General features: G+C 35.4%; 61 protein-coding genes, 2 tRNA genes and 5 pseudogenes (2 of these 68 only partly in view). 35 read left to right on the top strand and 33 right to left on the bottom strand.

Annotation, left to right across the window (positions count from 1 at the left end; translation table 11 throughout):
• The 3 genes from OPR57_RS01690 to rsmD all read left to right on the top strand — a co-directional run.
• Window positions 1–28, top strand: the final stretch of a protein-coding gene (locus OPR57_RS01690) for a type IV secretion system protein (RefSeq protein WP_265036961.1). Its footprint begins 3,656 nt before the window's first position; 28 of the gene's 3,684 nt are visible here — the last part of the coding sequence; its start codon lies off the left edge, out of view; it ends in the stop codon at window positions 26–28.
• Entirely contained in the window at window positions 18–650 is a 633-nt protein-coding gene (locus OPR57_RS01695) for a WD_0853 family protein (RefSeq protein ID WP_265036964.1), read from the top strand. Before OPR57_RS01690 ends, OPR57_RS01695 begins: the two co-directional genes overlap by 11 nt.
• 119 nt (window positions 651–769) lie before the next feature.
• Complete coding sequence (gene rsmD, locus OPR57_RS01700; protein WP_265036966.1) at window positions 770–1,318, top strand: 16S rRNA (guanine(966)-N(2))-methyltransferase RsmD; 549 nt, start codon at window positions 770–772, stop codon at window positions 1,316–1,318.
• Here rsmD and OPR57_RS01705 read toward each other — a convergent pair.
• The 6 genes from OPR57_RS01705 to alaS all read right to left on the bottom strand — a co-directional run bounded on the left by OPR57_RS01705 (window position 1,315) and on the right by alaS (window position 8,307).
• Complete coding sequence (locus OPR57_RS01705; RefSeq protein WP_265036968.1) at window positions 1,315–2,658, bottom strand: fungal specific transcription factor domain-containing protein; 1,344 nt, start codon at window positions 2,656–2,658, stop codon at window positions 1,315–1,317. The two genes, rsmD and OPR57_RS01705, sit on opposite strands and share 4 nt — an antisense overlap.
• Window positions 2,659–2,747: 89 nt before the next feature.
• Window positions 2,748–3,338: a COQ9 family protein gene (locus tag OPR57_RS01710; RefSeq protein ID WP_265036970.1), complete on the bottom strand. Its 591-nt coding sequence runs from the start codon at window positions 3,336–3,338 to the stop codon at window positions 2,748–2,750.
• A gap of 6 nt (window positions 3,339–3,344) precedes the next feature.
• Window positions 3,345–4,727 carry a UDP-N-acetylmuramoyl-L-alanine--D-glutamate ligase gene (gene murD, locus OPR57_RS01715; RefSeq protein ID WP_265036972.1) on the bottom strand — a complete coding sequence of 461 codons (1,383 nt, stop codon included), beginning with the start codon at window positions 4,725–4,727 and terminating at the stop codon, window positions 3,345–3,347.
• Between the two features lie 554 nt (window positions 4,728–5,281).
• Window positions 5,282–5,467, bottom strand: a complete 186-nt coding sequence (locus OPR57_RS01720) for a hypothetical protein (RefSeq protein WP_265036974.1) — start codon at window positions 5,465–5,467, stop codon at window positions 5,282–5,284.
• Window positions 5,433–5,612, bottom strand: a complete 180-nt coding sequence (locus OPR57_RS01725) for a hypothetical protein (protein ID WP_265036976.1) — start codon at window positions 5,610–5,612, stop codon at window positions 5,433–5,435. The genes OPR57_RS01720 and OPR57_RS01725 overlap by 35 nt, the downstream gene beginning before the upstream one ends.
• Before the next feature lie 94 nt (window positions 5,613–5,706).
• Window positions 5,707–8,307 (bottom strand): alanine--tRNA ligase, encoded by a 2,601-nt coding sequence (alaS, locus tag OPR57_RS01730; RefSeq protein WP_265036979.1) that lies wholly within the window; start codon window positions 8,305–8,307, stop codon window positions 5,707–5,709.
• Window positions 8,308–8,481: 174 nt separating this feature from the next.
• Here alaS and OPR57_RS01735 point away from each other — a divergent pair, with 174 nt between their 5' ends.
• The 7 genes from OPR57_RS01735 (at window position 8,482) to gpmI (ending at window position 14,112) form a co-directional block, all read left to right on the top strand.
• Window positions 8,482–8,925, top strand: coding sequence for a PAS domain-containing protein (locus OPR57_RS01735; protein WP_265036981.1), 444 nt, complete (start codon window positions 8,482–8,484; stop codon window positions 8,923–8,925).
• Between the two features lie 98 nt (window positions 8,926–9,023).
• The gene (gene rpmI, locus OPR57_RS01740) at window positions 9,024–9,230 is read left to right on the top strand and encodes a 50S ribosomal protein L35 (RefSeq protein ID WP_015589253.1); all 207 of its coding nucleotides are present in this window, start codon (window positions 9,024–9,026) and stop codon (window positions 9,228–9,230) included.
• A gap of 20 nt (window positions 9,231–9,250) precedes the next feature.
• The gene (rplT, locus tag OPR57_RS01745) at window positions 9,251–9,616 is read left to right on the top strand and encodes a 50S ribosomal protein L20 (protein WP_064125369.1); all 366 of its coding nucleotides are present in this window, start codon (window positions 9,251–9,253) and stop codon (window positions 9,614–9,616) included.
• 12 nt (window positions 9,617–9,628) lie between these two features.
• Complete coding sequence (fmt, locus tag OPR57_RS01750; protein WP_265036983.1) at window positions 9,629–10,528, top strand: methionyl-tRNA formyltransferase; 900 nt, start codon at window positions 9,629–9,631, stop codon at window positions 10,526–10,528.
• 87 nt (window positions 10,529–10,615) lie between these two features.
• Window positions 10,616–12,127, top strand: coding sequence for a bifunctional phosphoribosylaminoimidazolecarboxamide formyltransferase/IMP cyclohydrolase (gene purH, locus OPR57_RS01755; protein WP_265036986.1), 1,512 nt, complete (start codon window positions 10,616–10,618; stop codon window positions 12,125–12,127).
• Between the two features lie 383 nt (window positions 12,128–12,510).
• A tRNA-Asn gene (locus OPR57_RS01760) sits at window positions 12,511–12,582 on the top strand.
• A gap of 33 nt (window positions 12,583–12,615) precedes the next feature.
• Window positions 12,616–14,112, top strand: a complete 1,497-nt coding sequence (gene gpmI, locus OPR57_RS01765) for a 2,3-bisphosphoglycerate-independent phosphoglycerate mutase (RefSeq protein WP_265036988.1) — start codon at window positions 12,616–12,618, stop codon at window positions 14,110–14,112.
• 147 nt (window positions 14,113–14,259) lie between these two features.
• Here the strand turns inward: gpmI and OPR57_RS01770 are convergent, their stop codons facing one another.
• Both OPR57_RS01770 and fabD read right to left on the bottom strand, forming a co-directional pair.
• On the bottom strand, window positions 14,260–14,385 hold the full coding sequence (locus OPR57_RS01770) for a hypothetical protein (protein ID WP_265026956.1): 126 nt from the start codon (window positions 14,383–14,385) through the stop codon (window positions 14,260–14,262).
• Window positions 14,386–14,446: 61 nt separating this feature from the next.
• Window positions 14,447–15,427, bottom strand: a complete 981-nt coding sequence (gene fabD, locus OPR57_RS01775; protein WP_265036989.1) for an ACP S-malonyltransferase — start codon at window positions 15,425–15,427, stop codon at window positions 14,447–14,449.
• Window positions 15,428–15,555: 128 nt separating this feature from the next.
• Here fabD and rpmE point away from each other — a divergent pair, with 128 nt between their 5' ends.
• Window positions 15,556–15,759 (top strand): 50S ribosomal protein L31, encoded by a 204-nt coding sequence (gene rpmE / locus OPR57_RS01780; protein WP_250294634.1) that lies wholly within the window; start codon window positions 15,556–15,558, stop codon window positions 15,757–15,759.
• A 38-nt stretch (window positions 15,760–15,797) separates the two neighbouring features.
• Window positions 15,798–16,592, top strand: a complete 795-nt coding sequence (locus tag OPR57_RS01785) for an NAD kinase (protein WP_265036990.1) — start codon at window positions 15,798–15,800, stop codon at window positions 16,590–16,592.
• Between the two features lie 450 nt (window positions 16,593–17,042).
• Here the strand turns inward: OPR57_RS01785 and OPR57_RS01795 are convergent, their stop codons facing one another.
• Window positions 17,043–17,990, bottom strand: coding sequence for an IS110 family transposase (locus tag OPR57_RS01795; RefSeq protein ID WP_265035888.1), 948 nt, complete (start codon window positions 17,988–17,990; stop codon window positions 17,043–17,045).
• A gap of 285 nt (window positions 17,991–18,275) precedes the next feature.
• On the opposite strand from OPR57_RS01795, the gene OPR57_RS01800 reads away from it, so the two are divergent.
• Window positions 18,276–19,613 carry a hypothetical protein gene (locus OPR57_RS01800; protein WP_265036992.1) on the top strand — a complete coding sequence of 446 codons (1,338 nt, stop codon included), beginning with the start codon at window positions 18,276–18,278 and terminating at the stop codon, window positions 19,611–19,613.
• Between the two features lie 64 nt (window positions 19,614–19,677).
• Here the strand turns inward: OPR57_RS01800 and OPR57_RS01805 are convergent, their stop codons facing one another.
• Together OPR57_RS01805 and OPR57_RS01810 are read right to left on the bottom strand one after the other, a co-directional pair.
• Complete coding sequence (locus OPR57_RS01805) at window positions 19,678–19,809, bottom strand: hypothetical protein (protein WP_265036994.1); 132 nt, start codon at window positions 19,807–19,809, stop codon at window positions 19,678–19,680.
• The gene (locus OPR57_RS01810) at window positions 19,790–19,972 is read right to left on the bottom strand and encodes a hypothetical protein (RefSeq protein ID WP_265036996.1); all 183 of its coding nucleotides are present in this window, start codon (window positions 19,970–19,972) and stop codon (window positions 19,790–19,792) included. Before OPR57_RS01810 ends, OPR57_RS01805 begins: the two co-directional genes overlap by 20 nt.
• A 544-nt stretch (window positions 19,973–20,516) precedes the next feature.
• On the opposite strand from OPR57_RS01810, the gene OPR57_RS01815 reads away from it, so the two are divergent.
• Window positions 20,517–21,542: an extracellular solute-binding protein gene (locus tag OPR57_RS01815; RefSeq protein WP_265036998.1), complete on the top strand. Its 1,026-nt coding sequence runs from the start codon at window positions 20,517–20,519 to the stop codon at window positions 21,540–21,542.
• A gap of 203 nt (window positions 21,543–21,745) precedes the next feature.
• Window positions 21,746–22,633: an aspartate carbamoyltransferase catalytic subunit gene (locus OPR57_RS01820; RefSeq protein ID WP_265037492.1), complete on the top strand. Its 888-nt coding sequence runs from the start codon at window positions 21,746–21,748 to the stop codon at window positions 22,631–22,633.
• A gap of 180 nt (window positions 22,634–22,813) precedes the next feature.
• Here OPR57_RS01820 and OPR57_RS01825 read toward each other — a convergent pair.
• The 3 genes and pseudogenes from OPR57_RS01825 to OPR57_RS01835 all read right to left on the bottom strand — a co-directional run bounded on the left by OPR57_RS01825 (window position 22,814) and on the right by OPR57_RS01835 (window position 24,794).
• Window positions 22,814–23,625 (bottom strand): annotated as a pseudogene (locus tag OPR57_RS01825) (IS5 family transposase).
• Window positions 23,626–23,869: 244 nt separating this feature from the next.
• Window positions 23,870–23,956: transfer RNA gene (locus OPR57_RS01830), tRNA-Ser, on the bottom strand.
• A gap of 31 nt (window positions 23,957–23,987) precedes the next feature.
• Window positions 23,988–24,794 carry a DUF2163 domain-containing protein gene (locus OPR57_RS01835; RefSeq protein ID WP_265036999.1) on the bottom strand — a complete coding sequence of 269 codons (807 nt, stop codon included), beginning with the start codon at window positions 24,792–24,794 and terminating at the stop codon, window positions 23,988–23,990.
• Between the two features lie 196 nt (window positions 24,795–24,990).
• Here OPR57_RS01835 and OPR57_RS01840 point away from each other — a divergent pair, with 196 nt between their 5' ends.
• The gene (locus tag OPR57_RS01840; RefSeq protein ID WP_265037001.1) at window positions 24,991–25,263 is read left to right on the top strand and encodes a hypothetical protein; all 273 of its coding nucleotides are present in this window, start codon (window positions 24,991–24,993) and stop codon (window positions 25,261–25,263) included.
• Here OPR57_RS01840 and OPR57_RS07750 read toward each other — a convergent pair.
• From OPR57_RS07750 to recG, 8 genes are all read right to left on the bottom strand, one after another.
• Window positions 25,196–25,414 (bottom strand): TA system antitoxin ParD family protein, encoded by a 219-nt coding sequence (locus tag OPR57_RS07750; RefSeq protein ID WP_406831532.1) that lies wholly within the window; start codon window positions 25,412–25,414, stop codon window positions 25,196–25,198. The genes OPR57_RS01840 and OPR57_RS07750 overlap by 68 nt on opposite strands.
• Before the next feature lie 111 nt (window positions 25,415–25,525).
• The gene (locus OPR57_RS01845; protein ID WP_265037003.1) at window positions 25,526–27,505 is read right to left on the bottom strand and encodes a WD0745 family porin; all 1,980 of its coding nucleotides are present in this window, start codon (window positions 27,503–27,505) and stop codon (window positions 25,526–25,528) included.
• A gap of 207 nt (window positions 27,506–27,712) precedes the next feature.
• A complete protein-coding gene (locus OPR57_RS01850; protein ID WP_265037005.1) occupies window positions 27,713–28,534 on the bottom strand; it encodes a 3'-5' exonuclease in 822 nt (273 codons plus the stop codon).
• On the bottom strand, window positions 28,527–29,411 hold the full coding sequence (gene era / locus OPR57_RS01855) for a GTPase Era (protein ID WP_265037007.1): 885 nt from the start codon (window positions 29,409–29,411) through the stop codon (window positions 28,527–28,529). Before era ends, OPR57_RS01850 begins: the two co-directional genes overlap by 8 nt.
• 166 nt (window positions 29,412–29,577) lie before the next feature.
• Entirely contained in the window at window positions 29,578–30,600 is a 1,023-nt protein-coding gene (gene cydB / locus OPR57_RS01860) for a cytochrome d ubiquinol oxidase subunit II (RefSeq protein WP_265037009.1), read from the bottom strand.
• Window positions 30,593–31,999, bottom strand: a complete 1,407-nt coding sequence (locus OPR57_RS01865) for a cytochrome ubiquinol oxidase subunit I (RefSeq protein ID WP_265037494.1) — start codon at window positions 31,997–31,999, stop codon at window positions 30,593–30,595. The genes cydB and OPR57_RS01865 overlap by 8 nt, the downstream gene beginning before the upstream one ends.
• Before the next feature lie 42 nt (window positions 32,000–32,041).
• Complete coding sequence (locus tag OPR57_RS07995) at window positions 32,042–32,233, bottom strand: hypothetical protein (protein ID WP_410541093.1); 192 nt, start codon at window positions 32,231–32,233, stop codon at window positions 32,042–32,044.
• Window positions 32,234–32,899: 666 nt separating this feature from the next.
• Window positions 32,900–34,921: an ATP-dependent DNA helicase RecG gene (gene recG, locus OPR57_RS01875; protein WP_265037012.1), complete on the bottom strand. Its 2,022-nt coding sequence runs from the start codon at window positions 34,919–34,921 to the stop codon at window positions 32,900–32,902.
• A gap of 171 nt (window positions 34,922–35,092) precedes the next feature.
• Here recG and OPR57_RS01880 point away from each other — a divergent pair, with 171 nt between their 5' ends.
• Window positions 35,093–35,944: a hypothetical protein gene (locus tag OPR57_RS01880; protein ID WP_265037014.1), complete on the top strand. Its 852-nt coding sequence runs from the start codon at window positions 35,093–35,095 to the stop codon at window positions 35,942–35,944.
• A gap of 3 nt (window positions 35,945–35,947) precedes the next feature.
• On the opposite strand, the gene miaA is transcribed toward OPR57_RS01880, so the two are convergent.
• The gene (gene miaA, locus OPR57_RS01885) at window positions 35,948–36,841 is read right to left on the bottom strand and encodes a tRNA (adenosine(37)-N6)-dimethylallyltransferase MiaA (RefSeq protein ID WP_265037016.1); all 894 of its coding nucleotides are present in this window, start codon (window positions 36,839–36,841) and stop codon (window positions 35,948–35,950) included.
• 75 nt (window positions 36,842–36,916) lie between these two features.
• Here miaA and OPR57_RS01890 point away from each other — a divergent pair, with 75 nt between their 5' ends.
• The 5 genes from OPR57_RS01890 (at window position 36,917) to OPR57_RS01910 (ending at window position 40,821) form a co-directional block, all read left to right on the top strand.
• Window positions 36,917–37,387: a hypothetical protein gene (locus OPR57_RS01890; RefSeq protein ID WP_265037018.1), complete on the top strand. Its 471-nt coding sequence runs from the start codon at window positions 36,917–36,919 to the stop codon at window positions 37,385–37,387.
• A 421-nt stretch (window positions 37,388–37,808) separates the two neighbouring features.
• On the top strand, window positions 37,809–38,396 hold the full coding sequence (locus tag OPR57_RS01895; RefSeq protein WP_265037020.1) for an L-threonylcarbamoyladenylate synthase: 588 nt from the start codon (window positions 37,809–37,811) through the stop codon (window positions 38,394–38,396).
• Window positions 38,397–38,413: 17 nt separating this feature from the next.
• Window positions 38,414–39,235 carry a DNA polymerase III subunit delta' gene (locus tag OPR57_RS01900; protein ID WP_265037022.1) on the top strand — a complete coding sequence of 274 codons (822 nt, stop codon included), beginning with the start codon at window positions 38,414–38,416 and terminating at the stop codon, window positions 39,233–39,235.
• A 73-nt stretch (window positions 39,236–39,308) separates the two neighbouring features.
• Entirely contained in the window at window positions 39,309–40,103 is a 795-nt protein-coding gene (locus OPR57_RS01905) for a hypothetical protein (RefSeq protein ID WP_265037024.1), read from the top strand.
• A 58-nt stretch (window positions 40,104–40,161) separates the two neighbouring features.
• Complete coding sequence (locus tag OPR57_RS01910; RefSeq protein WP_265037026.1) at window positions 40,162–40,821, top strand: conjugal transfer protein TraJ; 660 nt, start codon at window positions 40,162–40,164, stop codon at window positions 40,819–40,821.
• 6 nt (window positions 40,822–40,827) lie between these two features.
• Here the strand turns inward: OPR57_RS01910 and OPR57_RS01915 are convergent, their stop codons facing one another.
• The 4 genes from OPR57_RS01915 to OPR57_RS01930 form a co-directional block, all read right to left on the bottom strand.
• The gene (locus OPR57_RS01915) at window positions 40,828–42,324 is read right to left on the bottom strand and encodes a proton-conducting transporter transmembrane domain-containing protein (protein ID WP_265037028.1); all 1,497 of its coding nucleotides are present in this window, start codon (window positions 42,322–42,324) and stop codon (window positions 40,828–40,830) included.
• A 497-nt stretch (window positions 42,325–42,821) separates the two neighbouring features.
• On the bottom strand, window positions 42,822–42,992 hold the full coding sequence (locus tag OPR57_RS01920; RefSeq protein ID WP_265037029.1) for a hypothetical protein: 171 nt from the start codon (window positions 42,990–42,992) through the stop codon (window positions 42,822–42,824).
• Window positions 42,993–43,482: 490 nt separating this feature from the next.
• On the bottom strand, window positions 43,483–45,057 hold the full coding sequence (locus OPR57_RS01925; protein WP_265037030.1) for a penicillin-binding transpeptidase domain-containing protein: 1,575 nt from the start codon (window positions 45,055–45,057) through the stop codon (window positions 43,483–43,485).
• Entirely contained in the window at window positions 45,012–45,851 is an 840-nt protein-coding gene (locus tag OPR57_RS01930) for a polysaccharide deacetylase family protein (protein ID WP_265037031.1), read from the bottom strand. Before OPR57_RS01930 ends, OPR57_RS01925 begins: the two co-directional genes overlap by 46 nt.
• A gap of 329 nt (window positions 45,852–46,180) precedes the next feature.
• Here OPR57_RS01930 and OPR57_RS01935 point away from each other — a divergent pair, with 329 nt between their 5' ends.
• The 3 genes from OPR57_RS01935 (at window position 46,181) to OPR57_RS01945 (ending at window position 47,643) form a co-directional block, all read left to right on the top strand.
• Window positions 46,181–46,840 (top strand): JAB domain-containing protein, encoded by a 660-nt coding sequence (locus OPR57_RS01935; protein WP_236514289.1) that lies wholly within the window; start codon window positions 46,181–46,183, stop codon window positions 46,838–46,840.
• A gap of 103 nt (window positions 46,841–46,943) precedes the next feature.
• The gene (locus OPR57_RS01940; protein WP_264375456.1) at window positions 46,944–47,279 is read left to right on the top strand and encodes a helix-turn-helix domain-containing protein; all 336 of its coding nucleotides are present in this window, start codon (window positions 46,944–46,946) and stop codon (window positions 47,277–47,279) included.
• A gap of 1 nt (window position 47,280) precedes the next feature.
• Entirely contained in the window at window positions 47,281–47,643 is a 363-nt protein-coding gene (locus tag OPR57_RS01945) for a helix-turn-helix domain-containing protein (RefSeq protein ID WP_265037035.1), read from the top strand.
• Between the two features lie 180 nt (window positions 47,644–47,823).
• Here OPR57_RS01945 and OPR57_RS01950 read toward each other — a convergent pair whose 3' ends face one another.
• Complete coding sequence (locus OPR57_RS01950) at window positions 47,824–48,906, bottom strand: hypothetical protein (RefSeq protein WP_265037037.1); 1,083 nt, start codon at window positions 48,904–48,906, stop codon at window positions 47,824–47,826.
• Window positions 48,907–49,083: 177 nt separating this feature from the next.
• On the opposite strand from OPR57_RS01950, the gene OPR57_RS01955 reads away from it, so the two are divergent.
• The 9 genes and pseudogenes from OPR57_RS01955 (at window position 49,084) to OPR57_RS01985 (ending at window position 53,515) form a co-directional block, all read left to right on the top strand.
• The gene (locus OPR57_RS01955) at window positions 49,084–50,028 is read left to right on the top strand and encodes a hypothetical protein (RefSeq protein ID WP_265037039.1); all 945 of its coding nucleotides are present in this window, start codon (window positions 49,084–49,086) and stop codon (window positions 50,026–50,028) included.
• 43 nt (window positions 50,029–50,071) lie between these two features.
• Window positions 50,072–50,401, top strand: a complete 330-nt coding sequence (locus OPR57_RS01960) for a helix-turn-helix domain-containing protein (RefSeq protein ID WP_265037041.1) — start codon at window positions 50,072–50,074, stop codon at window positions 50,399–50,401.
• A 22-nt stretch (window positions 50,402–50,423) separates the two neighbouring features.
• Window positions 50,424–50,798 carry a helix-turn-helix domain-containing protein gene (locus OPR57_RS01965; RefSeq protein ID WP_007549999.1) on the top strand — a complete coding sequence of 125 codons (375 nt, stop codon included), beginning with the start codon at window positions 50,424–50,426 and terminating at the stop codon, window positions 50,796–50,798.
• Between the two features lie 270 nt (window positions 50,799–51,068).
• Window positions 51,069–51,915, top strand: a pseudogene (locus OPR57_RS01970) (IS982 family transposase).
• A 144-nt stretch (window positions 51,916–52,059) separates the two neighbouring features.
• Entirely contained in the window at window positions 52,060–52,215 is a 156-nt protein-coding gene (locus OPR57_RS01975) for a hypothetical protein (protein ID WP_265037638.1), read from the top strand.
• The gene (locus OPR57_RS07755) at window positions 52,209–52,415 is read left to right on the top strand and encodes an ankyrin repeat domain-containing protein (protein ID WP_353276300.1); all 207 of its coding nucleotides are present in this window, start codon (window positions 52,209–52,211) and stop codon (window positions 52,413–52,415) included. Before OPR57_RS01975 ends, OPR57_RS07755 begins: the two co-directional genes overlap by 7 nt.
• A gap of 59 nt (window positions 52,416–52,474) precedes the next feature.
• Complete coding sequence (locus OPR57_RS01980) at window positions 52,475–52,651, top strand: hypothetical protein (protein ID WP_214241706.1); 177 nt, start codon at window positions 52,475–52,477, stop codon at window positions 52,649–52,651.
• A 50-nt stretch (window positions 52,652–52,701) separates the two neighbouring features.
• Window positions 52,702–52,894: pseudogene (locus OPR57_RS07760) on the top strand (hypothetical protein); the annotation flags it as partial.
• Between the two features lie 396 nt (window positions 52,895–53,290).
• The gene (locus OPR57_RS01985; protein ID WP_265037043.1) at window positions 53,291–53,515 is read left to right on the top strand and encodes a DMT family transporter; all 225 of its coding nucleotides are present in this window, start codon (window positions 53,291–53,293) and stop codon (window positions 53,513–53,515) included.
• Between the two features lie 45 nt (window positions 53,516–53,560).
• Here OPR57_RS01985 and ltrA read toward each other — a convergent pair whose 3' ends face one another.
• From ltrA to OPR57_RS02005, 4 genes are all read right to left on the bottom strand, one after another.
• Complete coding sequence (gene ltrA, locus OPR57_RS01990; RefSeq protein WP_265037045.1) at window positions 53,561–55,174, bottom strand: group II intron reverse transcriptase/maturase; 1,614 nt, start codon at window positions 55,172–55,174, stop codon at window positions 53,561–53,563.
• 576 nt (window positions 55,175–55,750) lie between these two features.
• Complete coding sequence (locus tag OPR57_RS01995) at window positions 55,751–56,170, bottom strand: IS66 family transposase (RefSeq protein ID WP_265037047.1); 420 nt, start codon at window positions 56,168–56,170, stop codon at window positions 55,751–55,753.
• A gap of 106 nt (window positions 56,171–56,276) precedes the next feature.
• Window positions 56,277–56,402, bottom strand: coding sequence for a hypothetical protein (locus OPR57_RS02000; RefSeq protein WP_265037049.1), 126 nt, complete (start codon window positions 56,400–56,402; stop codon window positions 56,277–56,279).
• A gap of 74 nt (window positions 56,403–56,476) precedes the next feature.
• On the bottom strand, window positions 56,477–56,779 hold the full coding sequence (locus OPR57_RS02005; protein ID WP_265037051.1) for an IS66 family transposase zinc-finger binding domain-containing protein: 303 nt from the start codon (window positions 56,777–56,779) through the stop codon (window positions 56,477–56,479).
• Between the two features lie 280 nt (window positions 56,780–57,059).
• Here OPR57_RS02005 and OPR57_RS02015 point away from each other — a divergent pair.
• Window positions 57,060–57,391, top strand: a pseudogene (locus OPR57_RS02015) (IS982 family transposase); the annotation flags it as partial.
• 16 nt (window positions 57,392–57,407) lie between these two features.
• Here OPR57_RS02015 and OPR57_RS02020 read toward each other — a convergent pair.
• Window positions 57,408–57,547, bottom strand: a pseudogene (locus OPR57_RS02020) (IS5 family transposase) (it continues 672 nt past the right edge of the window).

The following is a 57,547-nucleotide window of genomic DNA, read 5'->3' on the forward strand; positions in this document are numbered from 1 at the left end:
TGAGAAGAGGATTGAAGATGAAGACTAATAAAAATTTCAAAGGCCTTGATTATTATAAATTGCAGCAAGATGATGATGGCAATATAAAATTAAATAATTATGATGACGTTTTAAATGTGCGTAGGGCGAGAGTAGATCTACTATTAGACAACACACCAGACAACAATATCGACCTCACTAAATTAAATAAAGCTTTGAGTGAGAAATTTGTAGATAATCATAGTTTATTGTCTGAATTTGATAAGGAAGACAAAGAGATTGTACAAGAAAGGCTTAAGGTGTTTAGTATTTTAGAAAGTCTTGAAGACCTTAAAAGCGTGAAAAGTGAAGATCTGTTAGAGGTTAGCTTACTGCTGTCGGATCTTAGCTTCATAGAGAGAAATGTTGTACTAAATACCGATCAGAATTCTGATCTAGCAGGATTTAAAAACCTATTTATTGAAAAAAAAGCATCTGGTGAAGAGTATAGTGAAGAAGAATGTAGAGGCTTTCTTGATAATATAGATAAAATCAATACTATAATTAAGTTAGAGTTAGAAAGCAGAATTGAAGGGCTAAATCATGATGAAGAAAATGATCATAATGATTTACAAGATGAGATTGGTCAAGCAATTAATGCAGCAGGCAAATCAGAAAAAGATAACGGATGAGTTTTGTGTTTGTGTTTTTCTTACAAGCGACTCGATAGCTTCTCTCTATTAAACTGCTAAAGCCATATTGACATTAATCATATAGTATAAATAATTAATTATTTTGGAGTTTATTTAATATGCTACGCATCATTGCAGGCAAATATCGCGGAAGAAAAATAACTACAGGTAAGCATTTAGCTGCACAGCCAACTATGAGTATTATCCGAGAAGCAATATTTAACATGCTTTCCTCAAGGAAACCTATTTATAACTTGAATGTACTTGATTTATTTTGCGGAAGTGGCTCTTTTTCATTTGAAGCGCTTTCTCGCGGCGCTAAACATGCATTCATGGTGGATTCAGATTATTACAATTTGCAACTGCCTAAAAAAACAGCAGAAGATTTTGGAATTACGAACAATGTCACGCTAATTTGTTGTAGTGCTAACAAATTGCCACAACCTATTTCAAAGTGCGATGTAGTTTTTATAGACCCACCTTACAATAGCAATCTAGTTGAATCAACGTTGAATGGACTAGCTCACTCAGGCTGGTTAAGTGATGATGCATTGATAATTCTAGAGATTAGGAAAAACGAAGGTTTTGAGTGCAATAAAAACTTCAGTATAATCTTGGAACGCACCTACGGTATAGCAAGAATAATTTTTCTTTCTCTATCAACTTAAACTTGTCTATGCTTTTCATTGATGGGTTTCAGTTCTATTTTTGTCAATTTTCTAGAGAAACCACTTTCTCTGTACTTCTCTAGATCAAAATCTTTATTAAATTTAGAGTCTATTAAATATTCATGTGCTTCTTTAATAAAGTCATTTTCTTTTTCTTCGTAACTGGTGTATTTTGTTGTACCATCATTATCCTCACGATAAACTAAATGTTCTTTATGATCAGCATGAATATTTTTGCTCTTACACTCCGTGTTTTGAGGATCGTGTTCAAGTACTATATTCAATCTAAACCGTTCAGATGTGGATGAATCTGGAAGTTTACCAACGAGTTGTGCTTCCTGTGGAATTACAGTATCGCCTTTCCTGCCAGCAATTAATACAGGGCATTTTGTATTCTCTATAATCTCTCGTGAATTAAATTCCAATTCACAACGCCTAAACCAAAAATTCAAGAATTTTGCAGGAAGCCGTCTCATGAAAAAATCCCCTATCCCATGAGGAAAGTTATTAGTTGCATCTTTAAGTGAGCTATAAGAATTACTATGAATTAGCGTTAAATAAATCCCTTGCTTTTCAAACCTTTTTAAAACTTCTGCTGCAATTCCTCCTCCAAGAGAATTAGTATCCAAAATTATATCGTTCGGATGCACACCTTTTACAAGTAACATGTTTACCATTGCCATTCCAGCTTGAACTAACTTTTCACCGTTTGTTAGAAATTCATATAGCGCTACAATTTTCTTTCTTTCCAAGAGGAACTCCACAATATCTTCTATATCTTTATTTTCTCCTAACTCTTGATCGTGAGCTTCTGCATCCACTTCCTTATCGTCACCTACAAGTTCTTTTTTGTAACGCTTTATCCACTCAGAGCTGAATTCATTTTCCAAAAAGTTTTTAATTCTATATACAACAAACTTTTCTTTAATAAAGTGAAAAGATACCCATAAGAAAGCTACAACAAAAAGTATGGTAGCCAAAGTCGATAGTACTGAAGACGTAAAAACTAGTCCTGTAAGTACCTTTTTTGATTTTTGATTCTGGTATGCCAAGTATAACGACACAATAGAAGCAGTGGACAATATAGCAGAACATAACCATAGTGATACTATCTTTCTAACGAACTTTTTTTCTTCATCATCCAATTCTTTTTGAAAGGATTCTGGATTAACAATTCTAGAGAAATAGGGATAGTCAAAGTAATGCTTAACTAACTTACTTTCTTGCTCCTTAGGTGGATTTTTACTACGAGCATTAACCTTAATACACCCAAGTACTCCAAAAAAGTTTATCACGTGTTTTGTACTTTCTTCTGGCTTGGTATAATAAATAACTTTCATTTTATTGTTAATAAATACTAAGCTATTTTAACATAAAGATCAAAAAAAACAAGAGAATATAAATATGAATAACCAGTATGATGAAAAGCTTATAAGAAATTTCCTATGATTCCTTTTAAGCGAGTTTTGAATTTTTGAAATGTCATGACATTGTTGATACGGTTATCAAGAAACGATAAAGTATCCACAAAATCTTCTGAATAATCATTGATAAAAAAAAGTATCGTACTTAAGTACACTCCAGCTAATATTGCTCTTTTTGTATAGTAGTTAAAATCTGTTGATTGGTCATAAATGCCATACCAAATCGCGCTAACAGTTCTGTATAAAAGTTTACTAGAAAAATATGTATTTTTTGGTGATACAGAGAATGATAAAACATTTTTTAAAAGTTCTCTATAATTTGGTAGCTTAGCGTAGTTTGAAAGGCGTATTTGAATAGCTAACTTTACTCGCTCTCGCACTTTCATATCTTCTAAATTAGAATTTCTTAGTTCAGCTTCCATTGAGCTATTTAAGTCCTCTGCTATGTACTCCAAAGCGCTATATATTCCATTCTGAAATTTGCAAAAGCTATTAGATAGGTTAAGGTCATTGCACACCTTTAATAGGGTTTCATCGCTTATCCCTTCAAATGGAATAACCCTAATTAGCTTATCTATTATTAACTTTTGTTCCACGCAACATTATACTAAACAGCATGTGTGATTGTACCTGAGATTTTCAAACATTCTACAAAATGCTTCACCACGTTCCTCGAAATTTTTCCATTGATCAAAAGAAGCACACGCGGGAGAAAGTAATATTGTTACTTCTTCTGCGCTATTTAAGGCCTCTTCAAAAGCCAATCTGAATGCATTTTCTAGATTGCAACATCTAACATAATCTACTTTATTCTCCATAGTGTTTGCAAAGGCTTCGGTTGATTCCCCAATAAGAAAAGCTTTTCTAACCCTCGTGAAATGCTTGCTTAATGATTCTATTCCACCTTTTTTGCTTCTTCCACCAACGATCCAATTTATGTTTTCATAAGATAAGATCGCCTTTTCGCTCGACTTTGCATTAGTTGCTTTGCTATCGTTCACGAAAAACACATTTCTTATTTTGCCAAGCAGTTCATTCCTATGCCTCAGTCCTGAAAAGGATTTGATTCCATTGATAATAGTGTTGCTATCTACTCCAAGTACCTTACATACGGCATATGCGGCTGCTATGTTTTCTGCGTTGGATATTAGGTTTATTTTCACGTCGCTTACTGATAAGCTATGATTCTCTAGTTTTAACAAGATCTTCTGGATCCCAATGCCCAGGCACTGGAATGACATCGGGGAATATGTTACTGAAATTGGAATTTTGTTTCCAGTGAATTTGTTGAATATGTCAGCAGTAATCTCATTGTCACATCCTATTACGGCAACCTCACTACCGTTTATCAGTTTTAATTTAGTTGCTATGTAGTTCTCCATACTTCCATGCCTATCTATGTGATCTGGTGTAATATTGAGCAGTGCTGAAATGTCCACGTTAATTTCATTCATCAACTCCAATTGAAAAGAGGAAAATTCAATTACATAAATTTCTGCATCTCTTTCTAGATCCAAAACAGGAACGCCTAAATTTCCACCAATAGCTACTTTTTTCCCTGCAGATTTTAATATGTGCCCTATTAGTGATGTAGTGGTTGATTTACCATTTGTTCCTGTGACGCCTATTACCTTCTGGTTCGTAGTTTTAGCTTCAAGAAATAGCTCAATGTCTGATTTTATTTTGCAATCAAATCTCCTTGCAAGTTTTACTATCCAATGTGGCTCTATTGGCACTCCAGGGCTTAAAACCAATGCACTGATCTCATGCCAATTGTATTCCTTGGGATGAATAAAATTACATTTTTTATACATCATTTTTGCATTTGCTATTTGCTCTTCATGATCATCCCATGCATATATTCTTGCACCACTCTTTGTTAGAGCGTTAATGGCGGATAAACCAGTTTTACCAAGACCAAAAACCGCGACGTTTTGATTTTTGTATTTGTTTAGTTGCACTGCTAGATAACTTATGCAAACCATTTTATAAAGATATCGTACAAATTACAACAGACTTCTTGCATAGGTCACAACTGTCATTCAATAGAAAAAAAACTTCCTTGACACCCTTTGCCAGTCCCCTTATCATGAAACTGAAGCTATTTATTTATCTTCGCAATCTGCAGATTAAAACGACAAAGGGAACTTTGTATTTGGCGTAAATCATGCTTAATTTTTTGCACTATGTGCACCTCATGTCTTTATAAAACTTTTAGGTTTCTACCTATACAAGCAGAAACGCGCTTATAAAGCGTTCAAGACATCAAAAGACGTCAAATAGAACAAGGGAGAATTTGAATACTGGCTACCCTAGGGTTTCTTTGCCTTTTTTTCCGCTCAGTAAATTTCTTAACGTTTATAATTTAGGTTAGTTGCATTTAAAAGCAGCTAAATTGCAGCGTTTAGAATAAAAAACGCCAATATTTTGAAGTACATATAAATAACTAGTTAACCACGGGGCTTCTTTTGCCTTTTTTTTCATTTGGTAAATTTCTTAATGTTTATGGCTAAAGCAATTTAAGAGACCGAAAATGGTGTCATTCCAGTGCTTGGCACTGGAATCCAGTTTTCCATATAATCTCATCGAAAATGTTGTAACCACTTTCTATGCTAGTTTGCTTGCTTACAAGCAAACTTTCCTGGATCCCAGTGTCAAGCACTGGGATGACGAGAAAGGAGCACTGGGATCTATTTTGCATGTAACTCCAATTGTGTTTTGGCATAAAACGCGACGCGTATTAGACTTATTTGCAAGCAAAGCTTGCTAGATCCCAGTGTCACGCACTGGGATGACATCATAGGGGCACTGGGATGACACCTTTTTGGATAGAAACCAGTGTCAGCTACTTGGATGACAGGAGAAGGCACTGGGGTGACACCATTCTTTTTCCTGGATCCAAGTAGTCAAGCTACTCGGATGACAGGCTAGCCTGACAACCGTCATCCCGCTACGTGTTAGCGGCTAAGAGATACCGCGGCGGTATGACGTAGAGTGCTTAGAAGCTGTTATTTTGCTATAAATGGCTGTAATGACATCATCTATTTTATTGCTATCACAGCCTGTTTGTGCAAGTTCAGCATTCCCACCACAGTTCTTTTTAACTGCTATGGATATTAGTTCTTTTGCGCTAATCTTATTGATTAAGTCTTTACTTACTTTAATAATCAAGACTGTTTTATCTTTTTCTGTTGCCGTAAAAGCTATTACCGTTTTTGGTTTTTGTTGCTGCAAAACAAACTCTCTTATTACATTTGCTGGAATATCAGTGAAAGTGTGGCTTATAAAATTTATTCCATTTATTTCGGTGCTTTTTATATTCTCTGCACTCACAAGCTTTTTATATAGGTTTTTTATTTTGGTTTCGGATTTTTTGTGTTCTTGACTTAAAATACTTAATCTGCTTGTTATTTCACTCACTGGCGCTTTTACGAATTCTGCAACTTTTTTTAAGTTAATTTCATTATCACGTACATAATTGATTGCTTCCTGACCAGTTAAAGCTTCAATTCTCCTTACTCCAAAAGCAACAGAACTCTCTGTTACTATCTTAAACAAACCAATTTCTCCAGTATGTTCAACGTGTGTGCCACCACACAGTTCCCTTGAATCTCCAATCTTCACTACTCTTACTTGGTTGCCATATTTTTCACCGAATAACGCCATAGCTCCTTCGTCTATTGCCTGATTCATGCTCTGAATTTTTGTAGACGTAGAAAGGTTTTCTCTGATTAGAGAGTTTACCATATCTTCTACTAAGAATAGCTGATCCTGAGTAACTTGAGTGTTATGACTAAAGTCAAATCGTAACTTATCCGGTGCAACTAGGGAACCTTTTTGAGTGACATGATCACCCAAGATTTTTCTCAATACAAAGTGCAAAAGGTGTGTAGCTGAATGATTTCTTCTTAAGGCTTGCCTTCTTTCCTTATCTATGCTTGCTGTAACTGTGTCACCTTTACAAATTGAACCGAATTTAACTATGCATCTGTGCAAACATAGGTCATTAACCTTATTGGTATTCTCGACTATAATAATACTTCTACCAGGTTTGATCAGACTGCCAGTATCTCCCACTTGTCCACCTGACTCGCCATAAAAAGGTGTTTTATCAAGTATAATGGTTATCTTTTCTCCCTCCTTTGCAGAATCAATTACTTCATTTTTAGAGGAAACTATAGCTAGTATTTTCGCATCACTTACTTCATTGAACTCATAACCAACAAATTTTGTTTTGCCAAATTTATTGATTAAATCAAACCATACTTGCTCAACAGATTTTTCACCAGATCCAGCCCATTTAGCACGTGCTCTCTCTTTTTGTTCTCCCATTGCATCATCAAAACCCTTCTGGTCAAAATTTATTTTTTTCTCTTTTAAAATATCAAGTGTAATATCCAAAGGAAATCCGTAGGTGTCATATAACTTAAACGCTGATTCTCCAGGCAAAGTATCGCCCGATTTTAAATCTGTAGTGAATTTCTCCAGGAGATTGATACCTTTCATCAAAGTGTCTTTAAAGTTTTCTTCCTCTGATTTTAACGTCGTTTCTATTAAGCTTTTAGCTCTGACTAATTCAGCTCCCATATAAGCCGAACTCGTGCTATCTATCAACACTGGAAAAATACGATGGAGTAGGGAATCATTATATCCAAGCAGGTGAATATAACGTGTGGCTCTCCTAATTAATCTGCGTAATACGTAATTCCTGCCCTCATTTCCAGGAAGCACTCCTTCTGCGATGAGAAATGCAGCCGCGCGAAGATGATCTGCAATGATCTTATGGGCTACTTTATTTTCCGTATTTCCACAGTACTCCTGTGATTTACTTATCAAAGCAGAAAATAGATCAATATCATAGTTATCATGGACGTTTTGCATAACAGCCGCTATTCTTTCAAGGCCCATTCCAGTATCGATGCATTTTTTTGGCAATTTGTGTAAATTACCTTCTTCATCTTTGTTAAACTCCATGAATACCAGATTCCAGATTTCAACAATTCTATCGCCCTCTTGTAAATTAGGACTCCCATGGTCATAAAAAATTTCAGAACATGGACCGCATGGACCAGTGCTTCCCATACTCCAAAAGTTATCATCCGTTGTAATTCTTATGATTTTATCACTTGAAAAGCCACTTATCTTACGCCAAATCTCGTACGCCTCATCATCAGTATGATAGACGGTTATGGATAGTCTGTTTTTATCAAGAGATAACTCCTTAGTGATAAATTCCCACGCAAATTCTATCGCAGTTTCCTTAAAGTAATCACCGAAGCTAAAATTTCCGAGCATTTCAAAAAATGTGTGATGCCGAGTTGTATAGCCAACATTTTCAAGATCGTTGTGTTTACCACCTGCTCTTAGGCACTTTTGACTTGAGACAGCACGTTTCATTTCAGTTTTTTGAGCACCAGTAAAAATATTTTTAAACTGCACCATACCAGCATTTGTGAACATGAGCGTTGGGTCATGTTCTGGAATCAAAGGAGAAGAAGAAACCTGCTCGTGGTCATTACTTACAAAAAATTTTATAAATCTTTCTCTGATTTCGTTTAGTTTCATCGTTTTTATTGAGATTATTCATGAATAATAAGCTGCAATGGAAATAAAATCAATTACAATACCACCACTCTCTAGATCTCAGAACTTCTAGTGACATGCACCTTGTGGTAAGAAAAAATCAATATATTCACGATAAATTTACCTCATATCTGTGTTTTATATGTGGAAATTGGAATGGAAATTTATGTAGGCAAAGAAAAAAGAATAGCAAATGTGGTGACTCAACACTGGAATGACATAAAAGGATCAGACAGAGATTGGCCAGAAAGGCATGAAATAGACACTGCAGAAATAATGGAGTCATGGCAGCATTGTTTTGTCATTGAAGTCAAGGATCAAGGTTATATTTGTGAAAATGCAGGAGAAAAGGCTGTTGAATTCTATGGTTTTGAGAAAAAGATGCGCATTGATAATAAGTATGCAATTGATGCACCATTTCTGCGACTATATAAAATAGATGCAGTTATTGATAAACTTGATACTGTAATCGAGAGTAAATGCCCGATCAATGAAGAGGAAGAAAGTGAAAGTGTTAAAATGAGGCAAGTATTGTTGCCACTTGGGAATAAAGAAGGTATAACACATATATTAGGCGTAATTACTTTTAAACTCCTTTAATATACAATTTTAATTTGATTCTTTAATAAAATTATTTATACTAATGCTTAATTACTATTAAAGAACTCAATAGTAGTGCTTGTAAATTTATTTGGGATATGAAGAAAATAAAATTAAAAACCAAATCTTCTGTTAAAAAGCGCTTTCACCTTACAGCTAAGGGTAAAGTCATTTCTACTCAGTCAGGCAAAAGGCATGGCATGGTAAAGAGAAGTAAATCTAATATTCGTAATCAGCGCGGTACAACGATTCTTGGTAAATCTGACTCGCGTATAGTTAAGCTTTATATGCCTTATGGTATTTAACAAAATGGAGGTAAAATAAAATGGCTCGGGTAAAACGTGGAGTCACTACTCACGCTCGTCATAAAAAAATATTGAAATTGGCAAAGGGTTATAGAGGACGCGCAAAAAGCTGTTATAGAATTGCATTACAAAGAGTTGAAAAAGCACTGCAATATGCTTACAGAGACAGAAGAACCCGTAAACGTGATTTCCGTAGCTTATGGATAATACGTATTAATGCAGCAGCAAGAGAGCATGGGCTTACTTATGGTAGGTTTATGCATGGTCTTACACTTGCCGGCATTGATTTAAATAGAAAAATTCTTGCTGAGATGGCAGTTAATTATAAGGATGATTTTGCCAAATTAGTGGAAGCTGTAAGTGGTAAATTAGCGGAGAATTCTTAAAGCAAAAACACCATGAGAATTATTTTCATGGGGTCACCAGGATTTGCTGTTAATTCTCTGAGCTTGTTACTGAAATCAAAGAGCGAAGTGGTAGCAGTATACACCAAGGCTCCAAAACCTTCGGGGCGTGGACAAAAGCCAACGAAATCTCCAGTACATGTTATCGCTGAAGAAAGTAACATAGAGGTATGTACTCCTATCTCTCTAAAGTTTTCAGCAGAGCAAGAAAAATTTAGAAATTTCAAACCAGACGTTGCAGTTGTTGCCGCGTATGGATTGATACTTCCAAGAGAAATTTTGAATATTCCAAAATATGGTTGTATTAATATTCATCCTTCATTACTACCAAGGTGGCGTGGTGCAGCCCCGATACAGCACACAATTTTAGCAGGAGATCAAGAAACCGGGGTTAGCATTATGCAATTGGATGAAGGATTAGATTCCGGCCCTATTTTAAAACAGGAAAAATTTCTTATCGAAAAGAACGATAATTACAAGACATTGCATGATAAATTATCTAAGCTAGGCAGTGATTTACTGCTTGAGGTGTTAAATGAAATTGAAAAACAGCTTCTCTTAAAACAGAACGATAACGATGCATGTTACGCTGACAAAGTGGAAGACTATAAAATTTATGCAAGTGATGCCTGTGAAGTTGCTTATAGAAAGGTTAAAGCGTTTTACCCAAAAGCGTTTATCAAGATAGAGAATAAACGTATCAGGATACTTGATGCTGACTTTGAAGCTTTCGCTTCAGAACAAGGTGAGATTATTAACGATAATATGCACATAAGTTTAAAAGGTGGCACTTTAATTCCTAAAGTTGTACAAATGGAAGGGAGAAATCCTTGTAGTATTGAAGATTTTATTCGTGGCTTGAAATCAAGCATGGTAAAAAAATTTATAGAATAGACTGCTTTAAAAAAGAGCTTAGTGTAGAAATGTAATAGCTAAATTTCTTTTTCTTAGATATAATCTTAAAAAACTTTCCATATAAAAATGAAAATAAAAAGAGCTTTAATATCAGTATACGATAAAACGAATATAATTGATCTTGCATCGTTTTTAATGCAGCAACAAATAGAAATTCTTTCAACGGGAAATACTTATAAAGCACTATCTGATGCCGGAATAAAAACACAAGAGGTCTCAGATTACACACAATTTCCAGAGATACTGGGTGGTAGAGTAAAAACTTTACACCCTAAAATTCATGGAGGAATACTTTGCAATAGAGAAAAACACAAAACGGAAATACAAAATCTAGGTATTGAGCCAATAGACCTGCTTATAACTAACCTATACCCATTTTGGGAAACAGTAAGTAGCGGCTCAAATGAAGAGCAAATTATAGAACAAATTGATATCGGCGGAGTGGCGTTAATTAGAGCTGCAGCAAAAAACTTTCGTTTTACTTCAGTTATTTCTAGCATTCAAGACTACGAAGCACTAAAAGCTGAGATGATAAAAAATAACAATGAAACAACATTGGAATATAGAAAATATTTAGCAACCAAAACATTTGCTCTTACTGCACGCTACGATTCTAATATTCACAGTTGTTTTTTATCCCAGAGTAAAAATAATGAGTTGCCAGAGTTTTTTGCACTGTATGGACATAAAGTACAAGAACTCAGGTATGGTGAAAATTCTCATCAAAAAGCTGCATTTTATAGCAATCAATTTACCAAATATCCGCTGGAAAAAATACATGGAAAAGAGTTGAGTTATAATAATATAGTAGATATAGAGTCCGCACTTAACATAATTTCTGAGTTTAAAGAGCCTGCAGCAGTGATAATAAAGCACAATAACCCATGTGGCGCTGCTGTTAGTAATAATGCTTTGGAGGCATATAAAAAAGCTCTATCGTGTGATGAAGTAAGCAGTTTTGGTGGCATAGTTGCCTTAAATCGGGAGATAGATTTAAAGCTAGCAGAAAAATTAAACGAGATATTTTTGGAAGTAGTGATAGCACCATCGGTAAACAATGAGGCACTAAAAATTTTACAAAGAAAGAAAAATTTAAGAGTGATTATTCATAAATCTTTCCAACAAAATGTGAAATACCAAATTAAAAATGTTGTTGGTGGGTTTTTGGTGCAAGAAAATAATAACCACACAATAAAAGCAGAACAAGTAACAAAATGCACTACAACAGAAAAAGAAAAGGAAGATCTTATTTTTGCCTGGAAAATATGTAAACATGTGAAATCCAATGCAATAGTTATAGCAAAAGATGGTTGTGCTATTGGCATCGGCGCAGGGCAAACAAGCAGAATAGATAGTGTGAACATTGCAGTGAAAAAAGCAGGTGAAAAATGTAAAGGTGCAGTGCTTGCTTCAGATGCATTTTTTCCATTCCCAGATAGCATAGTAGAAAGTGCAAAACATGGGATTACAGCTATAATTCAGCCCGGCGGCTCGCTGAAAGATCAAGATGTGATAAAAGCTGCAAATGAAAATAAAATTGCTATGTTTTTCACTGGCGTCCGCAGTTTTTTCCATTAGGCTTTGTGTCTTATGTAAATGTTTGTATCCGTTCAGGATAGCGGCAAGACCATAGAGTAAAAGTGAGTTTACAACAAATGGTGTCATCCCAGTGCTTGACACTGGGATCCAGGAATTTTATTAAGTTGGTAAGCATAAAAGTAGCCGTTTTATGTTAAAATACAACGTTTTGATGATTATGAAAAAGCTGGATCCCAGTGTCAAGCACTGGGATGACAAGAAAGGAAGCACTGGAATTTTTGTTTCAATATTTGTACATTAGCCATGCGTCTGAACAGATACAAATGTTTGATTTTCTATGCATTTAACATCGCGTTTTGTAGAATATCAAATAAAAACCGTTTACAATCAACGCTCTACATGATAAATTAAAGACGGTTTATTCCTCGGTAGCTCAGTGGTAGAGCAGTTGGCTGTTAACCAATTGGTCGCTGGTTCGAATCCGGCCCGGGGAGCTCTTCTCTGTTGAATTTTAGTGTTGATTTTATATGGGCATTAAATCAGTCGTTTTATGTATACTAGATGGCTGGGGAAATGGAGTAGAAAGCAGTAAATACAATGCTATCAGCAACGCAAATCCACCCTGTTGGCAATATATTAGCTCTAATTATCCAAAATGCAGTTTATCCGCCTGTGGAACTGATGTGGGGTTACCTAGTGGTCAAATAGGTAATTCAGAAGTTGGCCACATGAATATTGGCAGTGGTAGAGTGGTAATGCAAAGCCTTCAGCGCATTAATCAAGAGATTGGAACAATAGAAAACAATGTAAATCTACAAAGTTTTATTAATGATCTAAAAAGTAAGAACGGAGTATGCCATATGATGGGATTGGTGTCTGATGGTGGTGTTCATTCGCATCAAAAGCATATTTCAACTTTAGCAAATAAAATATCACAGCATGGAATAAAAGTGGTGATACATGCATTTTTAGATGGCAGAGACACATTGCCGAATTCAGGAAAAAAATGCATTCAAGAATTTGAAGAGAATATAAAGAATAATGACATAAGAATTGCTACTGTTTCTGGGCGTTACTATGCTATGGACCGTGATAACAGGTGGGAGAGAACAATCGAAGCTTATGAGGCTATCGCATTTGCAAAGGCACCTCGTCATGATAATGCAGTATCGTTGATTGATGAAAATTATCAAAACAACATAACTGATGAGTTTATTAGGCCTGCAGTAATAGGTGACTATCAAGGTATAAAACCAGAAGATGGAGTGCTGTTGGCTAACTTTCGTGCTGATCGAATGATACAATTAGCAAGTATTTTGCTTGGCAAAACAGATTACGCTAAGGTAGCAAAATTCTCTTCAATTCTAAGCATGATGAAATATAAAAAAGATCTTCAGATCCCTTATATTTTTCCTCCTACATCTTTTGCTAACACTTTAGGGCAGGTAATAGCAGACAATAAATTGCAACAATTACGCATCGCCGAAACCGAGAAATACGCTCATGTGACTTTCTTTTTCAATTGTGGAAAAGAAGAACCTTTCTCTGGTGAAGAAAGAACACTCATTCCCTCACCAAAAGTTCAAACTTACGATTTGCAGCCCGAAATGTCAGCCTTCGAGCTCACAGAAAAGCTTGTAGAAAAAATTCACTCCCAAGAATTTGCACTGATAGTTGTAAATTACGCTAATCCTGACATGGCAGGACATACAGGTAATATAAAAGCAGCCGAGAAAGCTGTGCTAGCTGTAGATGATTGTCTTGCAAAAGTGCTGAGTGCTGTTAAAAAGTCAAGTAACACCGCATTAATTGTTACTGCAGACCATGGTAATGTGGAATGTATGTTCGATGAAGAAAATAATACACCTCATACAGCACACACTCTAAATAAAGTGCCATTTATTGTGTCTTGCGATAATCTAAAACTAAGAGACGGAAGGTTATCTGATATTGCTCCTACTATTTTACAGCTACTTGGAATTAAGAAACCGGATGAAATGACAGGTAGTTCGTTGATTGTATAATTTTTCGCATTACTCTCTAACTGGATATGCACAGCTGTTGTAGTTTGAGACACCGGAAAGGTGTCATTCCAGTGCTTGACACTGGAATCCAGATTAAAGATTAAGTTGTAATCTTATATTAAAAATAATATCTTTGATAGTGAAAGATTAGATTCCAGTGTCAAGCACTGGAATGACATCATAGGAGTTATCTGATATTGCCCCTACTATTTTACAGCTACTTGGAATTAAGAAACCGGATGAAATGACAGGTAGTTCGTTGATTTCTTGCATTACCCTCTGTCATTCCAGCTAGGCAGCGTTATGCACCGGAATGACATCAAATAGATGTGTTTTAACTTAATCCAACTTTTAAATTTTTCGCTGTTAGTACTAATGATTCATTAAAGAAGCTGTCAATATCACCAATACTATCTATATTTTTTGTACTGATAGATTGGTCAATTCTTTTGACCAAATTAGATAAAACTTTATTAGGGCCAATTTCAACAAATTTGTTAATGCCACGGCTTGACATATACAAAACCATTTCTCTCCATTTCACTCTGCTTACAACTTGCTTGGCGAGTAAAGTTTTTATAACTTTGGGATCACTCTCCTCTTTAGCTGTAACATTTGATATCAAAGGAACTATAGGACGGGTTATTTTAATACCCTTCAAAAACTCCAAAACTTTTTCATCAGCAGGTTTCATAAGAGATGAATGAAAAGGCCCACTAACTTGTAATTTAATCAGTTTCTTCACACTCGAGTTTTTGAATAAATCAGGTAACATTTCAAGAGCTTCTCTAGTGCCACTTATAACCACTTGTCCGCCACCGTTATCGTTTGCAATTTCACAAATTCCGTCAATTTGAACTGATTTCAATATATCTTCCACTTCATTTATCTCTGCTCCAAGCAACGCAACCATTCCGCCTTTACATTTCAGTGAAGCTTCATGCATTGCTTCGCTGCGAACTTTCAGCAGCTTGATTGCAGACTCAAGCGTTAACGCTCCTGCAGCACACAGCGCCGTATACTCTCCAACTGAATGCCCACAAACATACTTAACATTGTGATCAGTGAAAAGAGATTTGCCAAACACATGCTCGATAACGCGTAGCATTGCAATTGACACTGCCATTATAGCTGGCTGAGCGTTTTCTGTAATGGTTAATTCTTCAATAGGACCGTTGAAGATTAAATGAGACAGCTTTGTACCCAATATGCTATCTACTTCATTAAATACTTGTCTTGCAACGGAAAACTCACTATATAAGCTCTTTCCCATTCCTACAAACTGAGAGCCCTGACCAGGGAAAGCGGAAATCATGATAATTATTATTTATTCCTTATTAAGTATAACATTTTATTTATTTTTTGTCAATATTTTAGAATAATGATTGACTTAGTGAATTAAGTTCACTAGAATGTTAACTGACTAAAAGTTTATAAGCAACAATGAATTATCATAAAATTATTATAGTTATGACAGACGGTCAAGAGTTTGAAACTCGTTCCACTTATGGAAAGGAGGGAGATAGGGTAAAACTTGACAGAGATCCTCTTACTCACCCTGCATGGACTGGAAGTTTGACAAGCGGCTCAGCAAGTAAAACTAGCAAATTAGCTAAGTTTAACGATAAATATGGCAGTATTTTCTAATTTTCCTCCTCTTTAAGTTTTAGAGAGTTTACTGAAGCATGCATAAATACAAAAATATAGGCTATGTTGCTTCTCCATCACCAAAATCGCAGGAAGTATCTAAACTATTAAAGAAACTTAATTTTATCAATATAACAGAAGAAAATAAGTCTGAAATCGATCTATTGATAGTTGTTGGCGGTGATGGCTTTATGCTACGCACTTTGCACAATTACGTCATAGAAAATAAAAACATGCATGTGTATGGGATAAACACTGGCAATGTTGGGTTTTTGATGAATAAATGTTTTAGCCGCAGTGAAGACTTAATTGATCATATAGAGCATGCAACTTCAACTCAGTTAACTTTGCTAAAAATGGAAGCAACAGATACAAGTGGCAAGAGATATCATTACATAGCAGTAAACGAAGTATATGTTTTTAGAAAAGCAAACCAAATAGTAGAAATGAATATTACTATCAATGATAAGCTAAAAGTAGAGAAATTTAGAGGGGACGGAGTAATATTATCTACTCCCACAGGCAGCACTGCATATAACTTCTCTGCCGGTGGCCGAATCTTGCCGCTAAATTCAAATTTACTTGCACTCACTTCTATCAATAGCTATTACCCAAGGCATTGGAATGGAGCACTAATCTCAAATGATACGATCGTACAAATTGACGTTAACGACACAAAAAACCGTCCAGCACTTGTAGTATCAGATTACAAGGAGTTTCATAATATATCACAGATAAAAATACAAAAAGACCACGAAAACACAATAACTTTGCTTTTTGACAAAGATTATCCTCTGAATGAAAGGATCTTTGATAGACAATTTCTATACTAATAATGTATCTGTTCAGATGCATGGCTAATGTACAAATATTGAAACAAAAATTCCAATGCCCCTGTGATGTCATTCCAGTGCTTGACACTGGAATCCAGCTTTTGATCGAAAATGTTGTATAGTACACAATCAAATTTTCTGGATCCCAGTGTCTGGGCACTGGGATGACACCCATTGTTCCTATAGTTGTCTTTTCTCGTCTACCTTATTTTGCCACTCTGCTAAACAGATACATTATCTGTAAACTGGTATCAACTATGTTTTTTTAAAAATTTTTTATTTGTAGTTTTGCAACTTCATATGGGCAATAAAAACCCATTTGTTATAGAAACAGAATTTTGTATCAAACAGCCACCACAGCAATTTCTGCTTAAGTTAATGAATATGCGCTTTTAATGTGTGTGGACGCGCATATTCATTAACCAATTTCAGTTATTGCTATGTAAATTTTTAAATATGCAAATTAACTGCTTCTTTAAGCCTTGCATTAGCAATCACTATTATTTTACGCATTAGAGCTGTTATAGCCACCATCTTTTTCTTACCACTTTCAATAAGCTTAGAATAAAAGGCACCAAGTGCAGATTTGGACCTTGCAGCAGCCATGGCAGCTGTAAAAAGCTTTGAACGAACGTTACTTCTTCCACCTATAATCCTTCGGTAGCCAATAGCTTTACCACTTTCCTTAGGATGAGGCGCAACACCTGCAAGGCTTGCAATTTGCCTTTTATTTAAAGAACCAAGTTCCGGTATGAGACACAATAAACATTGAGAGGTTTTTCTACCTATTCCAGGGACTGTTTCAAGAATTTTTTGGCATCGTTGCAATTCAGGATTTTCATTGACTATTTTTTGTATAGCTTGATCAAGCTTTTCTACCTGGTTGTTGAGGAATTCAATAGCTTGTTGACAACTTTCCTTAATGTAATCATTTCCAGGAGTTTTTAGCCTATTCTTCTCTTGAACAAGCATTTTCGTAATATCGTCACGACGCTGACAAAGTGCAAACAAGGTGGTTTGTTCTTTTGAGATAGGTGTAAATAGCTGCAGATGTCCACAACGCTCAGAACCATATTGGGCAAGCGCTTTTGCATCAAGACTGTCGGTCTTTGCCAAAGTTCCATGAGATAGAATGAAGTTTTTAACTTGACGAGTATTAGCACGATGCACAGCAATGTTTCTATCAATAAGAAAATACAATAAGCCAAGCTCATAACCTCCTGTAGCTTCTAAAATTACCATGGAGTTGGGCAAGATATTTGAAAATTTTTGGTAGAATTGTTTCCAACCAACACAACTATTGTCAAATTTGATGACACCTTTTTGTTCATTAACTGCAGTAACAAATTCAAGTTTTCCGATATCAATGCCAATAAAATTTTGATAAGATGTAACCATAAAGAACCTCGAGAGTTTAAGTTAAAATTTAAGATTGTAAACGGGTGCATATATATGTCCCAAACAACTATTCAAACGTCTCGAAGGATAGGCTTGAGTACCTTGATATCTACGTATGTTATAATACTACCGTCTTACGGTCGCTCAAGCCTGGCGATAACCACATTTTTATAGAGTTATCTTCCTTCTTGCTTCTTTTTATATCACATTTCCAACTTACAATTTACTACATCTTAATAACTATAGCGTAATCAACACAACATAGTAATCAATTTTGGAGCAAATATGCCAGGAACACAAGATCAAGATACAGTAGAACCACTTTCTTATACACTAAGAAGTGAAGATGGTGGGATAACACCAGACAGAAATTCGCTTGATCTTGATACTCAAGTACCAGTAAACACCCCTTCTCACATAGAAAATGAGCCAACTCATGTTGATGTGTCACAAATGCTAACAAATTCGGGTGGTGTGTCAGGAGAACCTATTTATGCAACTATAGACCCAAAGACAAAATCTTCGAAAAAGAGTTTTGACAGTGGAATAGGTGGTCAAAGCCCTGAAATGAGAAGATCAGTTTCACAAGAAACGGAATTTAGTGACCATTGGGATAGTAATAAAATATTAGGAAAATTCTTCGGTAACAAATTTGGTGATCCAGGTACACCTCCAACTCCTTTGACACCAGAAGATAATGCAGACATTGAAAGTAGTGAAGTAGGTTCAGAAACTCCTCTAATCAGCTCAAGCAAAAAAACAAACAGAATCTGGCCAAGAGCAAAATATGCCATGCAGCAGAAGGGTTTTGTAATTTTTACTGCAAGTGCTATTATACTCAGCACATCTGCAGCTTTATTATATTTACAAGATAAAGAAAAATTTATTGCATTTTTTACAAACAGCCCAAAATATATCACTATACCAGTCATTGCACTTGCTGCATTGCTTGCAATTGGTCCAATATTTTTTGCAATAAAACAGTTTAGAAATACTGCAGAGCATAAAACTCAAGGAAAAGATGCAAATGAAATTTTAGCTGAGGTGTTGAAGCACCAGCCAAAAGATAAAGCTATAAAATCTGTAAGACTGGAATATAGTAATGGCACTCATTCAAATTTTGTACTTAATGCTTGGGAAGCTAAACGAGGCTTCATTAACATTGACGAAAAAGTAGTTAGTAGAACTAATAAAATAGAATCAGTAATTAACAATAGGCCACTATTTACTGCATTACTGACCGGTGTAGTTGCTGCAAATATAGCACTTCCTTTATTGCTGTATGCGGAAGGCGGTGTTAATAACGTACAAAAATTTTACCAAAACCCTTTGACTAATAACATAGGACTATCATTACTTATAGGTTCTGGTATACTTGCATTATCAATTATATGTCTTGGCGTGCATTATTATAGAAAAACAAATTGCACTAATCTTATATATTCGCAGGAAAAGATTGACCCTGAAAGCGTTAACAAGAAATTCATTGAAGAAATAAAACAAGAAAGAACAGAGGTTCTTGGAGAAAACCACAGTAAAGACGCTAAACGCAGCAGCTTAAGGCTTGAGCAAGTTGTAGTCCAATCTCATAATTGTAAGGATGTTGTTTATAGTGTCGGTTAATAAAATGCACAACGTAAAACACAATGCCTTATGCTCTTTCTTCGTCATCCCAGCGCGTGACACTTTATAATGATGTCATGAAAGTAGCTGACACTTGGGGTCTATGTTTTTTCTGGTCACACGCTAGAATGACAAAGTGAGCGTGCGTAGGTGTCATCCCAGTGCCTATTTCTTTGTCATCCCAGTGCCCAGACACTGGGATCCAGAAAAGTTTGCTTGTAAACTAGCATGGAAAGTTTATACTGAATGAATGTTTTTGATGAGGTTGCATAGAAGCTGGATCCCAGTGTCAAGCACTGGGATGACACCCTAGTAGAAATCGTTTTTGTAATTGCAACATTCGTGCAATCTTTAGCCATAAACATTAAGAAATTTACCAAATAAAAAAAAAGGCAAAAAAAGCCCCGTGGTGGTTGGCTATTTACTATGTACTAAAATATCGGCGTTTTTTTTATTCTAAAACGCTTGATTAAGAGCAATTTAGCTGCTTTTAACTTGCAACTAACCTACACCGCAAGTGTTTAAGAAATTTACTAAGCAGGAAAAAAGGCAAAGAAATCCCGTAGTAGCTAGCATTCAAATTCTCCCTTGTCAATTTGACGTTTTTTGCTGTCTTAAACGCTTTGTAAGCGCGTTTCGGCTTATATAGGTAAAAACCTAAAAATTTTTAAAGACATGCGATGCACGTAGTGCGAAAAATTAAACATGAGACGCCAAATACCCTAAGTTTTTTGTCATTAACCTGCACAGATTGCGAAGATAAATAAATAGCTTCAGTTTCATGATAAGAGGGCTGGAGGAGCTTGTCAAGTAAGTTTTTATGACTTATCTAACGAATTTTACACTTGCTAAAGTTGCACCATCTTGGTAACTTTAACTGAAAGAAGTTATTTTTTATCCAATATGAAAAAAGCCTTTATATTCACATCCTTAATAGCAGTTGTATTAATAGTCATTACTTATTTATACAGAAACGACGGAACTAATGACTCACAAGTGGTAAATGTTTATTCATCGCGCAAAGAAGAATTAGTACGTACTTTATTTGATGAATTCATAAAAAATACAGGCATTAAAGTACGTTACATCATTGATGATTATTCTCAGCTACTTTCACGAATAGAAAACGGTGGTGAAGCTGACTTATTTTTAACTGCAGATGCAGTCAACTTAATTCTAGCAAAAAAAAGAGGGCTTTTATCTCAAGTAGATTCAGAGGTTTTAAAAAGTGTTATACCTGCAAAATTTAGAGACAGTGAAGATTATTGGTTTGGTCTTACAAAAAGAACTAGGATATTGGTTTACAATAAAGAGTCAGTAGACCCTAAGGACTTAAGTACTTATGAAGATTTAGCAAATGAAAAATGGAAAGGAAAAATATTAGTGCGTTCTTCTACAAGTCCATATAACAGATCGTTAATTGCTTTTATGATTGCAAATAATGGTTTTGAAAAGACGAAAGAATGGGTAAGCGGAATTGTGAGCAATATGGCAAGAAAACCAAGTGGTGGTGATACTGACCAAATTTACGCCGTAGCAGCTGTTGAGGGAGATGTTGCAATAGTAAACAGCTACTACTTTGCGAGAATTCTTTCATCAGAAAATAAAAAGAATGTTGCAGACAAGCTAGGGGCTTTTTTTCCTAATCGCAACGATCACGGTGTAATGGTAAACATCAGTGGTGCAGCAGTAACAAAAAACGCAAAAAACAGGGAAAATGCTATAGTCTTATTGGAATTTTTAGTAAGCAAGCAGGCTCAAGAGTTATACGCTAAAAAAAACCAAGAATACCCTATTGTTGAAGGCGTTGAAACTTCCGATATACTAAAGTCTTGGGGAAATTATTCACAAAGTGATTTGCCTCTAAGTGAACTTGAGAAGCATCTTTTTGAGGCTGTTATGATAGCCGATGAGTGTAAGTGGAAGTAATCCCCAGTGCCACTAAACACTGGAATGAAAGATTTATGCTAATATACTTTACTCTTGACTCGCTGAACTTTTTCTTCCTTCTAACTTAATTTTGACTTTACTATCTTTTTCCGTTCTTTCACCAAAACAATTGCTGCACAAGAGGTCTATTGAAAAAAGGTAATAAGGAAGTAGAATAGGTTCAAGTGGTTGAAAAGGAAACTATGAACAAGAGAAGGAATTTGTTAAACATCTCAGACCTTACAGTCGATGATGTAGAAAATATAACTAAGTTGGCCAACCAGTACCTTAAAAAAGAAGTTGCAAATAGTCATATCTTGGAAAATAAGACAGTAATAAATTTATTCTTTGAAGATTCAACGCGTACACTTGCGTCTTTTGAAATAGCAGCAAAAAGCCTTGGAGCAAATGTTGTAACTTTGCCAATAAGATCTTCTTCTATTAACAAGGGAGAAAATCTAAAAGACATGATTAAAACATTAAATGCAATGAATCCTGATTACATAATAATCAGGCATAAAAGTAGTGGTATCATTAATACACTGGCAAAGTATGTTAACTGCTCGCTAATCAACGCAGGCGATGGAAGCAGTGAACATCCAACTCAAGCTCTTGCAGATTATCTTGTAATCATCAATCATAAAAAGCAAATAAAGGACCTCAAAGTTGTAATATGTGGAGATATTCTGCACAGTAGAGTTGCAAGATCAAATATAAGATTGCTAAAAATGTTTGGAGCAGAGATAAGCTTGGTCGCACCACCAACTTTGATTTGTAAGCATTTTCCTGAAGTAGATTCAGTTCATTATTCATTAATTGAAGGTATAAAGGATGCTGACGTAATTATACTTTTGAGGCTGCAGAAAGAGCGCATGAATAATAGCTCTTCAGAGAAAGAATATTTTCATTTGTATGGACTTGATTCACAAAAGCTATCATACGCAAAACCAGATGCGATTGTTATGCACCCAGGGCCAATAAACAGAGGGATTGAGATTAGCAGTGATGTAGCAGATTGTGTTATTTTACAGCAAGTAGAATTCGGATTGGCAATACGTAAGGCAGTGCTGCACTATTATAGGCCTTGTTAATATTAAAAGATGCTACACAACTAATGCAAAAAAGGTGGGCATGAAATGACAAGGGTTTCCTATCTATTGTTTCTTAAATCCCTCCCCTGAACAGACAATGGCGTCAACTTAAGGAAAAATATCAGCGATAGTGTGTAAAATTTCTCTCTAAATTTTTTATCATTAGACTTCTTTCAAAATTCATGTAGGGAGCTCAAAATTGTGAATTGCAGCAATCAAATTAAACCTTAAACCAAAACGTTTTCGTCGGTTTCTATACCTGTCCGAGATGATTTTAAACCTTTTCAATTACGTTTTCAACAATTGCCCTTTGGCTCATAAGTGCCCTGTTCTCTTTTTTTTGTTCTTTGCTTAACGGATTCTTTTTCGTTTTCCTGTGCGGTAATACAACATTTTTGTGTATCTTCTGCATTCCCCTGTAGCCGGCATCAGCTAAGATTTTAGTTTGCGGCAATACTGCTACCTTTGATTCTCTAAACATCCGTGTTTTCTACCATTCGAGAAAGATGTGCATATGACTTTTCTACTCTTCTTCTCTGTTACTATTTGTGTTTTTATAGTATGCCTTTTTTTCTTTCCAGAGTAGAAGGGCTTTTGCTTTTTTTTGGTCTCTCTACTGGCGTTTCAGTTCCGTCTATTACTAAAACTTCATATTCTACATCACTCTTTAATAGCTCTTTTTTTCCTGGTAATGCAAAATCTGGATGTTTTATTAATATGTCTTCTACCCATCTTATTATTTTAAAACTGTTACTTTCACTCATGCCATAGCTTTGCCCAATATGAAAATATGTACGATATTCTCTTATATATTCCAGTGCCATAAGTAGCCTGTCTTCTATGCAAAGTTTACTTTTTCTTCCACTTCTAGCTTTTTTTCTTTTATCCTCCACTTCTAGAATTTCTACCATTCGCTCAAATGTTGCTTTTTTTACCCCTGTTAAACGTCGAAACTTTTCTCCTTCTAACTTTTCTATTTCCTTATATTTCATGCTTTCAAATACTTCATCTTACACTCCCTCTAACAATTTTGAAAGAAGTCTATTTGTAAGATAAGATCTTTTCCTTTTTGCATGCCTCACCTAAAAAAGGCACATTTTAAACTTTTTTGTTGAAATAAAATAGAAACAAAAGTGCTGTTTCTTGTAGTATTTTACTCCTTAACATCCCTTAAGTTGACGCCATTGCGTGAACGGTTACGACATGGCGGGTTTATACTACTCTAGAAGTAATATGCGGAAAAGGGGGGATTCGAACCCCCGACATATTTTCATATGTGCACGCTTTCCAAGCGTGTGCTTTAGACCACTCAGCCACCTTTCCATGCTTATTCATAATATTGAAAATTGTGCTGCTAAACAATATAAAAACCTGGTATATAGGGTTCACCACGAAAATTTACAGTATTGTTAAACTTGCTTCTGCAAGTTAGAAATGTTTTATCGCAACCTGCGAGTATTGAATATTTATCTCCAGCAAAAATTTGGTATGGAGGCGAAGTAAACAACGTAACTACTTTATTTTTATATTCTTTTACTACACCTTCAAACGCTGTTGAGCCAAAGAATTTCACTACTCCGTGCTTATAATATTCATCACTCTCAGTTAAATTCGTGTCTTCAAATCTTCTTTCATCTATTACTTTAGTGATTGTACTTATTTTACTAAATTTTTTAGTATCGGCTTTACATTTATCATCGCAAAATTGTGCTCTGCATGCAGGAGAGTATAATTCTGCTATGCTTCTCTCAAGCTTTGCTGCAAGCCCTTTAATTTCAACAATAAATCTTCCACTACTTAATGTCACTTTACCAAAAGTTCCTGAATGTAGATTCATTGTTCCCTGGGTCAAGTCTTTATAATTCACAAGAAATATCTCAATATTTGCAAAGTCGTACTTTCCTGATAAAACATCTTCTTCTTTAATATCACCACTATTTAATATCCCTTCAATTTCTAGATTATCAGTTTTTAAATCGCTGTTTAATATTATACTACTGGCTGTAAATCCACTTGAAGATTTATAGAGTATATTATCAATATTTAAATCTTCATCATAGTCAGTGAATCCCATTACTTCTCCACCTGCGAGCTTTAATTTCCAGCACGTAGCAGTGGTAAGTAATTCTCCAGCTAAATGATTTTTTAGTGTGGTTTGCATAGGGACCTCCTGCTTAATTGATTAAATTTGAAAGTAGCTATACGGCCAGTAGAATAAGGGCAGTGTGTTCTTTTCTCATCATCTAAGTAGCCATAAAGCGTCATTCCGGTGACCATAGGGTGTCATTCCAGTGCTTGACATACAGCTTTACAAACATTTGTTTGTAAAGGCAGTATGTTAAGTGTTATAGCCGGTTTTGCCTCAAAGACAAAGGCAGTGCCTTGACTACTTGGATCCAGGAAAATTGATTGTGCATTATACAACATTTTCGATCAAAAGCTGGATTCCAGTGTCAAGCACTGAAATGACAGGAGAGGGGTGCTGGGATAACAAGGAGAGAAATACTGGAATGACAAAAATTGGCACTGAGACGATAGAAAAGGAGCACTTATGGAATATAGCTACAAAGGCTTATACTCCTCAACATCACCTGATTTTGCATCCTCGATGCCTGAAAGGATTTCTTTAATGATGTTATAGCTTAGCTCAGGGTTATCTTCAACAACTTGACCAATTTTAGCCCAATGCTCGATTTGTTGTGGTACGGAACGATTTTGTAACATGGAATGGAACTGTACTATTTCCTCAAATTCTCCATCAAGATTTACTGTTATATCCATGATATTGTTACTTCTACTTTAAGCTATTATACCATATATTGGAAATTTTTTCAATATAAAATTTTCATCTGGAAATACACACCACATTAAACTGTGGTGTGTACTGGCTGGTTAGAAAGAAAACTTCACACCAGTGAGCAGAAGAAATCCTTGGTTAGAAGGTACAGCATCATTAGGCTTATCTTTCAGCTTAATATCATTACCTTTCTCGTTAGTCATAAAATAATGAAGAGCTGCGTAAGGAACAAATTTGCTCTTACTGCATGCAGGAGATAGATCATATTGAACGCCAAGTGCGCCATCGTGAAGCATATCTCCATCATTCATTCTGCTACCAAAGTACGTCAAACTTGTGTAGATATTCTCATGTTGATAACCAGCTCCTACGGTCCAATACATGGTATCTATACTATCTTTACCAAATTGAGCTTTCAGCCCTTTCACTCTCTTGTCATCATCAGTAGTACCTTTACCATCAATTTCCGTATAGGTATCACCAACTAATTTTTTAATACCCTTCGGTTGACCAGATTTGCCCAAGTATGCAAAAGAGGCAGCAAATTTTACGCCTTGATCTTCATCAATCTTATAATCAGCGCTTACACCCAAATTAACACCCATCAGGTCATTATACTCCACAAATTCCTTATAAAGATGCTTATCTTTACTTGGTTGCTTTGGAAAGCCATATTCACCAACTGCAGAAGTTTTAACTTTTATGTTATGTTTATCAAAGTCGTATTCATATGATGCACCAGCACTTACTATGTGCTCATAGTCTGGACCGACATGCCTTATCTTATCTTCTACCTTACCGTTTTTCTCTTCTTTTTCTTTCACAATAAACAAGCTACTATCATAACGAGGTGCATAACTGATGCCAAACCTTGCGCCCATATAATTTGGTGAGTAGTAAGCAACTCTAAACGGCAGTGTAGTCATAACGCCTTTGTTATATTTCTCTGCCATGCGGAAAGAGAATTTTTCACTTTCACTCGAAAAACTTTCAGTGTAAAGACGTGGTGTTACATAAAATGGAAAGCTAGCAGCGCTTCCTTCTAAGTTCACTTTTCTGAACCAGTCACTATCTCCAGCTCCATCAACAGTTGCAATTCTTGTTGCATCAATCCTCATCAGAGCCTCAGGACCAAATTGGTAACCAAGCTTCACGTCACCATATTTTGAGTTAACAAACACATGCGCACTTCTGCCTTTTGCAGCATAAACACCCTGTGAAGCTCCCTTACCTTCAGTCACTGGAACATGAAACTGCACGTCAGCACCATAAAGAAGACCTAAATCTTCATTCTTATTTTCTGCTCTGAGGTGCAATATCGCGTCAGCAATCATACCCATATCGTTGCTGTAATCACCAATATTTCCTATTCCATTAGGAAATATTGGATTTGCTCCTTTTGCACTATCACCAGGAGGATTATAGTAATCTGTAGATCTGTTTGGCATAACGTTATAACGTTTATAATCTGTGCCACTTAGCCCTGCTTTGCCATAACCTTGAGCATCAACAACACCACCAAAAGTTATTCTTAAATTACTTTGCCCTTGATTGGTGTCGATAATATCAACTCCACCAACTGAAACAACAGGACTTGCCTTACCTTTTTCCTCTGTATTTTTGTTAACAACTTTTACATCCTTCTTTACATCTTTAGCTTCAACTTTAGCATTCTTAGTTTTAGAACCCTTAGTTTTTGAAACTTTACCTTTTTCTATATTAGAATTCTTAGCGTTTAGAGCTTTCGCTTTTGAATCCTCTATAAGCTTTGCTTTTTTCTCATTTGCTAGCCTGATCTCCTCTTTTTTCTTCTGCTCGGCTGCTAATCTCATCTCCTCCTTTTTCTTAAGCTCTTCAGCTTTTTTTCTTGGATCAGCATTACATATTCTGTTCATCTTTTCTTTCAGTTTTTTATTTGATGTTTTCATAACTTCTGTTTTTCCAGAAGTTTTTGTGCTCTCTTGCTTTTTTATTTCCTTCATACTCTCATCAGGAAAGTCAGCTGCAAAACTGCTGAAAGAATATAAAGTTAATAGAGAAGCTAGAGCAGTTCTAGTATAAATAGACTTTTTCATGAAGTGCCCCCAAAAAATTTCGAAATCATATCTTAAATGTAAATAGTATAAAAATGTTGAAAATTCAACTTAAAGCAACCTTATAACGAAAATAAAAGTAAAATGCAATACCTTAAAAGCAACTTTCTTAATACGCTCAACGTGTATATTAACCAAAATTTAGTACAGAGGTTCGCTTATTAGTGCATTATAACTCGACTATTTATTCTATGGAAGTAAAATTTTTCCACCACAAGTTATTTCCCATTCTTCTTTAAATTTCTTTAGGTATTCTTTTTTTTCGCACTCTAAAAGCAGCTCTTCCACACTTTTGTTGTAGCTTTCAGTAGTAATCCTTCCCTGATGATGCATGAACCTTAAGTAAATTAAATAAGTGTTAATTACATCTGTTTCACAATAATCTCGAATCTCTTGTATCTTGCCGCTATCGTATAAGCCCATAACTTGTGACCCATCAACTCCAATCTTGCCAGGAAGATTAAATGCTGCACAAACTTCGTTCATTTTTACTCTCGCAGAAGCTCCAAAATCAGAGAGGGATTCAAGCAAGTCACAATGCCAATCACTGCTATATCTCTGATTGTAACTATTCCACTTATCGCCAGCCTTATGAAAATATTCCGCTTGAATGCCATGGACCATAGCACGATACTTCAGCACTGGTATATCAAAAGTGCGTCCGTTGAACGAAACTAATCTTGGCTTTTTCTCTGATATGTAGTTAAAAAATCCTTTCACTAGCTCCTTTTCACTGGAATTTAGTGTGCCTCCAGATCTTATTTCTTGCAGTGTGAACACCTCATAACCGCTCTGGTAGCTTATATTGCAAAGTAAAAAACTAATAACTACAACAAGGTGGAAGGGCTGACGCAGAAAAGAGTTTTGCCCGTTTGTTATTTCAAGATGATACTTTGTTAATGCATCCCTCTTCTCTTCTACACTACTATCGTCACTAATATCGAGTAAATTCTTGCAGGAATTTACATCTGGTATAGTTTCAATATCAAATACCAATAAAGAATTAAGCATTGCCTATATACTCCTCCGAACGATCGATCCAAGGTCGCACTTTCACAAATAAAAAGAGGTGTACCTTGCACTCAAATAATTTTTCTAGTTCAGCACGCGCTTCGATATTAATTTTTTTAATATTACTGCCATCTTTCCCTAACACTATTTTTTTATGACTATCTTTCAACACAAATATGATCTGTTTGATGACTAAACTCTTATCTTTTTTTTCCTCAAACTGTTCAGTTATAACAGCTGTAGAGTATGGCAATTCTTCACGCAAGTTCAAGAATAATTTTTCTCTCGTAATTTCTGCTGATAAAAAATCTACTGAGGAATCGGTTATTTGATCTTCTTCATAAAACCAGGGGCTCACCGATGCAACTTCAGATAAGTAATTCATCAAATCAGAAAGTCCATCATTCTTTAATGCTGATATCATAAAAACCTTTTCAAATTTATAAAGCAAATTCAGATGCTCATGCGCCATCTTTAATTCAGGCCTTTTTACCAAATCAGTTTTATTGATAACCAAAATGCATCTGCCTTTTGTGCGCTGCAGCCGCATAAATATAGTCTTAATTCTTTCTATATTTTTCAAATAATTGCTTACATCAACAAGCAACAAAGTGATGTCACTATCCTTAACTGCCGACCATGCAGATTTGACTAAAGCTTTTTCAAGTTTTGTTTCTGCTGAGAAAATTCCTGGGGAGTCAGTAAAGACAATTTGTGTGTTGTTGCATGTTGCAACACCCCTTATCTGCGTCCTTGTTGTTTGCACTTTAGGGGTAATAATTGCAATCTTCTTGCCTATGATGCTGTTAATTAATGTAGACTTCCCAGCATTTGGTAAGCCAGCTATGGTTACAAATAAGCATTTTTGTTCTTTCACAAAGAAAATTATAAAGAAAACTGAATGCCCGCGTCAAGCTACTTATATGACAAGAAGTCAGAAAATCCATAAGAGGGTTTGCTAATGAAGGCTCTTAAGTTGACGCCATTGCCAGAACGACTGCTTGATTTAAGGGTAACGTTTTAACCATAAGATCACTAACTCCTTAATATGTGTGTTCATAATTTGATTTTCCACGAAAGACATAATAGCAATAACCAGTGTAAGTTAAAATGATTGGTAAAAGCGGTATTATAACAATGAGCATTAAAGATAAACTTGGCCCAGAAGCAGCTGCGTCCAGAATGGTATATTGAAAAGGTATAATCCATGGGTAGATACTAATTCCTAAACCTAAATATCCCATAAAAAAAATAGCAATACTGAGAAAGAATGGACGGTACTCCCGTTTAGTATTCTGGAGATCAAACCACAATATGAAAAATAGCCAAGATGTGAGTAATGGAATAGAAAATAAATAATAAAAATTTGGCATGCTAAACCAAAAGTTTTTAATACGTTCATTTAAAAATGGTGTCACTACACTCACTAATCCCATGAAAATACCTACAAAACCAAGCGTATAAGAAGCAACCTTGCGTGCCCATTCTTGTGTTATATTTTCTGTCTTCATTATAAGCCATGTAGAACCTAAAAGTGCATATCCAAATATCACAGCAATGCCTGTCATTACACTAAAAGCACTTGCCCAATCAAATTGGCCACCAGAAAAGTTACGTTCGTTTACTTCCACACCATGTATAAATGCGCCTAAAATCATGCCTTGGCAAAATGCAGCACCAAGTGACCCAAAATGAAAGGTATAATCCCATAATTGCCTGTATTTTCCTTCTGCCTTAAAACGAAACTCAAAGGATACTCCGCGCACTATAAGGCCAAGCAGCATAATAATGATTGGAATATAAAAAGCAGGCATTAATATTGAATATGCAAGAGGAAAAGCAGCAAACAACCCTCCACCACCTAGTACCAACCATGTTTCGTTTCCATCCCAAAATGGTGCAATTGAACTTATCATGTGATCACGGCATTTATCTGACGGTGCAAAAGGAAGTAAAATACCAATACCTAAATCAAACCCATCCATTAAAATATACAGTAAAACAGCTATGGCAATTAGTAATCCCCAGATTAGGGGTAAATTAATTAAGGAAGAAACATCAAACATGATTGTTGCCCTTTCCAGATGTACCAGCATCAATCACTGAAGCTCCAATACCGTGTTTATAAAATTGCTCTTCTTCTTTAATGACAGGAATTCCTTTGTATATAAGTTTCAGGATATAGTAACTGCCTGCTCCAAATATAAGGGTATACATAACAATAAATGCAATCAAAGACCATGCAACCTGAGGACCGGTAATCGCAGGTGAAAATGATTCAATTGTGCGCATAATTCCATATACAGTGTAAGGTTGACGACCAATTTCAGTAGTAAACCAACCTGCAAGTAACGCTATGAACCCAGACGGCATCATTGCTATCCACCATCCATGTAAGAAACAACTTTGGAATAATTTGCCACGAAGATACTGTATAACACTTACTAACCCAATTATGATCATTAAAATTCCAACTCCAACCATTATACGGAAGGACCAGAATACCCATACTACAGGTGGTCTATCTTCTTTTTTCCATTCCTTTAATCCTTTTACTTCTCCTAAAAAATCATGTGTTAAGATCAAGCTAGCAAGATTAGGAATTTTTATCTCGTAGTGATTAATTTCATTTTGCTGATCCGGATAAGCAAATAAAAGTAAGCCAGCCCCTTTTTCGGTTTCCCATATACCTTCCATTGCAGCAATCTTAGCAGGTTGATGCTTTAGTGTATTTAATCCATGCCTATCTCCCATGAACAGCTGAAATGGTGCAGCTAAAGCTACCATAATGGTTGCCATACCAAGCATAATTCTTGCTTGAGGAGCATGTCGTTTTCTCCAAAGATAAAATGCTCCTACACCACCAACCAGAAAAGCTGTTGTAAGATAGGCTGCTGTTACCATATGGATAAAGCGACAAGGGAAAGAAGGATTAAAAATAATCTCTAACCAATTGGTTGGATATAGGAGACCATTCTCACCAATCGTGAATCCAGCGGGTGTTTGCATCCAACTGTTGGCTGCAATAATCCAAAAAGCTGAAATAAGCGTTCCCACTGCAACAATACAAGTAGAAGCAAAGTGCATACGAGAACTTACTCTATTCCATCCAAATAGCATAATACTCAAAAAAGATGCCTCCAGAAAAAAGGCTGTTAAAACCTCAAAGGAAAATAGAGGGCCGAGAACATTGGCTATGCGGTCAGAAAAAATTGACCAATTGGTACCAAGTTGATAGGACATTACAACTCCAGATACCACTCCCATGCCAAAAGCAACGGCAAAAATCTTGATCCAGAATTTATAAACATCACGGAAACGTGTATCACCAGTCTTAAGCCAACACCATTCCAAAAAGGCTAGAAAACTTGCAAGTCCGATCGTGAAAGCAGGAAATATAATGTGAAAGCCTATTGTGAAGGCAAACTGAATTCGAGCTAGCAGCACAGAACTAAATTCAAACATTTTACCAAATACCCATGTATTACAAATAATAGCCAAATCTGCCTATAATTCAATCCATTTTTTCACAAAATATTTTAACAAAGGTACCATGTCAATTAGTGACCTTGCCCAGACACTGGGATCCAGAAGACTTAATTTCAACCAAGTGGCTGCATAATAAAGGCTGGATTCCAGTGTCACGCGCTGGAATGACATCACAGGAGCACTGGAATCCAGGAAAAAGAATGATGTCATGCAAGTAGCTGACACTGATTCCTTTATGATGGTGTCATCCGAGTGCCCTGACTACTGGGATCCAGGAAACTTAATTTCAACCAAGTGGCTGCATAATAAAGGCTAGATCCCAGTGTCACGCACTGGGATGACAAAAAAGGAGCACTGGAATGACACCATTTTCGGTCTCTTAAATTGCTTTAGCCATAAACATTAAGAAATTTACCAAATAAAAAAAAAGGCAAAAGGAGCCCCGTGGTTGGCTAATTACTTACATTATACTTTCAAGTATGGCGTTTTTTTATTCTAAACGCTTAATAACCGTGACTCAGCTGCTTTTAAGCCGCAACTAATCTAAATTATAAACGTTAAGAAATTTACTGAGCGGAAAAAAAGGCAAAGAATCCCCAGGGTAGCCAGTATTCAAATTCTCCCTTGTTCTATTTGACGTCTTGAACGCTTTATAAGCGCGTTTCTGCTTGTATAGGTAGAAACCTAGAAATTTGATAAAGACATAAGGTGCACATAGTGCAAAAAATTAAGCATGATTTACGCCAAATACAAAGTTCCCTTTGTCGTTTTAATCTGCAGATTGCGAAGATAAATAAATAGCTTCACTTCCATGATAATGGGGCTGGCAAAGGGTGTCAAGTAAGTTTTTTCGTTTCTGCGGGCTACCTGGTTTTCCTACTGAAATTTTGAAAAATGTAATCTACTTCTATATTCAAATATATCAAGCAGTAATTCAAAATCAGCCATTGCGCCTTTTGCGTTATTATACGCGAGATTGAGCAGTTCTTTGTCCTGATATAAATCAGCAAATTTAAATTCCATACATCCTGATTGTTTTGTGCCTAAAATATCTCCACTGCCTCTTAGCATCATATCCCTTTCAGCAATGTAAAATCCATCTTGTGACTCACACATGATCTTTAACTTTGAAGATGAGCTTTTACTTAAATTATCGTATAATAATACACAAAAAGATGGCTTGTTTCCTCGCCCTACTCTGCCTCTTAACTGATGCAATTGCGATAACCCAAATTTCTCTGCATTTTCTATAATCATGATGGTTGCATCTGGCACATCTATACCAACTTCTATCACAGTGGTTGCAACAAGCAGAGAAAATTCATTCCTTTTGAAGGAAAACATAACTTGATCTTTCTGCTCCTGAGTCAATTTTCCGTGTATTATCCCGACTTTATCAAGAAATGTTTTTTGTAATTCCTGAAAACGCATCTCTGCTGCAGCAATATTGGTCTCTTCGTTTTCTTCTATATATGGACAAATCCAATATGCTTTTTCGCCCCTGTTTATAGCACCTTTTAGCTTTTCAATAACATCTGGCACCCTACTAATGTTCATAGTTACAGTTTTTATTGGCAATCTGGATTTTGGTTTTTCTTTCAAAATTGAACATTCAACATCACCATACATAGCTTGCTGCAAGGTTCTTGGAATGGGAGTTGCAGTAACGAAAAGTATATCGGCATTTTCTCCTTTTCCTACCAAGCGATGTCTCTGCATCACTCCAAATCGCTGTTGCTCGTCTATGACTGCAAGCCCTAAATTTTTAAATATAACGTTAGCTTGAAATAACGCGTGGGTGCCAATCACTACATTTAAAACACCACTTGCAAGTTCGTTCATGATAATCTTTCTTTCCTTGCGCGAAGTTTTACCAGTAAGCAGCGCAACTTTTATATCGGTACAGGATAAAACTTCCTCAATCCAATTATAATGTTGCTCCGCCAAGATAGTAGTAGGTGCCATTAGAGCTGCCTGCATGTTGTTTTCTACCACATTTATCATCGCAAAAAGTGCAACTACGGTTTTGCCACTACCAACATCACCTTGCAGCAAGCTTATCATGCGATACTTGGATTTTTGTCTCTCTGAGATCTCATCTATTGCGCGAGTTTGATCATTTGTTAATTGAAACGACAATTCATTTAAAACTTGCTCTTTGTATTTACTCAATATTACAAATTCTCTTCCCCTTTCTTTCACATGATTTTTTCTTGCAAGTTTCAGCGCTAGCTGATACGCAAACAATTCATCATAAGCAAGCCTTTTTCTACAAACCTCGGCTTCCGCCAATGAGCTTGGTCTGTGCAACTTTATGATGCTTTCCCTCCAACTTAGCCATTTTTTTTGCTTGATTAATGTATCATCTATCCACTCTGGTAAATCAGGCAATTCCTTTAGATTAGAGCTTATTATGTTCCCAATGCGCTTATTGGTAATGCCACGGCATAATTGGTAAACTGGCTCTATGCAAGCTATTTCTTTAAATTGGTTGATGTCAAGCGACACATAATCTGGATGAGTAATCTGCCAATGCTCAGCAAATTTTTCGAGTTTGCCACTGATGATTACAGAAGCTCCGATTGGAAATAGTTTATATAAATACTTAACTGAGTAATTAAAAAAGACTATGAATATATACTGACTCTCACTTTCAACGACTATTTTATATGGTCTACCTCTAAAAGTGGGCGACTGATGCTCATAAACTTTTGCAATAAAAGTTATAAATTCTCCAACTTGAGCATCGGGCAGTGACTTACTTCTATCTACATAACTAAGTGGCTTATAAAATAGCAGGTCCACCACTTTGTCCCCACCACAAAGTTTAGGCAATATTGTGGAATGAAATTTAGGTATATTCTCCAGCCTGCTATTTAGAAAAATCTGATTGCTCATTGAGATTCATACATGTGTAAAACTGTTATAGAGTCTTCTTAAGATCCTGTCACCTTATAGTCAAACTATTTGCTGTCATAGAACTTGTGTTTATGTAAAATATTTTTATTGACTTATTAATCATTTTTATGTATTATTATACTATCAGCAGTCTATATCAAGGTATTAATAATGAGTAGCTTTATATCAGAAGGAGAAAAAAATCCAATAGTTACACTAAGAGCTCAAGCAGAAAAGTTTGATTATAAAGCTTTAAGAGCTAAAGCAAAAACTGAGAAAGGATTGCATGAAATTAGCTCTGGCCTCCTGGCATTCAAAGACATTAATAGAATGGATTTTGTTATTAACGGCAAAAGTATAAGTAGAGATTTGATTGCCGAGCTATACAAAGAACATGACAGTTTACTGCCAAAAAGTGAAGGTGAAAATGAAGACTACCGCCCATTTGCAAGAAAAGTTTTTAAGGAGATGTTCAAATACGCTGGAGCTCAAGTCCCAAGTGATCATATCTTGGAAGAACTGGTTATCAATTGTAATCAAGCAGGATATGAATCTATATATTCCCCTTTCATAGCTGAACTCCTTGGTAAACATGAATTATTTATGAATGTTAATGGTAGTAATGTTGATAGAAAAGTGTACATCGATTGCAGAAACCCAAATTCTGTAAAAGTTGAGTGTAAAACTTCCAGAATACCTGTGAATCTTTCCACAGAAAAAATAAGTGATATGTCGTTCTCATTAGAATTCACACTTCAGTCTCAAGATGAGAAAGATAATGTGACATATAAAGATGGTAAATTGTTACTTACTGCTCCTAAGAGACTGAAGGATTATAATATAGGTGATAAAAACTTGTTTGACATCATAAGAGAATGCTTTCAGAAATTGTGCGAAAAATTTGGATTTTTTAAAATAAAAATAGGGCATAATTTTGATAAGCAACTGAAAGTGAACAGCCATCTGGAAGGTGTAGAATCTCCTGTCCATAGTAATGAACATGGAAATGCACCTGGGAACTGATAATTAAAATATCTCAATCTCTGTCAGCTTGCTTGCACAATCAATCACTTCAGCATTTGGAAATTGGTTTTTAAACCAGGTATACTGACGTTTCGCGTAGTGTCTTGTGTTTGTTTGAGCAATTTGTATCGCTTCGTCTAAAGTAATCTCACCTTTCAAATACTTTACAATTTCTGGCACTCCATGTGCTTTCATAGCTGGCAAATGTGGGGCTAGGTTCATGCTAAGTAGCTTTTTTACTTCATCAATTGCTCCATTTTCAATCATTGTAATGAAACGAGAATTTATTTTTCGGTATACATCTTCACGTTTAGGCAGAATTGTATATATCTTAAAATTATTGAATAAAGGAGGCTGTCTATTTTCTTGCCATACAAAGATTGTCTTACCAGTTTCAGTGATAACTTCAAGTGCCCTTGAAAGGCGGTGCGAGTCATTCATGAATACTTTACCTTGAATCCTTGGATCTTTGCTTAGCACTAATTTGTAGAACTCCTCTTTACTTAAATTTGTCCTTAATTCGCTTACATTTTTCCTCACTTCCTGACTTATTTGTGGCATTGATGATAAGCCTTTGATTAAACTGCTGATGTAAAGCCCGCTTCCTCCAGTGATGATAGGTATTTGAGCATTTTCTAATGCGTGATTAACTTCTTTTTCTAAATCCTCTAACCATAGACCCACGGAATAATTTTCTTTTGCTGAAACATAACCATATAGTTTATAAAATACTTCTTGCTTTGGTGGTTGAGCGGTAATTATGGGAATTCCTTCATATACCTGCTTTGAATCACAATTTATTATACTAATATTTCCATGTTTTTCTATCAGGTTATCGCATAATTCTGATTTACCTGAGGCCGTAATTCCTGTAATAATTACTATATTATTTTTCATTTATATTAATTTAATTAACATATGATAAAGTGTAGTAAAAATTTGGATTCTACAATCTAAAGTTTGGAGATTTTTATGACAGAAAACAACGACAATAATTCATTTATTAAGCGTTTTACAAACAGGACTCCTGGCGGTACAGGGGAAGGTTTTTCCAGTAAGTATTCGTCTCAAAACACCAAAGAACGTGTGCTAGGGGAAAAAGGAAAAATTTCTGAATTAGCAGGCAAAAAAACCGAATCCAAGGAAGCTTTTTCTGAAAGTGGCGGCATAAAAAGTAAAAGCAGAACTGTCAATGAAAGATCTTTTGCTGATGCAACAAAAAGAAGTAGGTCAGATCTTATATACTTAGTCCGTGGTAAAGATCGTGGAAAATCAGCGTGGCATTATGTATTAGTTGATAAAGAGAAAAGAGAAATGTTTCTAGCAAAAAGCAGAACTGGTTCTATAGATGTTGCAGATTATGGAGAGATTTTGTATTCAGGATGGGGAGAGGATCCACCACAGGAAATAGTTGACAAAGTCAATGAAGAGTTTGGGCTGTAGCAAATCTGCATAACAAATGGTAAGCTGCGTTGTATTATATTCACAAAAACTAGCGTATCTGTTCAGAGGAGTGGCTAATGTGCAAATATTGAAGCAAAGTGCGTGACACACAGCTGTACGAACATTGCAATATGGTACATAGTAAACGATGTCATTCCAGTGCTTGACACTGGAATCCAGCTTTTTCATAATTATCAAAACATTGTATTTTAACATAAAATGGCTACTTTTATGCTTACCAACTTAATAAAATTCCTGGATCCCAGTGTCAAGCACTGGGATGACACCATTTGTTGTAAACTCACTTTTACTCTATGGTTACTACCTTGCCGCTATCCTGAACGGATACAAACTAGAAGTTACTATATAAGATACAATGCAACAAAACTGATCTAGTTGTTATGAATAAGTTTTAAGCTATATGGTATCTAAAATAATAAATGCAATACAGAACAACTTGTTAGTGTGTTTTCCAACAGAAACAGTGTATGCTCTTGCTTGTAATGCACTAGATAATGAATCTATAGGAAAAATATATCAGATAAAGAAACGCTCTCAAAATAAGCCACTCTCCATATTTGTTAGTGATATTTACAATTTGACAAAAATAGCAAAGGTAAAGGCAAGATATATTGATTTAATAAACCACTTTTCTCCTGGACCAATTACCTATATTTTACCACTTAAAAACAACAACATATTGCCAAACGAATTCTTTAAAGATAGTATAGGCATCAGAATCCCTGAGCATCCTATTGCAATTTCAATACTAAACAAACTGAAAGTTCCAATAGTTGCAACTAGTATAAATATTTCAGGAGAAAAAAGTGTATGTAAGGCAAACGATATACCACAATCCATTAAGCAACATTTATCTGTAGTGATTGAAGATGACGAACTAGTTTCTGGTATAGAATCTACTATTATTGACTTAACCGAAGATAAGATTAAGGTTTTAAGGGAAGGTGCAATTTCATTACAAACAGTAAATAACGCATTTTCAAACTAAGATCTATAGGAGAAAAAATGAAAAAAGTAATAGGTCACAACCAGGCCAAAAAAAAATTAATGAACAACTTATCTGTTCAGTCTTGGCTGATCTGTGGTAAAAAAGGTATAGGAAAAGCAACACTTGCAAAATCCTTCTCCTATTGGTTACTCATAAAAAACTATAATGAAGTAGCATTGGACTTACACATTGTTGAAGGTGATACTATCGGAATAGAAAAAGTCAGAGAAATGAAAAACTTTCTACATTTAAGTCCCATTCTATCAGAACACAAAATAGCTATAATAGATAGCTTAGAGGCAATGACTAATAACGCTAAAAACGCAATATTGAAAATATTAGAAGAGCCGCCAAAAAATTCTAAGATATTTATAATTAGCCATAAGCCATATGATATACAAACCACTATCTTGTGTAGGTGCTTTCAGTTGAATTTACTCCCATTAACTTATGATGAAACAAAGCAAGTTGCTTCATCTCAATGTAAGTTTGATGATCAAACGTTTGATGAAATGATCACTTTATTTCCTGGAATGCCAGGAATGATAATAAATGCAATAAGTAGTGATGCTTATGAAGCATACAAATGCTTTTATAAATTTCTTCATGATTTAAAGAATCCCAATATGATTAATAAAGTAATTAATAGCGAAATCGAACTAGAACTAGCATCATATATAATTCAGGCCTTCATTTTAGAAAGCATAAAGAGAGAGGTAAATGGTGTTGAAATTCTGCTAAGTCAGTGGAAAAAAATAGATGAACTTTTCGTTGCCGCAAAGCAACTCCACTTAGATAAAAAGCATGTTTTAGCTAATGTAGTTAATATCATGACATAAGTTTACAAAGTATAATACTTTTAACATAAATTCATGATAAAATTCTGTTAATTTAATACTCGAAGTATATAATTTGACTGATAATAAATTAACTGTATGGCAATCAATAGAAGTTTTGACGAAAGCCATATTGAACATGCAGAAAAAATTAAGCTTAATTAAGAATATAGCTTCAGATCAAGACGTAACCCTAGAAAAAGGAAAGGAGTTGTTAAGCGGCATTTATGAAGCAAATTTTAAGCTAAATAAGACAATCAATATAGCTACTTTGCCAAAAATTGGCTATCATATGCTCAATGATGAGCTTGTTGTACGTAATCATATTACGGAAGAGGAAGTAAAGATTCCTAGAGATTTTCATTACCTTAAAGTCGTTAAATCCGATCATGATAATTATAAATTAACGTTTTGTAATTTTTTAGGTAATGAGTTTTTTGAATATAAAAAGTATGATCCACAATATTCTGGCGTTTCAGATGAATATAAGTTTGTGGATTTTGGTAGTGTAAAAAAGACTCATAATCTAAAATTTAAGGAATATGTTGGTCATGCACCTAAGTTTTTTGCTGCAGAAGGTCCTATTGAGCCTGGATCTCAAAACCATGCAATTGATCTATTTAGGCTAGTCAAAGATGGTAAAGGTAGCAAAGTGGGAACCCTCGCTGATGAATTTGGTTATTTTGATGATCAAAATAAATTACATTATTATAATTATCACAAAAGTGCTGAAAGTAATATTTACAATCCTGAAAATTTCAGTATAAAAACGATAAATATAGATGTGAGCAAAATCGACAAATTCTACCTTATTGCGGAACAAGGTGATATAATCATTCATCCTATTTTGGAAAATTTAGACATATTTTAAAGTTTTTTAGAGTATCTAATCTTGTTGTTATTATAATTGGATTTGGTAGCATTGTGTTATGGAAGATAAGTTGCTTGAATCAGTAAAAAACAAAAGTTATTTCAGTAAAGCAGTCGAATGGTACTGCCATAGGTATCTGTTTTGTGTAGCAGAAAGATCTTGGATGGCATTAATAGTATCGCTTCTCCTAGTATGTTTATGTTTATTAACATTAAACATATACCTGTTATTTCCTGTTAAAAAAGATTTAAATTTTGTGAAGTATATGAACCACACAGAAGATGAGTTCTCTGCAATGCATAAGCTTAGTTTCAGTAAAAAGGAAGATGAATACACTTCCACAGCGAGGTACTTAGTAAGTAAATACATTGAAATATACGAGTCCATTAAGATCGTTGAACCGAAGTACCAAGAAAATTTTATAAGAAACAATTCTATACATAAAATCTATCAAGGTTTTCAGGAAAAAACGAATAATGAAGCTGGTAATTTGTCTTTATCTAAAAGAAAAATTGCCAACATAAATGTAATAACATTATCTATTGATCGATCGACCAAGGACTTAGTTACATTTGCTGGAAATGCTACTGTAGTTTTTGCAACCGAGCAAAATAAGGAGGATACTGTGGAGATTAGCTTCACTTTGTCGAATATAAAAGCAACTCTGGCTGGTATAATACCATTTAAATTTATTGTTAATGGTTATAAATACAGATGATCACATTTAAAACATTATTTGGTAGCTAAAAAAAATAACTAAAGTGCATGTAGCAGTAATAACTGGAGGTAAAACTAGAAGAATTGGCGTTTTTTTAATAAAGTAATTCTGAGAAGGTTTTAAGAAAAAGGCGTTGTAAATTATCGGTAAAAAGTACAGAGCGTTGAGTATAGTACTAACAATTAACACTAGAGTTACAAACACAGAAAGTATTACATTGCCAGAGTTGAAAACAGCTCGAAAAATGAGAAATTTACCCCAAAAAGTCGGAGCAGGTGGCACCCCTATCATAGACAATGCACCGATAGCAAATGCTGTCATGCTAATTGGCATACTGCGTCCTATACCGTAAATCTTATCTATATATTTCTCACCTGCTCTCGTTATTATTGCTCCGGCAACGAAAAACAAAGTGATTTTTGCAAATGCGTGGCAAACTAATTGAAAAATTGCAACCCTCATGCTGAGCTCACTAAAAATTGAAGCAAATAATATAATATACGACAATTGAGAGATGGTAGAGTAAGCAAGCAATTTCTTTAATTCTTTTTGCTTTAGTGCAATCAATGATGCAGTAATAATAGTAAATCCAGCAGCGTACGGAAGCCACCCGCCAGCAAACCAACTTTGCTGCGCAAAACGTTGCATGTTATCGACGCCGAAAGTGTATAATATAACTTTTATGATGATGAAAACTCCGGATTTCACAACAGCAACAGCATGCAGTAGTGCGCTTACAGGAGTTGGTGCAACCATTGCTTTTGGTAACCAAAAGTGCATTGGCATTAATGCAGCTTTTCCTATTCCGTAAATCAGCATAGCAAAACACACCGCAATAAAAGTGCTGAGTGAAGTATCAAATTTGAATATCCCACCACTTACAAAGTCTAAAGTATGAAATTCATTATATAAAAGGCCTATTGCAGGAAAAAATAATACCAAAGAAGAGAAAAATAGCACGCCAAAGTAATAGCGTCCTGCAATCATTGATTCATTTTTTGAGTTGTAAGTAACCAGAGGGTATGTACTAATAGTTAGAAGCTCATAAAAGACAAATGTAGTGAGCAAGTCTCCAGAAAAAGCAATAAACATTGCACAGCTAATCGATATTGAAAAAAAGCATAGAAAACTTGAGTGATTGCCATCAGCATAGTTATTCTGCATATAACATATTGCATATATACTGGTTAGTATCCATAAAAATGATATTAATAAACTGAATACTACTCCAGTAGATTCTAGCTTTAAACTAATATGCAAATTATTACCAAAATCCATGAGAATAAATTGAGAATGATCACCATATACCCAATATAAAGTGCACAGACACGTATACGTAAACAGAAGTACAGAAGAAGTGACAGTAATACTATTGTTCACTCTGGGCCATTTACCAGTAAAAAAAATAGCTAACCCACTCAAAAGTGGAATCAATGCAGTAATTAATAAATAATTCTCAGTAATTGAAAATGGTAAGGAAAGATACATTAAGATATAGTCCATTAAATTTTCTGTTTAGGTGAAGCTAGAATTATACTCAAATCATAAAAAAACTGCTATGTTTTTTTGGTAAATTAGTTATTTGTGCATGCTATAGCTATACCGCCGCGGTATCTCTAGATCCCGCTAACAAGTAGCGGGATGACGATTGTCAGGGTGTCATCCCAGTGCTTGACACTGGGATCCAGGAATTTTATTAAGTTGGTAAGCATAAAAGTAGCCGTTTTATGTTAAAACACAACGTTCTTGATGAGATTACGGCAAGGCTGGATCCCAGTGTCCCTATGATGTCATCCCAGTGCTTGACACTGGGATCTCATTTTACTTTATGATGATGTCATTCAAGTAGCTGACACTGGTTCCTTTATGACGTCAGTGCCCCTATGGTGTCATTCCAGTGCTTGACACTGGAATCCAGAAGAAAGAATGGTGTCATCCCAGTGCTTGACACTGGGATCTAGCAAGCTTTGCTTGCAAATAAGTCTAATACGCGTCGCGTTTTATGCCAAAACACAATTGGAGTTACATACAAAATAGATCCCAGTGTCACGCACTGGGATGACAAAAAAGGAGCACTGGAATGACAGCAGTCCTACGTCATACCGCGATTCATTCGCGGTATCTCTAGATCCCGCTAACAAGTAGCGGGATGACGGTTGTCGTTTAGCCATAAATGTTAATAAATTTACCAAATGGAAAAAAAAGGCAAAAGAAGCCCTGGGATTATTATCCGCTTTAAAATATTGGCATTTTTTATGTTTTAAACGCTTGACAAGCGAAATTCAGCTGCTTTTAATTGCAACTAACTTACGCTGCAAATGTTTAAGAAGTTTACTAAGCAGAAAAAAAGACAAAGAATCCCCGAGTTAGCTAGTCTTTTACTATCTCTGTCGAGTATTGGCATTTTTTGATGTCTTGTAACGCTTTATAAGCGCGTTCAGCTTATTTAGATAAAAATCTAGATGTAGATGAAGTTTTGTAAAGACATACAGTATCTATATACTGCAAAAAATTGAACATAAGAAGCCGATACATTAAGTAATCCTTACCTTTTAATCTGCAGATTGGCGAAAGCAAATACAATAGCTTCAATTTCATGATAAGGGGGCTGGCGAAGGGTGTCAAGTAAGTTTTTTCGTTTCTATTCCCAATGTTATATGGTTATGCAAGAAGTTTAATACTCATAGTTTCAAGCATATACTGAAATATTTCATTAGCTATAGCAACATCTTGGCGTGGGGCTTTGCCGTGTTCTATAAACACAGAGATTGCATAGCGCGGGTTATGGTAAGGGCCATAGGCGATAAATAACTTATGACTTTCGCCCTTAGAGTTTATTTCTGGTGTACCGGTTTTGCCGGCAATTTGTATACCGCTTAGCCCTTTCTTATAGGTTCCAGTTTTAGAATTCACCACATCAAACATAGCTTTTCGAACTATGCTAAGATGCTCACAATCCACATCAATATCGGGAAAATCTTGTATTGTTTCATTCATCTTAATGCGGGGAATTACCTCTTTTCCTGTTGCAATCCTTGCTGCAAGAACTGCAAGCTGTAGTGGTGTTGTAAGCATATACCCTTGTCCTATAACTAAGTTGATAGTGTCACCTAAATACCACTGCAAATATAGCTTTCGTGTACGCCAATCTCTATCTGGCAACAACCCTGGAGCTTCTTCTTTAAACGTTCCAATCAGTGGCCCACTTCCAATACCAAATTTTCTGGCCATTTCCACCAGAGAGTCTACACTTATTTTTTTCCCTATATTATAAAAGTAAGTGTTGCATGATAATGCCATTGCTTCATTTAAAGATACATATCCATGGACTTTGCTTTTCAAGCAGCGAAATTTCCGCTCACCTATTTTCATATAGCCCTTACACGAGAATTTCTCTTCTGGTGTGATTATTCCGTCCTTTAAACCTGCAAGCGCAACCATTATTTTAAATATTGAACCAGGTGGAATCTGATATGATAACGCGCGATTCACAAGCGGCAATGAAGGAGCATTCAAGCTCTCCCAAGTCTCATTTAATAGCCTGCTAGCAAAAAGATTATTATCGTAAGAAGGTGAATTATATAGTGCTAAAATTTCTCCATTATTTACATCAATTACCACTGCGGAGCCTTGGTGGTCTTTAAATACCTCTGCGGTTTTCTCTTGCAGATTAATATCAATTGTCAGTTGTACATCTTGTCCGTCTTGTTGTGGTATGCTTGATAATTCTTTTATGACGCGTTTTTTAGAATTTATTTCCTGCTCAGATTTTCCTGACTTGCCTTTCAATATATGATCATATGTATATTCAATACCGCTGATTCCTACTTCGCTTATACCTTGCTGTCTTTTTGTATATCCGATTACATGAGAACACATTGAACCAAACGGGTAATAACGTTTATAAAGAGCAGTTATTTTTTCTGACGATTTTGCTATTTTAGACTCGACTTCTGATAATGTCTGCAAATCAACTTCCTTACCAGAACCATCAAACAAAACAACATACGAAATTTTGTTTATCGCAAGTTCAATGCTATTCCTATCTAAAATCTTGCCCCGCTTAGGCATAATAGTAGCGACTCTTATTCTATTACTATTAGATAGTGCTTCGTACTTTTGTCTGTTTCGTATTTGTAAATTATATAACCTGCAACTAAAAACCGCGGAAATGGTAAGCTGAATACCACCTAATATGAATGCTCTGCGGTTAAAGACTTTATTTTTTGTCCACATAACATTCCTTCAAAACGCACTTTTTTCCCCTCTTTTATTGTTACACTTCTGGCTTTTACCGTATTACAAACCCTTTTTTCCCACTCACTTAAGGTCACAAACTTATAACCTGATTTTTTTAGTATTTTAATAATATGAGGTAAAGCTTCAATTGTGTTTGACCTGTTATTGTGATCATGAAACAGTATAACTGCTCCATTATGTACATTACTTAAAACTCTTTCAACTAAAGCTTCTGGTTTATCACCTTGCCAATCTAGCGAATCAACTGTCCATAATATTGAATACATATTTAATTGATCAGCATTTTCAATCAGATTATCGTCATAACATCCATATGGCGGACGAAACCATTTTACATCTTGTTTTATTGCATTTTTAATTGCTGTATTTGTCTTTTCCAATTCTTGCAATTGTTCCTCACTTGAAAGTGATGTCAACTTCCTATGCGACCAAGAGTGATTGCCTAACTCATGACCTGATTCATGAATTTTCTTTACTATTTCAGACGTTTTTTCATTTATACGTTCACCAAGCACAAAAAATGTTGCTTTTGCTTCATAGCTTTCCAGAACATTAATAATATCGTTTACTCTATTGTTAGACGGTCCATCATCAAACGTAAGCGCAACAAACTTATCGTCGTTATTCAACAATTTTTTTATATTACTTAAATTTCTATATGATAGATCCAGATTACAACTGAGCCCACAGTATGGTAAATTAAAATTACAATCACTACAAAAAGCCGTACTTGAATATAGTAAGAAAAAAGTGATTATCCTTATAAACATTTGTAATCAGCAAAGTGATAGAATACTACACTTTTTTGCTAAGTTAAGCCATCTTTAATTGCTGTAGCCTTTACTTCATCGCTTCTTTAATATATTATATTAACAATTTTATATAATATATTATGATTGCAAATATAAACACCGTTGCGCTTCAGGGAATTAGCACAGTAAATGTCAATGCGCAAATCCACATGGCAAATGGTATTCCAGCTTTTAAAGCAACAAGGACAACATTGCAAATTTAGAGTTCAAGAGGGTTATTCCTCGAGAACTACTGCGTCAGAAAGCTGGCGTTGAATTTGTATATAATGTTGATCTTGGAGGTTTTTATGAATAATAGTGAGAGAAAAGAGAAATTAGAAACTCGTATTCTATCAAGCAGAGGTAGGTCTTTGCTTGACCATGAGCTACTGGAACGTAATCTATCTGCATACACAGAAGGAAGAGAAGTTGCCAAAAAGCTAATGGAGCTCTTTAGTAGTTTAGGAAGGGTAATTAATGCTGATCTTCACGAGCTAAAAAATGTTACAGGAATGAACGATGGAGCAATAGCAAATATCTTTTGCCTGAAAGAGATTTTCGATAGGATATTGAAAGGTAAGTTAAAAAAGCTGTCGATTCTTGATAATAGAGAAGAGCTACTAAAATACTTTAAAGCAGCAATAGGACAGTCAAGAAAGGAAAGCTTACGAGTGGTATACTTAGATCGAAGTGGTCATTTAATATATGAGTATGTTCAAGACTGTGGAACTATAGATAGAGTGCCTCTATATGTGAGGGAAATAATAAAACAGGGATTACTGATTGACGCATCATCTGTTGCAATTTCACATAATCATCCAAGTGGAGATATAGAGCCATCTAAAGAGGATGAAGATAACACACTTACATTAGCTGCAACCTGTGAAAATGTAGGAATGAAATTAATAGATCATATAATCGTAACACAGAAGAGCCATTTTAGTTTTTATGACAGTGGTTTATTGTAATCTGTAGACTGAAAGGAAAGTTCTCTAGCTTTCCTTCTTTTTTTCCACTTCATAAATTAAAAAATTCAATATAAGCTTGAACAGCTAAAATTAGTAATAAAAAGTGGAATTAGGCAAAAAAATAAAGGAACTTAGGTTATACTGTGGTTTAACACAAACTGAGTTAGGAAAAAAAATAGGTGTTTCATATAGGCAGATACAAAGGTACGAAAATGGTTCAAACCACATTTTGGCTAGTAGACTATACGACTTAGCAAAAGCTCTATCGATTAATGTGGCTGATTTTTTTACTGATGTGCATGACGACTCACATGAAGCTTATGATGAGGAGATATTAAAATTAGTCAAAGGATACAATGAAATTAAGAGCAAAAGGTTACGTAGTGTAGTTTATATATTGGTAAAATCTTTTTCTCAAAGTATATTATCTGATACGTAAAATGACCATACAACATCCTATCGATAAGCAAATAGGTGAAAGAATAAGGAAAAGAAGGCTAATATGTGGTTTTAGCCAAAGGGACTTAGGAAAAAAGCTTGGAATTTCATTTCAGCATATACAAGGATATGAAACTGGAGAGGTAAGGCTTGTAGTTGATAGATTGTATAATTTGGCAGAAGCTTTGTCTGTTGATATGTCATATTTTTTTACCAAAGCCTCTGAAGACTTGCATGATAAGGCCTTCCGTAGCGATGTGGGCAGCGAAGAAATATCAAGATTAGTAAGAGAATATAGAAAAATTAAAGATGAAACATTGCGTGATATTGTGCATTCAGTGATAAAGGCTCTTGCTAACAAATAGTACAAATTTTAAAGTTCAGGTATTTTTTATAATATAAAACACTTCTACAAGCAATACTAATTAAAGTAAATTATTTATGGTAAATTGGATTAAGTTTTAAAAACCACTTTACTTTGTAATAGTTAACCATTTATTTCTGATATACAAGTAGCTATGTGAAACATAGCCACTTGTCTCCAATCAAGAACGTCCTACGGATGTCGTTTTGTTGTCTTTTAATTTATTCACCCAAGAAAAGGTCTCACTACTTTTAGAATTTTGGTCGCCCCACCTTCCACATCTAGTAAAACTGCCTTTTTCTACTGCTTCTTTAACAGACATTCCACCAAATAAACAACCCTTTCCTACGATTTCTCCTATTTCTTGCAACTCGTTCCACATTTCTTCATCTTCTACCTCAATTTGTACTTGATTATAGTCTGCTGTGTCATGATATACCATTAAATTTAGCTCTCCTAGGCTAGTATAAAATGTGACTGCAAAAGCACTGTTATCAGATATATCCACGTAGTCTCTTTCACCGCCTTTCCCAGTTTTGACTTCAACTTCACCATCACCTATTTTTATAATATTGCCACCAAGGTTTAAGTCTCCTTTACTTAAGCCCAAATTTTTTGCACCTTCTACAACTTTGGCAACATCAACTATGCAGCTATGTAAAAATTCCATATAGAAGGTCTTATTATCGATTTCTACATTTTCAACAGTTCCTTCTATAGTAGCGTTCTCTCCAACTTCCCTGAGTTTTGTGAGCCTACTATATATTTGTGGCTCAATTTCTTTTTGCACCTTTTGATGAATTTCAGTTATTTTCTTATCAACTTGTACATTAAAATCTGCTCCATTTAATGCTAACTTCCTGATTATATCCTCTTGTTTATTCCCTTTGAATTCATCACGATACATCTTAAACATTGTAACGTTAGCGAAGCCAAAGCCATCTTCATTGGCAGCATTTATTCTTATTCCTAAGTCCAAAGCTTCATCGATAACTTTACTTAACTCGTTTATATTTTTAGCTGCAATAGCTTTTTCCAGGAATTCATTTAGTTTCATATTTTCATACTCACTTAGTCTTGTCCTGCATAAAGCTGATCGAAATGGATTGAGCTCCTCAGGATATGTTAAGACAGGTAATTTACTAATCTTTTTATTCGCTGTTGGAGCAGCTTTTATAAAATTAGGTAATAACCCTTCTTTTGCTATTCGCTCTACCGCTTTTAACATTTTACTAGGCAATTTTTTACCATTTATTTTTTTCATTGTAACCCTCACTTAATTTCATTACTATTCGATCATATTGTGATAAATATTATTTAATTGTTAATATTGTACGACTTATTAATTTACTGTATGTTATAATAACAAGTTTTACGGGCATTTACACTAGAAAAACACATCTTGTAAAAATTATTTCAATTTCAATCAAAGTTGGGTATTGTGATTGTAAAACTGAAAGAAATGGATCTCTTGTCTTACTCCACTGAAAAGTTGAAGAAGCATTGTCAGCTACTTGATAATGAAGAAAAAATAATTCTATATGAGCAGCTGCTAGACAAGGCTAAAGACATACTTGAAAATTCAAGAGATAATGTTTCTGAACTGAAAAAGATCAGTAAAGCTGCTGTAGCAATAGAGGAAACCACAGATAAGCAGTTACTAGAAAAGTTTAATGATGACCACCCGCTAAGAGAAGTGGACATTTTAATCTACTCTCCTCAGGGAAATACTGAATATCTATTCAGCATAGATAACTCGTCAGAGCTTTATGATTTAAAAGAAGATAAAGATAAAGCTCTTTATAATCCAGTAAAATCAAATGATGTTGAGCTTGTAAAAAAGCTGCTAATGATCCTTTTACCTACAGAAGTAGGTAATTTTGATGTAGAATACTTGGAAGAATTGAAAATATTGCTGTCAGGAATTCACAAAGAATTGCAATTATCACAAGATATGAAAAATTATCTTGTGAAGACGATAAAGTTCTATAGTTTTTTATGTAGTAATTTTAGCTTATTAGTTGCAAATCCTACTGATGTAAAAGCTATGATCAATCTATTTGCTACTCAACCAAATATTGATTACCAAATAGATAAGCTTCTGCTTTCTTTTATTGTGAGAGATGTTGAGGAAAAAAAGCTAAATTCTGAAATCAAACACATGATAGAGCTTCTTGAGCAGCATGAAAGATTTGCTGAGCTCGAATATAAGGTTAGAAGATTAAGATCAGAGTTTGCAAGTGGCAAAAGCAGATATTCGCCTGAAGTAATACGAAATAGCATTGCAGAACGAGAAAAAGAGATGAGGGAAATTGAGAAAAAATACGTAAGGCCAAACGATTTAATTAGCGAGAGGCAGAAATTATTAAAGCAATTACTTTGCTAGCTTTTTCATAAAATTTGTTGTAAATTTGAATAAAAGGTGAAAAGTGCAATTAGGTAAAAAAATAAAACAACTTAGGTTAGATCGTGCTTTGACACAGACCGAATTGGGAAAGAGAATAGGTGTTTCGTATAGACAGATACAAAAGTACGAAAATGGTTCAAATTGTGTTTTGGCTAGTAGATTATATGATTTAGCAAAAGCACTATCGATAGATGTTGCTAACTTTTTTACTAATATGCACACTGACTCACATGAAGCTTATGATGAAGAAATACTAAAGTTAGTCAAAGGATATAACGAAATTAAGAGCAAAAGGTTACGTAGTGCAGTTTATATATTGGTAAAATCTTTTTCTCAAAGTGATAATACATAGTTAATATTACCTGATACGTAAAATGACTATACAACATCCTATCGATAAACAAATAGGTGAAAGAATAAGGAAAAGAAGGCTAATGTGTGGTTTTAGTCAAAGAGACTTAGGAAAAAAGCTTGAAATTTCATTTCAGCATGTACAAGGATATGAAAGCGGAGAGATTAGGCTTGTAGTTGATAGGTTATATAAATTAGCAGAAGTACTATCGGTTGATATGTCGTATTTTTTTACCAAAGCCTCTGAAGACTTACATGATAAGGCCTTCCATAGCGATGTAGGCAGCGAAGAAATATCAAGGCTAGTGAGGGAATATAGAAAAATTGAGGATGAAACTCTTCGTGACATTGTTCATTTAGTGATTAAGGCTCTTGCTAATACAGGCTTTAAAGCATAAATTCTCTTCTTGAGTCGTTGAAGAAAACTTACACTTTCATTTTCTTCATCATTTTGCTTTTCTTTCACTTTGATGCGTGTAGTTATACCCTACACAAAGTATAATGTTTTAAAAATAAAAACCTGCACCATAAAATATTGAGATTTAGAATATTAACTTATAAACCTCAGTTATGGATTAGAAAAAAGATAAAAGTAGAATTAATAAAGAGGGAAATAGGGTAAACTCAAGTATTTTAGCAATAATTTAAGAGGTTACCCATGAAGAAAGATATTTTACTGCTGCGTCGAGGATTTTTGTCTTGCAGTAGATGAAAATTTTGCAAATAAGTTCTTATCACATGGCAAAAAACCAACCAGAGTACCAGAAATAGCGCACTCAGAAATACTAACCATAATCCTGTTATACCACCAATCGCCATGTAAAAATTTCAAGGCTTTTTATCTTTGTTATCTTGAGTTACTCTATAGATCAGAGTTTTCAAAGATGCCTTCATATCAAAGATTTATTGCCTTAAAGCCGAGAGTTTTACGGTATTTAGTATTACTTCTTCAATGGTTCTGCGAACAAGCGAAAATGACAGGTACTTTTTATATCGACACTTCTACAATTGCCGTTTGTCACAAGAAAAGGATCTCTAGGTTTTGATGGTTTAGCAGAAATTGGTAAGAGCACGTATGGTTGGTTTTTTGGCTTTAAATTGCACTTGGTGATTAATGAAATTGGAGAAATTCAATCACTTACTCTAACCAAAGGCAACGTTGATGACAGAAAGCCTGTGCCAACTATAACTAAAAGACAGACTGGACTTTTATTTGGAGATAAAGGCTATATAAAGAAAGAGCTCTTTGAGAAACTCTTCGATAGAGGTTTAAAGCTTGTTACTAAAGTAAAAAAAGGTATGAAAAACGTACTAATTTCACTTAAAGAGAAGATTTTATTGAGAAAAAGGTCGATTATTGAGACAGTCTTTGGTTGTTTGAAAAATAAATTGGAGCTTGAGCATACACGCCACAGATCACCAATAAATTTTTTGGTACATATTTTTTCAACATTAATTTCATATTCCATGCAGTCGAAAAAGCCTTCTATTTCTAAGCCTTACTGTGTTGGTTAATCCATAACTGGGATTATAAAGTCTTTTCGGCAGTTTTAGTGAGGGTTTATTAGCAAGGATGTTGGAGGTTAGCAATGACTATATCTGAAGGTGTAATACAGCGTATAAGGCATAATGATAAGAACGCGATAGGGGGATGATTTTTTGGTCAAGGTGGCTGTGCACCATCCAGCTAAGTTTGATAGCTTAGAAGTAACAAAATTTTTAGTAAATAATAAAGGTGTAAGTTTTAACGCTAAAACTAATGACGAAAACAAGCCTATTCATATTGCAGCTGATTTTGAAATATCGATATTGTAAAATTTTCTCTTAATAAGGGAGTAGAAGTTGGTACAAAAGGTAAAAACAATTGGACTCCTTTGCATTATGCTACCAATAAAGGATATCTAGGAATTGTAAAGCTTCTAATAGAAAAGCAACAACAAGAATCATTTATTAATAATTCTAAAACTACAGATCAGTCTACTATGCTGCCAAGGAAGGACATTTACCATCTGTAGAATTTCTCATAGAAAAAGGAGCAAGAATTGATATTAAAAATTCCAATAATAGATCACCATTGGAACTTGCAAATGATGGAGGACATGAAGAAGTTGAAAATTTACTAAGAAATGAATTACTTCTTGATGCTGTCAAGAGAAAAGACCGCAGTGGAGTAGAAGCTCAACTTGATAAAGGGGCTAATGTTAATTATGTACGTCGAGAAGATGGCTGTGCACCATGCTGTCAGTTATAACCATGAAAATCTTGAGTTTGTGAAGCTCTTAATAGGGAAAGAAAAGGTGAAATTATTTAGCACCAAAGATTAAAGAAGATATAGTAAATGGGAGACACCCAAGTGGCTTGAGGTTAGCTGATTTGAGGGAAATGCCGATGTTGAGGAGTGAAACAGGTGGAAAAATTCTACGGTCTTAATTTACAAAAGCAACAGTATGTGCTAGAAGGAGCTGCTACAAAGGGTCATGCCAAAAGATGTTGAGGAAGTCAAATTTGATATAAATCAATGTTGCAGAAGCTGACACTCAATTATGTGAAAATATCAGTGTAAATAGTAAATATCTTAGCATAATTAGTCTGGATACAAAAGCGGTAAAAAATGCCTCCTATGTTCTCCCTTTAGCTGAAATAAAGACATAGACCCGCTGTAAAAGGAAAGTTGCTGTTTTTATCATTTTTGTTTTGCAGCAGGCCTTTTATTGGAAGATCATTCAGCCCCAGGAATTGCATTTGGCCTTAAAAATTTTGTCAGAATTTCTTATGCAACCTTACAGAAACAATTAAAAATAAAGTACAACAGTATTATTAAAGCGTGTAAAATGCTAAGTGAACTTTTAACATTCTTATGTATAATATATCAGTAAGATAGAGTTAGTGTATGTCCTGGGCGTATTTGCTATTAGCTGGTTTGGTTGAGATAATATGGACCACAGCACTGAAATATAGCAATGGCTTTATTCGTGTTATACCTGTAGTAATTATTTTAGTTAGCGGTTCTGTGAGTCTTTACTGGCTATCGTTAGCAATGAAGTCTATTCCCCTTGGTACATCTTATGCAGTTTGGACTGGTATAGGTAACCGTTCACGGAGTATTCCCAATTAAGAAGGAATAGCGACTAAATTCTGTAATTTCTGAACAGGGTTCTGATTATTCAAACGTGAAGTGAATATGAGGAAGAGACGCCGTTTTATGATTACTCATACTGGTTTTCTCTTCCTCTACTCCCAAACCCGGCGTGCACCTTTCGTTATGCACCGGGCTTTCCAATGTTTCAGACGCGTAGTCAGGATAGCATAGCTTAACCAAATCATGACGACCTACTTTAATATCCGCCATCAGCGTGACATTCAACCACCGATACCTAGGTCTGTTCTCTATTTTCTGCCAGTAGCGTTTATAAAGAACTCTCTGAGGAGTGCCTGGGTTCTGCTTTTTCAACCATCGCCACAGCCTGTCCCACACATAGTGGTCAAGTGCTGTAAAAACACGTTTAGCATTATAACAATGGCGATAAAAGTTTCCCCAGCCACGTATTAGTGGATTGATCATGCTAATGACCTCCTCCATTGAGAGATGAGAATATTTCCGTAAAGTTTTCTGCTTGATTTGATACCGAAAGTCCTTAATTTTTTCTTTCGGTATTTCAACACGAGACCAATATCCCCAACGATTATCCCATCTGAGGCGTATGCGGTGACTTAGGAAAGTAAATCCTTCGTCCAGACGAGTCACTTTAGTCTTTTCCTCAGACAGGGACAGCTTTAAATCCTTGAGAAGAAGTTCCTTGAGACACGTCTTTTCACGCATGGCATCTTCCTGAGTTCCATTTACCAAGATAACAAAATCATCGGAATAACGGATAGGAAGATAAACTGGACGTCCAGCTTTACGTTCATAGTGACGAAATTTCCTTAGGGCATCTCCTGGGCGCTTGTAAGGAAGGCCATTTTTCTGTACTGGGTACTTCACATACCGGCCATATGAGTTTTCAATAGCTGATAAACTAATATTAGCTAGTAGAGGTGATAAAATGCCTCCTTGTGGCGTTCCTTTTCGGGTTTTATGGTATACACCACCCTCAAGAATACCTGCTTTTAGGAATGCTTTGACTAAACGGCATACTTTGTTATCTTTGACACGACGTCTTAGATTACTCATGACATGTCCGTGAGAAATATTATCAAAACAACCTTTTATGTCCCCTTCAATAACCCATTGATAAGGTGCCCCTTGTAAATCCTTACAAGCAGCTTTCGTTGGACGTATAGCGTTACGGATATGCTCAATAGCATCTCTACAAGCTTTCTTTGGACGAAAACCGTATGATACTGCTAAGAATTCAGCTTCGAATATTGGTTCAAGAAAGTGAAGAACAGCAGCTTGGACAATGCGATCCTTGACAGTAGGAATACCAAGCGGACGAGTGCCAGATGATCTTCCTGTTTTTGAAATCCAGTGCCTTTTGACCGATGTAGGACGATATGTACCAGAACGTAATTCTGTCTGAAGCTTTTGGAGAAAGTCTATTACTCCTCCTTTTCTTGAACGTATACGTTTCACGGTCATATTATCTACACCTGCTGTTCGTGCTCCTTTATTAGAAGCTACCCGTTTCCAGACTAGGCGCAAACTAGGGAGTTGAGTAACCCAATTCCACATATCGCGCCAAGCTTGAGACGGATTATTACGACTCCACGTGTAGAGTTTACGTTGTTTGGCAAGAAGCCAAGATTTGTCATCTTGATAAATGAAGTCCATCATTTGTTTCACCTACTAATAATAATCTCTACAAAACATCTGTTCCCCTTTGCCATGTAGCTGGCTTTCCCAACCTCAGACTACTACGAGAACTCCGCCCTCCTTTATTGCCATCACTCGACTCCGGAGAACTAGCCAAATCAGTTCTGGCAGCAATAAAGAAGTTCCTGCGTTCCAATAAATAACCTATGGACCCTTAGGTGGCCTGCTTTACCCCTGAGTGACCCAGCCATCTTACCAATCATGAGTAGATAAAACGTCATACCCTAAGTCGGGCATGCCCAGAGTAGTTTTAACAGCTACTCGAGATCTCTCACTTCTCCTTCCGCTGTACCGTTGCTGAAGGTTTCAAATTAAATACAGAGGCGTCCAACACAGACTTTGTACGTCCTCACCATAGGTCCTATGGTAGCCCCGCAATTAGGTATACAGCCCAATTTCAGAACATTTAAGATCACCCTGCTATTTCCATCAAAACTTCCGGATCAAAAGTCTTGACTGGTAATCCCCTTCCATCTATGCTCATGTCATAGAGGGGCAACATCTTTAGTTGCCGGTCATTTATTAGCTAAGTCACCTTTACCTCCTTAACTTTAGAAGGCTTAGACGACCGAGCGCAGCGCACGTCAAAAATATCGAGAGCATTCTTTCAACGAACTTTTCTCCACGTTTTGACCAAGTGAAAAAGCTATTTTTACGATAAATGACATACCTTCTACCTTGACGTTCTGCAAGATTGTTTGTTGTCTCAATCAGATCAGGACTTCGCACAAATTTCCACATCATATCTTCAGAACGCAGAATATTGGCAGCCATTCTCGAGGCTTGAGTTCCTTTTGCAACCCTTGTTATCTTTTGCAAAAAATATTTCACCCTTTTTCTAATCTTTCTCATTAACCAACAAAATCTTAAATTATCTATCAGGTTTTGTTTACGTGCTCTATCTATCACAAACACTCTATTGCTCAGCGATTTTAATGCTGCACCGATTTGACTCACTTCAACATTTTTACTGAAGAAAAACCTTTCAAAGTCCCTTGCTAAGTGGGCCCAGCAGATCTGTCACGACTAAAGTAAATTATATGCAGCATACCTATCGCTTATCTTAGTACTCTGGTAATAACCCTTTCAAAACTTTCTTTCCGCGAGATCCAACTAACTTCATAAGTGTTGCTGTTTTATTCGTTACTACCCAACCTTTCTTTCCCTGATTTCTATTGGCTCGTTTCATCTATGTGCAAATACTTACTCTCGTTCAGCTCTTCTCTTATTTTTTCGTATTCTGATATACATTTTTTTGATACTTTACCCTCTAGTTTTTGATATCAAACCTAGGCTTATGTTCAGATTAAATATACTGCTTAAAATCTGTTGTACTTCTCTTTTTGAGTTGATAAAAAAGCCAGTAAAGCTGCTGATTATCGCTTTGGCATTGGGTCTCAAAAGATTCCAACCAACACCTTCAGGTAGACTAGCTGAGATCCTTTTCTTACATGCCTTACAGTAACCTTTTTGCAGCATATACTCAGTTACTATTGGCTTAATTTCTGGCAGCTCCACCTTTTGATGTATAGTGTCTTCTTCTAAAATAACTTGGCCTCCGCACACACAAATCGAATCAATCGAGCACTTCACAATCTCATCTGCTTCTATTAACTCTCGCTTGTGCGCTTCATGTCCTGGTTGCCTTCCTGGATTTCTGTTACTCTTCTTTTTTGTTTTTTTACATCTTGTGATGGTGGTAGAGATAAATTTTTTGAATTTAAACCCAGCTTGTCTTGTAACTCTATTAACCCCAACTATGGATTAAATAAAGAGATAAAAGTGCAGCTAAGAAGAGGAAAACAGGGTAAGCTCGAGTATTTTAGCAATAATTAAGAGGTTACCCATGAAGAAAGATATTACAGAACTTTACTGTTGCGTCGAGGATTTTTGTCGCACAGTCGATGATAATTTTGCTAATATGCTCCTATCAAAAGGCAGAAAACCCACTAGAATAACAGACTTCGGAAATTCTCACCATAATTCTATTATATCATCAATCCCCTTGCAAAAATTTCAAAGCTTTTTACCTACTTTATCTGCCGCTTTATAAATCTGAATTTTCTAAGTTGCCAACATATGACCGATTTATCGCTCTTAAATCACGAGTTTTATGGATTACTTTTGCAATGGTTCTGCAAACAAGCAAAAATGACAGGTATTGCCTACATAGACACTAGACTTCTTTCAAAATTCATGTAGGGAGCTCAAAATTGTGAATTGCAGCAATCAAATTAAACCTTAAACCAAAACGTTTTCGTCGGTTTCTATACCTGTCCGAGATGATTTTAAACCTTTTCAATTACGTTTTCAACAATTGCCCTTTGGCTCATA

The organism is Wolbachia endosymbiont (group A) of Anomoia purmunda, assembly GCF_947251545.1.
Taxonomy (GTDB): Bacteria; Pseudomonadota; Alphaproteobacteria; order Rickettsiales; family Anaplasmataceae; genus Wolbachia.

Bases quoted from the DNA above. Each gene is read 5' to 3' on its own strand.
- OPR57_RS01695 (WP_265036964.1), top strand. From the start codon at position 18: ATGAAGACTAATAAAAATTTCAAAGGCCTTGATTATTATAAATTGCAG.
- rsmD (WP_265036966.1), top strand. From the start codon at position 770: ATGCTACGCATCATTGCAGGCAAATATCGCGGAAGAAAAATAACTACA.
- OPR57_RS01705 (WP_265036968.1), bottom strand. From the start codon at position 2,658: ATGAAAGTTATTTATTATACCAAGCCAGAAGAAAGTACAAAACACGTG.
- murD (WP_265036972.1), bottom strand. From the start codon at position 4,727: ATGGTTTGCATAAGTTATCTAGCAGTGCAACTAAACAAATACAAAAAT.
- OPR57_RS01720 (WP_265036974.1), bottom strand. From the start codon at position 5,467: ATGCCAAAACACAATTGGAGTTACATGCAAAATAGATCCCAGTGCTCC.
- alaS (WP_265036979.1), bottom strand. From the start codon at position 8,307: ATGAAACTAAACGAAATCAGAGAAAGATTTATAAAATTTTTTGTAAGT.
- OPR57_RS01735 (WP_265036981.1), top strand. From the start codon at position 8,482: ATGGAAATTTATGTAGGCAAAGAAAAAAGAATAGCAAATGTGGTGACT.
- rpmI (WP_015589253.1), top strand. From the start codon at position 9,024: ATGAAGAAAATAAAATTAAAAACCAAATCTTCTGTTAAAAAGCGCTTT.
- rplT (WP_064125369.1), top strand. From the start codon at position 9,251: ATGGCTCGGGTAAAACGTGGAGTCACTACTCACGCTCGTCATAAAAAA.
- fmt (WP_265036983.1), top strand. From the start codon at position 9,629: ATGAGAATTATTTTCATGGGGTCACCAGGATTTGCTGTTAATTCTCTG.
- purH (WP_265036986.1), top strand. From the start codon at position 10,616: ATGAAAATAAAAAGAGCTTTAATATCAGTATACGATAAAACGAATATA.
- gpmI (WP_265036988.1), top strand. From the start codon at position 12,616: ATGGGCATTAAATCAGTCGTTTTATGTATACTAGATGGCTGGGGAAAT.
- OPR57_RS01770 (WP_265026956.1), bottom strand. From the start codon at position 14,385: ATGCAAGAAATCAACGAACTACCTGTCATTTCATCCGGTTTCTTAATT.
- fabD (WP_265036989.1), bottom strand. From the start codon at position 15,427: ATGATTTCCGCTTTCCCTGGTCAGGGCTCTCAGTTTGTAGGAATGGGA.
- rpmE (WP_250294634.1), top strand. From the start codon at position 15,556: ATGAATTATCATAAAATTATTATAGTTATGACAGACGGTCAAGAGTTT.
- OPR57_RS01785 (WP_265036990.1), top strand. From the start codon at position 15,798: ATGCATAAATACAAAAATATAGGCTATGTTGCTTCTCCATCACCAAAA.
- OPR57_RS01795 (WP_265035888.1), bottom strand. From the start codon at position 17,990: ATGGTTACATCTTATCAAAATTTTATTGGCATTGATATCGGAAAACTT.
- OPR57_RS01800 (WP_265036992.1), top strand. From the start codon at position 18,276: ATGCCAGGAACACAAGATCAAGATACAGTAGAACCACTTTCTTATACA.
- OPR57_RS01810 (WP_265036996.1), bottom strand. From the start codon at position 19,972: ATGGCTAAAGATTGCACGAATGTTGCAATTACAAAAACGATTTCTACT.
- OPR57_RS01815 (WP_265036998.1), top strand. From the start codon at position 20,517: ATGAAAAAAGCCTTTATATTCACATCCTTAATAGCAGTTGTATTAATA.
- OPR57_RS01820 (WP_265037492.1), top strand. From the start codon at position 21,746: ATGAACAAGAGAAGGAATTTGTTAAACATCTCAGACCTTACAGTCGAT.
- OPR57_RS01835 (WP_265036999.1), bottom strand. From the start codon at position 24,794: ATGCAAACCACACTAAAAAATCATTTAGCTGGAGAATTACTTACCACT.
- OPR57_RS07750 (WP_406831532.1), bottom strand. From the start codon at position 25,414: ATGGATATAACAGTAAATCTTGATGGAGAATTTGAGGAAATAGTACAG.
- OPR57_RS01845 (WP_265037003.1), bottom strand. From the start codon at position 27,505: ATGAAAAAGTCTATTTATACTAGAACTGCTCTAGCTTCTCTATTAACT.
- OPR57_RS01850 (WP_265037005.1), bottom strand. From the start codon at position 28,534: ATGCTTAATTCTTTATTGGTATTTGATATTGAAACTATACCAGATGTA.
- cydB (WP_265037009.1), bottom strand. From the start codon at position 30,600: ATGTTTGATGTTTCTTCCTTAATTAATTTACCCCTAATCTGGGGATTA.
- OPR57_RS01865 (WP_265037494.1), bottom strand. From the start codon at position 31,999: ATGTTTGAATTTAGTTCTGTGCTGCTAGCTCGAATTCAGTTTGCCTTC.
- OPR57_RS07995 (WP_410541093.1), bottom strand. From the start codon at position 32,233: ATGACATCATTCTTTTTCCTGGATTCCAGTGCTCCTGTGATGTCATTC.
- recG (WP_265037012.1), bottom strand. From the start codon at position 34,921: ATGAGCAATCAGATTTTTCTAAATAGCAGGCTGGAGAATATACCTAAA.
- OPR57_RS01880 (WP_265037014.1), top strand. From the start codon at position 35,093: ATGAGTAGCTTTATATCAGAAGGAGAAAAAAATCCAATAGTTACACTA.
- miaA (WP_265037016.1), bottom strand. From the start codon at position 36,841: ATGAAAAATAATATAGTAATTATTACAGGAATTACGGCCTCAGGTAAA.
- OPR57_RS01890 (WP_265037018.1), top strand. From the start codon at position 36,917: ATGACAGAAAACAACGACAATAATTCATTTATTAAGCGTTTTACAAAC.
- OPR57_RS01895 (WP_265037020.1), top strand. From the start codon at position 37,809: ATGGTATCTAAAATAATAAATGCAATACAGAACAACTTGTTAGTGTGT.
- OPR57_RS01900 (WP_265037022.1), top strand. From the start codon at position 38,414: ATGAAAAAAGTAATAGGTCACAACCAGGCCAAAAAAAAATTAATGAAC.
- OPR57_RS01910 (WP_265037026.1), top strand. From the start codon at position 40,162: ATGGAAGATAAGTTGCTTGAATCAGTAAAAAACAAAAGTTATTTCAGT.
- OPR57_RS01915 (WP_265037028.1), bottom strand. From the start codon at position 42,324: ATGGACTATATCTTAATGTATCTTTCCTTACCATTTTCAATTACTGAG.
- OPR57_RS01920 (WP_265037029.1), bottom strand. From the start codon at position 42,992: ATGGCTAAACGACAACCGTCATCCCGCTACTTGTTAGCGGGATCTAGA.
- OPR57_RS01925 (WP_265037030.1), bottom strand. From the start codon at position 45,057: ATGTGGACAAAAAATAAAGTCTTTAACCGCAGAGCATTCATATTAGGT.
- OPR57_RS01930 (WP_265037031.1), bottom strand. From the start codon at position 45,851: ATGTTTATAAGGATAATCACTTTTTTCTTACTATATTCAAGTACGGCT.
- OPR57_RS01935 (WP_236514289.1), top strand. From the start codon at position 46,181: ATGAATAATAGTGAGAGAAAAGAGAAATTAGAAACTCGTATTCTATCA.
- OPR57_RS01945 (WP_265037035.1), top strand. From the start codon at position 47,281: ATGACCATACAACATCCTATCGATAAGCAAATAGGTGAAAGAATAAGG.
- OPR57_RS01950 (WP_265037037.1), bottom strand. From the start codon at position 48,906: ATGAAAAAAATAAATGGTAAAAAATTGCCTAGTAAAATGTTAAAAGCG.
- OPR57_RS01965 (WP_007549999.1), top strand. From the start codon at position 50,424: ATGACTATACAACATCCTATCGATAAACAAATAGGTGAAAGAATAAGG.
- OPR57_RS01985 (WP_265037043.1), top strand. From the start codon at position 53,291: ATGTCCTGGGCGTATTTGCTATTAGCTGGTTTGGTTGAGATAATATGG.
- ltrA (WP_265037045.1), bottom strand. From the start codon at position 55,174: ATGATGGACTTCATTTATCAAGATGACAAATCTTGGCTTCTTGCCAAA.
- OPR57_RS02000 (WP_265037049.1), bottom strand. From the start codon at position 56,402: ATGAAACGAGCCAATAGAAATCAGGGAAAGAAAGGTTGGGTAGTAACG.